General features: G+C 42.0%; 42 protein-coding genes and 1 tRNA gene (1 of these 43 running past the window's edge). 40 read left to right on the forward strand and 3 right to left on the reverse strand.

Annotation, left to right across the window (positions count from 1 at the left end):
* The 3 genes from FN809_RS14860 to FN809_RS18235 form a co-directional block, all read left to right on the forward strand.
* On the forward strand, window positions 1-248 hold a 248-nt coding region (locus tag FN809_RS14860; protein ID WP_142534328.1), incomplete at its 5' end, for a GIY-YIG nuclease family protein.
* Window positions 239-318, forward strand: a tRNA-OTHER gene (locus tag FN809_RS17785). The genes FN809_RS14860 and FN809_RS17785, both read left to right, overlap by 10 nt.
* 64 nt (window positions 319-382) lie before the next feature.
* The gene (locus FN809_RS18235) at window positions 383-535 is read left to right on the forward strand and encodes a GIY-YIG nuclease family protein (protein WP_142534329.1); all 153 of its coding nucleotides are present in this window, start codon (window positions 383-385) and stop codon (window positions 533-535) included.
* 517 nt (window positions 536-1,052) lie between these two features.
* Here the strand turns inward: FN809_RS18235 and FN809_RS14870 are convergent.
* Window positions 1,053-3,356: a beta-N-acetylhexosaminidase gene (locus FN809_RS14870; RefSeq protein ID WP_185957576.1), complete on the reverse strand. Its 2,304-nt coding sequence runs from the start codon at window positions 3,354-3,356 to the stop codon at window positions 1,053-1,055.
* 342 nt (window positions 3,357-3,698) lie between these two features.
* The gene (locus FN809_RS14875) at window positions 3,699-4,418 is read right to left on the reverse strand and encodes a FadR/GntR family transcriptional regulator (protein ID WP_142534331.1); all 720 of its coding nucleotides are present in this window, start codon (window positions 4,416-4,418) and stop codon (window positions 3,699-3,701) included.
* Window positions 4,419-4,583: 165 nt separating this feature from the next.
* Between FN809_RS14875 and FN809_RS14880 the strand changes: the two genes are divergently transcribed.
* The 10 genes from FN809_RS14880 to FN809_RS14925 all read left to right on the forward strand — a co-directional run bounded on the left by FN809_RS14880 (window position 4,584) and on the right by FN809_RS14925 (window position 23,045).
* Complete coding sequence (locus FN809_RS14880) at window positions 4,584-7,820, forward strand: SusC/RagA family TonB-linked outer membrane protein (RefSeq protein ID WP_142534332.1); 3,237 nt, start codon at window positions 4,584-4,586, stop codon at window positions 7,818-7,820.
* 18 nt (window positions 7,821-7,838) lie between these two features.
* Window positions 7,839-9,323, forward strand: a complete 1,485-nt coding sequence (locus FN809_RS14885; RefSeq protein ID WP_142534333.1) for a RagB/SusD family nutrient uptake outer membrane protein — start codon at window positions 7,839-7,841, stop codon at window positions 9,321-9,323.
* Between the two features lie 157 nt (window positions 9,324-9,480).
* Entirely contained in the window at window positions 9,481-11,088 is a 1,608-nt protein-coding gene (locus FN809_RS14890) for a sialidase family protein (protein ID WP_185957577.1), read from the forward strand.
* Between the two features lie 250 nt (window positions 11,089-11,338).
* Window positions 11,339-12,466, forward strand: a complete 1,128-nt coding sequence (locus FN809_RS14895; RefSeq protein ID WP_142534335.1) for a sialidase family protein — start codon at window positions 11,339-11,341, stop codon at window positions 12,464-12,466.
* A 97-nt stretch (window positions 12,467-12,563) separates the two neighbouring features.
* Window positions 12,564-14,591 carry a family 20 glycosylhydrolase gene (locus tag FN809_RS14900; RefSeq protein WP_142534336.1) on the forward strand — a complete coding sequence of 676 codons (2,028 nt, stop codon included), beginning with the start codon at window positions 12,564-12,566 and terminating at the stop codon, window positions 14,589-14,591.
* 340 nt (window positions 14,592-14,931) lie between these two features.
* The gene (locus FN809_RS14905; RefSeq protein ID WP_142534337.1) at window positions 14,932-17,016 is read left to right on the forward strand and encodes a GDSL-type esterase/lipase family protein; all 2,085 of its coding nucleotides are present in this window, start codon (window positions 14,932-14,934) and stop codon (window positions 17,014-17,016) included.
* Window positions 17,017-17,139: 123 nt separating this feature from the next.
* Window positions 17,140-17,820, forward strand: coding sequence for a GDSL-type esterase/lipase family protein (locus tag FN809_RS14910; protein WP_142534338.1), 681 nt, complete (start codon window positions 17,140-17,142; stop codon window positions 17,818-17,820).
* Between the two features lie 343 nt (window positions 17,821-18,163).
* Complete coding sequence (locus tag FN809_RS14915) at window positions 18,164-19,078, forward strand: dihydrodipicolinate synthase family protein (RefSeq protein WP_142534339.1); 915 nt, start codon at window positions 18,164-18,166, stop codon at window positions 19,076-19,078.
* 16 nt (window positions 19,079-19,094) lie between these two features.
* Entirely contained in the window at window positions 19,095-20,258 is a 1,164-nt protein-coding gene (locus FN809_RS14920; RefSeq protein ID WP_142534340.1) for an AGE family epimerase/isomerase, read from the forward strand.
* A 93-nt stretch (window positions 20,259-20,351) separates the two neighbouring features.
* The gene (locus tag FN809_RS14925) at window positions 20,352-23,045 is read left to right on the forward strand and encodes a sodium:solute symporter family transporter (protein ID WP_221929450.1); all 2,694 of its coding nucleotides are present in this window, start codon (window positions 20,352-20,354) and stop codon (window positions 23,043-23,045) included.
* A gap of 233 nt (window positions 23,046-23,278) precedes the next feature.
* On the opposite strand, the gene trmD is transcribed toward FN809_RS14925, so the two are convergent.
* Window positions 23,279-23,953: a tRNA (guanosine(37)-N1)-methyltransferase TrmD gene (gene trmD / locus FN809_RS14930; RefSeq protein ID WP_142534341.1), complete on the reverse strand. Its 675-nt coding sequence runs from the start codon at window positions 23,951-23,953 to the stop codon at window positions 23,279-23,281.
* Between the two features lie 187 nt (window positions 23,954-24,140).
* Here trmD and FN809_RS14935 point away from each other — a divergent pair, with 187 nt between their 5' ends.
* The 27 genes from FN809_RS14935 to FN809_RS15065 all read left to right on the forward strand — a co-directional run.
* Complete coding sequence (locus FN809_RS14935) at window positions 24,141-26,537, forward strand: DUF349 domain-containing protein (protein ID WP_185957578.1); 2,397 nt, start codon at window positions 24,141-24,143, stop codon at window positions 26,535-26,537.
* 187 nt (window positions 26,538-26,724) lie between these two features.
* Window positions 26,725-27,093: a hypothetical protein gene (locus FN809_RS14940; protein WP_142534343.1), complete on the forward strand. Its 369-nt coding sequence runs from the start codon at window positions 26,725-26,727 to the stop codon at window positions 27,091-27,093.
* Window positions 27,094-27,176: 83 nt separating this feature from the next.
* On the forward strand, window positions 27,177-28,451 hold the full coding sequence (hemA, locus tag FN809_RS14945; RefSeq protein WP_142534344.1) for a glutamyl-tRNA reductase: 1,275 nt from the start codon (window positions 27,177-27,179) through the stop codon (window positions 28,449-28,451).
* Window positions 28,448-29,380 (forward strand): hydroxymethylbilane synthase, encoded by a 933-nt coding sequence (gene hemC, locus FN809_RS14950; RefSeq protein ID WP_142534345.1) that lies wholly within the window; start codon window positions 28,448-28,450, stop codon window positions 29,378-29,380. The genes hemA and hemC overlap by 4 nt, the downstream gene beginning before the upstream one ends.
* Window positions 29,373-30,191 carry a uroporphyrinogen-III synthase gene (locus tag FN809_RS14955; protein ID WP_142534346.1) on the forward strand — a complete coding sequence of 273 codons (819 nt, stop codon included), beginning with the start codon at window positions 29,373-29,375 and terminating at the stop codon, window positions 30,189-30,191. The genes hemC and FN809_RS14955 overlap by 8 nt, the downstream gene beginning before the upstream one ends.
* A 53-nt stretch (window positions 30,192-30,244) precedes the next feature.
* Entirely contained in the window at window positions 30,245-31,216 is a 972-nt protein-coding gene (hemB, locus tag FN809_RS14960) for a porphobilinogen synthase (RefSeq protein ID WP_142534347.1), read from the forward strand.
* 185 nt (window positions 31,217-31,401) lie between these two features.
* Window positions 31,402-32,694 (forward strand): glutamate-1-semialdehyde 2,1-aminomutase, encoded by a 1,293-nt coding sequence (hemL, locus tag FN809_RS14965; protein ID WP_142534348.1) that lies wholly within the window; start codon window positions 31,402-31,404, stop codon window positions 32,692-32,694.
* Between the two features lie 114 nt (window positions 32,695-32,808).
* The gene (gene hemE / locus FN809_RS14970; protein ID WP_142534349.1) at window positions 32,809-33,840 is read left to right on the forward strand and encodes a uroporphyrinogen decarboxylase; all 1,032 of its coding nucleotides are present in this window, start codon (window positions 32,809-32,811) and stop codon (window positions 33,838-33,840) included.
* A 22-nt stretch (window positions 33,841-33,862) separates the two neighbouring features.
* The gene (locus FN809_RS14975) at window positions 33,863-34,177 is read left to right on the forward strand and encodes a DUF6787 family protein (RefSeq protein ID WP_142534350.1); all 315 of its coding nucleotides are present in this window, start codon (window positions 33,863-33,865) and stop codon (window positions 34,175-34,177) included.
* Window positions 34,178-34,263: 86 nt separating this feature from the next.
* A complete protein-coding gene (hemF, locus tag FN809_RS14980; RefSeq protein ID WP_142534351.1) occupies window positions 34,264-35,163 on the forward strand; it encodes an oxygen-dependent coproporphyrinogen oxidase in 900 nt (299 codons plus the stop codon).
* 270 nt (window positions 35,164-35,433) lie between these two features.
* Window positions 35,434-36,336, forward strand: a complete 903-nt coding sequence (locus FN809_RS14985; protein ID WP_142534352.1) for a 1,4-dihydroxy-2-naphthoate polyprenyltransferase — start codon at window positions 35,434-35,436, stop codon at window positions 36,334-36,336.
* A 131-nt stretch (window positions 36,337-36,467) separates the two neighbouring features.
* On the forward strand, window positions 36,468-37,526 hold the full coding sequence (locus tag FN809_RS14990) for an o-succinylbenzoate synthase (protein WP_142534353.1): 1,059 nt from the start codon (window positions 36,468-36,470) through the stop codon (window positions 37,524-37,526).
* Window positions 37,508-38,587, forward strand: coding sequence for an AMP-binding protein (locus FN809_RS14995; RefSeq protein WP_142534354.1), 1,080 nt, complete (start codon window positions 37,508-37,510; stop codon window positions 38,585-38,587). Before FN809_RS14990 ends, FN809_RS14995 begins: the two co-directional genes overlap by 19 nt.
* 120 nt (window positions 38,588-38,707) lie before the next feature.
* Window positions 38,708-39,913 (forward strand): C1 family peptidase, encoded by a 1,206-nt coding sequence (locus tag FN809_RS15000; RefSeq protein WP_142534355.1) that lies wholly within the window; start codon window positions 38,708-38,710, stop codon window positions 39,911-39,913.
* A gap of 193 nt (window positions 39,914-40,106) precedes the next feature.
* Window positions 40,107-40,496 carry an SRPBCC domain-containing protein gene (locus FN809_RS15005; RefSeq protein WP_142534356.1) on the forward strand — a complete coding sequence of 130 codons (390 nt, stop codon included), beginning with the start codon at window positions 40,107-40,109 and terminating at the stop codon, window positions 40,494-40,496.
* A gap of 110 nt (window positions 40,497-40,606) precedes the next feature.
* Window positions 40,607-42,643 carry a ComEC/Rec2 family competence protein gene (locus FN809_RS15010; protein WP_142534357.1) on the forward strand — a complete coding sequence of 679 codons (2,037 nt, stop codon included), beginning with the start codon at window positions 40,607-40,609 and terminating at the stop codon, window positions 42,641-42,643.
* A gap of 89 nt (window positions 42,644-42,732) precedes the next feature.
* Window positions 42,733-44,073: a Trk system potassium transporter TrkA gene (gene trkA, locus FN809_RS15015; protein ID WP_142534358.1), complete on the forward strand. Its 1,341-nt coding sequence runs from the start codon at window positions 42,733-42,735 to the stop codon at window positions 44,071-44,073.
* Between the two features lie 72 nt (window positions 44,074-44,145).
* Complete coding sequence (locus tag FN809_RS15020; protein ID WP_142534359.1) at window positions 44,146-45,597, forward strand: TrkH family potassium uptake protein; 1,452 nt, start codon at window positions 44,146-44,148, stop codon at window positions 45,595-45,597.
* A 151-nt stretch (window positions 45,598-45,748) separates the two neighbouring features.
* Window positions 45,749-46,378: a YqaA family protein gene (locus FN809_RS15025; RefSeq protein WP_221929451.1), complete on the forward strand. Its 630-nt coding sequence runs from the start codon at window positions 45,749-45,751 to the stop codon at window positions 46,376-46,378.
* 734 nt (window positions 46,379-47,112) lie between these two features.
* Window positions 47,113-47,874: a polysaccharide biosynthesis/export family protein gene (locus tag FN809_RS15030; protein ID WP_142534360.1), complete on the forward strand. Its 762-nt coding sequence runs from the start codon at window positions 47,113-47,115 to the stop codon at window positions 47,872-47,874.
* Window positions 47,871-50,237, forward strand: coding sequence for a polysaccharide biosynthesis tyrosine autokinase (locus tag FN809_RS15035; RefSeq protein WP_185957579.1), 2,367 nt, complete (start codon window positions 47,871-47,873; stop codon window positions 50,235-50,237). Before FN809_RS15030 ends, FN809_RS15035 begins: the two co-directional genes overlap by 4 nt.
* Before the next feature lie 29 nt (window positions 50,238-50,266).
* Window positions 50,267-51,391 carry a glycosyltransferase family 4 protein gene (locus FN809_RS15040; RefSeq protein ID WP_142534362.1) on the forward strand — a complete coding sequence of 375 codons (1,125 nt, stop codon included), beginning with the start codon at window positions 50,267-50,269 and terminating at the stop codon, window positions 51,389-51,391.
* Between the two features lie 119 nt (window positions 51,392-51,510).
* Window positions 51,511-52,746, forward strand: coding sequence for a glycosyltransferase (locus FN809_RS15045; RefSeq protein ID WP_142534363.1), 1,236 nt, complete (start codon window positions 51,511-51,513; stop codon window positions 52,744-52,746).
* Between the two features lie 267 nt (window positions 52,747-53,013).
* Entirely contained in the window at window positions 53,014-54,294 is a 1,281-nt protein-coding gene (locus tag FN809_RS15050) for an O-antigen ligase family protein (protein WP_142534364.1), read from the forward strand.
* A gap of 65 nt (window positions 54,295-54,359) precedes the next feature.
* Window positions 54,360-55,232 (forward strand): glycosyltransferase family 2 protein, encoded by an 873-nt coding sequence (locus tag FN809_RS15055; RefSeq protein WP_142534365.1) that lies wholly within the window; start codon window positions 54,360-54,362, stop codon window positions 55,230-55,232.
* 5 nt (window positions 55,233-55,237) lie between these two features.
* Window positions 55,238-56,284 (forward strand): glycosyltransferase family 2 protein, encoded by a 1,047-nt coding sequence (locus FN809_RS15060; RefSeq protein WP_142534366.1) that lies wholly within the window; start codon window positions 55,238-55,240, stop codon window positions 56,282-56,284.
* A 181-nt stretch (window positions 56,285-56,465) separates the two neighbouring features.
* Window positions 56,466-57,671 carry the beginning of a TonB-dependent receptor gene (locus FN809_RS15065; protein WP_142534367.1) on the forward strand. Its footprint extends 1,554 nt past the window's final position, so only the first 1,206 of its 2,760 coding nucleotides appear in the window; the start codon lies at window positions 56,466-56,468; its stop codon lies off the right edge, out of view.

Raw genomic sequence — 57,671 nt, forward strand, 5'->3', positions numbered from 1 at the left:
CCTGCCACTTCTACATCCTGCATTCTCCTTCAAAAAACAAATATTACATCGGGTATACCTGCGATGGATTGGTGTCGCGTTTGGAAAAGCACAATATGCATCATAAAGGATATACGGGTCAGGCGCGGGACTGGGTGCTTGCGTATTCAGAAGAGTATGCTACCAAAACGGAAGCTTATGCTCGCGAACGTGAGGTAAAAGGCTGGAAAAGCAGAAGCAGGGTTTTAAGATTGATACAGGGTGATTAGTCTGTTTGCCTGGGTGCATCCCGTGGATTTTACCACGGGAGGGTCGGGGGTTCGGATCCCTCATCGCCCACGGAATAGGAGGGAGTTATAGAAATATGACTTCCTTTTCTTTTTTAAGTAAGCTAAAGCGTTTCATGTCCTGCCACTTCTACATCCTGCATTCTCCTTCAAAAAACAAATATTACATCGGGTATACCTGCGATGGATTGGCGTCGCGTTTGGAAAAGCACAATATGCATCATAAAGGATATACGGGTCAGGCGCGGGACTGGGTAGTTGTGGATTAGGGCAATATAACAGACGGCATTTTCATTGAAATACGCCTCTTCTCATCTACAAAAAAATCCCCCTGCACTTGTATTTATCAAGCAACTACATTCACTACCCCCTTTGGGAAAGGGGGAATATTCACAGATACTCCAGGCATTATTTTTCAATCGTGCAAAGCATTATTCCATTATTGAGCCATATTAACTCCCCGCATTTTAAAGGCGGGGAGTATGTTATGAGGCTCGAAAAAGCAGACGGGGTGGTTGTGGATTAGGGCAATATAACAGACGGCATTTTCATTGAAATACGCCTCTTCTCATCTACAAAAAAATCCCCCTGCACTTGTATTTATCAAGCAACTACATTCACTACCCCCTTTGGGAAAGGGGGAATATTCACAGATACTCCAGTCATTATTTTTCAATCGTGCAAAGCATTATTCCATTATTGAGCCATATTAACTCCCCGCATTTTAAAGGCGGGGAGTATATTATGAGGCTCGAAAAAGCAGACTGGGTAGTTGTAGGCTTTGTCTTACTGAACAATTATTTCATCTATAAACATAAAAACGCCTTGATCTTTAATTTGATGATATGGTGCTTTAATACGCAGGTACTTGCATTGGATGGGATTAAAGCTTACTGTAATCTCTTCGTTAATCACTTCCGGCGTTATGGCGATGTCACCCTTTCGTTCAGATGACCATGTTCCGGCTGTTTCAAAATTTTTGCCATCTATTGAAACTTGTATTTCCATTCCCTTGGGCAGATAAATGCCGGAGCCTGTTTCTTCTATGCAGCTGAGAGCCACTTTTTCAATGGTGGTGGCTTGCTCGAAGGTGATGGTAGCTTCAAAATCCTTGTTTAAAAAGCCTAACCATTTTCCATTGCCCCATTTGTTACCGCCAAAATCAGCGTTTACCAATGTGCTTCCTCCTTGTGCGGCATACCTCTCGTTGGGTGTGGAGTGTAGTTCTATCTCGCATCCAATAGCTTTGTGCAATCTGGCCTCTCTTATTTCCGGCTTACCCGTTGCTTTGCCATCTTTTATGCCAATTGCTTTTACGGTAACTGCCTTGTCTAAATAAAATGGCTCCGTGTATAATGTTGCGGTGGTTAAATTGGGTTCGCTCCCATCGGTGGTGTAATAAATATCGGTATGCAACTCGGTGTTCAATGTTACTTTCAACTGCCTGCTATCTTGTTGCAGTTCAAATCGGATCTCCGGGCGCAGAGCGCTCGTGGCATAATTAAGCCCCATCGCATCATAGCGCTTCAGCATACTGTTCATCTTATTCCGGAAATGCGGCCAGCTTTTTTGGGACTTTCCGCTCCAGGCAATCTCGGCCAAAGCTGCTATGCGCGGGAATAGCATGTATTCGATACGTTGTGGCGTTGGCATATATTCGGTCCATAAATTGGCCTGCACGCCCAATACATTTTGCGTGTATTGTGGCTCCAGCTCTTCCGGTACCGGCTCCAGCTCGTATACCTTTTTAAGGGGGGCAAAACCTCCAAAGGCTTTTGGTTCTTGTGCGCTCAGGCTTTGATAATGATCGAAGTATAGATGCGACCCCTGGGTGAGTACCGTGGGATGATTTTCCCTTAGAGCATCTGCCGTTCCATCGTGGCCTCCCCAATACATGATGGATGCCGAGGGCGACAGTTCGCCTTCTAATATCTCGTGCCATCCCATCAGTTTGCGGCCTTTGTTTTTGAGGTAGTTGTCAAAGTGGTTCACAAAATGACTCTGTAATTGCTGGGCATCGTAATTGTTGGCTCTCATCATCTTCCCGCACTTGGCACAACTGTTCCAGTTGTCCTTGGCTACTTCGTCGCCACCAATATGTATGTATTCCGAGGGGAACAGCTCAAGCACTTCGTCAATCACATCCTCGAGCAGTTGATAACTTTTGGGGTTAGCGGCACAATAAACGCCCGTATTCTTTAATGCTTGTCCTTGCGTATTTGTACACAATAATTCCGGAAAACATTGCATCACTACCTCGGAGTGGCCGGGCAGTTCAATTTCGGGCAATACAGTAATAAAGCGGTCTTGGGCATAGGCAACCACTTCGCGTATTTCTTCCTGTGTGTAAAAACCGCCGTATTTGGGTTCTGTGTCGCCTTTGCGCCAGACCTCAAAATCCTGCCAGGGGCGTTTACCTTCTTTAACTTTTCGCCAGGCGCCAATGTCGGTCAGTTCGGGGTGCGATTTTATTTCTATGCGCCAGCCAATTCCATCGGTAAGATGCCAATGGAAAACATTGAGTTTGTGCATGGCCATATAATCGATGTACTTCTTGATAAAATCCAGAGGCATAAAGTGCCGCGAGACATCAAGATGCAAACCGCGCCAGGCAAAGCGTGGTGCATCCGTTATTTTGACACCCGGAATTACAGAGACCACGGATGAACCTGTTTCGCTGTGCGCAGGCAACAGTTGACGGATGCTTTCTGCAGCATAAAACAATCCGCTGGGGCCGCCTGAACTTATGGAAATATTTTTTTTGTTGATGTCTAGTATATAGCCCTCCGGCGATAAGGAATCCAGAGCTATATCGTAACGCATTACAATTGACGGTTTAATTTTCTCTACCTCAGTATCCCATTTTATGGGCAGTTCAGTTTTTAATATTTCCTTCAGGTGTTCAGCAGCCGGCAGCATAGTCGAATCTGAAATAACGATGGCCGTATTTACGGCAAGCATAAAATCACCCTGGGAATCGGTATTTATTGATAAAGGCTCTGGAATTAAATGGATAGGCGAATGGTTGCCTGTTGGCGTGCAAGAAAAAGCAACTGCCATAATAACGATAAGGCTTAATTTGTGGATCATGGACATAATTGTGAATTGTGATTTGTATTTTAGACAGCTAAGATAAGTTTTAAAAATAAGGTGCAAAAGCTTGTTGCAACTTACTACTGCTTTATTGCTCCCTGAGTAAAAAATACCAGTCGTAGATGGTGGAGTTTTGCGCCTTTTCTGTTCTTTACTAAACCATGTTGCTTAGTAATAATGCAACAATTATCCGACGCAACAAACGCCAGCTCACTACTCACTACTAATTTGCCACAATGTACTACGCTAACCGTTCTCCACTCCATGCCTCTCGCTTTTACCTACTAATCATCTTCCATCTTTTCCCCGTACACTGAATACCGCACATCAAATACCGTCCTAAACCTTTTTTGCTCCCATAAAATATCCTCTGAAATGCCTGTCTAAATGCTTGCGCATAGCATTACGGAATTTATTGGGTGTGCCGGTTTTTAGTATATCCACCAAGTCGCTGTGCGAAACCCATTTTTTATCGGAGCTGGGGCTGTTAATCAGCTCCGAGTCGTAAACATAACGGAACGAGGGAAGTAGCAGACTTTGAAAATCCATCAGGGTCTGGTTGCCTGACATCTCATATAATTTACCGTGGAATTTTATCTCGTGTTCTATTTCAAAGTGAATATCTTCCGGGGTGTTGGGTTCGGCTTTGACTATCTCCTCCAGCTCTTCGATGTCTTCTTTTTTTAAGCGTTGGAATATTAAATCACCCATACCAATTTCCAATACCAGACGAATCTCGAATACATCCTTTAAAGTTGCCTGATCCAATATGTTGGGGATGAAACTCTTTTTTAATTGGTGCAACAAGTTAGGGCTTCTTATGATGGTGCCTTTGTGCTTAATAGATTCAATCAGACCCAGGCTCTTCAGTCGACCCAGCGATTCCCGTATTACGGTGCGCGAAACGCCGAGCATTTGGGTCAGCTCCATCTCCTTGGGGATGGTGTCGCCGGGATTCAATTTTTTCGAAATCAATAAATCTATTAGAGCTTCCTCTACTTTGTCCACAAGGCTGCTCGAATCTATTTTTGGGATGTTTAATTTATTACTTAGAGGCATAGAATAAAATATCAAGATGTTTAAAAGTGTTACAAAAGTGTAAAAAAAATTTGTACAAAAAAATTTATTTCATACTTTTGTTGCGTCTTATGTCCTACATAAGGCAAAATTTATAGGTGAAATAAAAGGAGAAAAAGTTAGTTATAGTTAATTAAATCAACAATTATGAAAATGAGACTATTGAAAAAAAGGATAAGCTTTATCCTGCTGCTTCCCTGGTTGATAGGGAGCGGACTAATCGCTCAAAGCCTGATTACAGGTACTGTGATAGACCAGACCGGAGAGCCAATTCCTGGTGTAACCGTATTGGTTAAGGGTACTACATCCGGCACAATTACCGATTTCGACGGAAATTATTCAATTAATGCTAGCCCGGAAGAGACCTTAGTGTTTTCATTTATTGGGTTTACTTCTCAGGAAGTACTGGTGGGTGATCAGCAGAAGATTAATGTTGTGCTTCAGGAAGAGCTGAAAAGATTAGAAGAGGTGGTGGTAACAGGTTACTCAACACAATCGCGTGCCGAGATGACCACATCCATTGCAAAGTTGGATACTAAAGTGCTCGAAAGTGCTCCGCGCTCGAACGCGGCAACAGCGCTGCAGGGTACTATTGCCGGTTTGCAAGTAACCCAAACTACCGGTCAGCCGGGATCTACGCCTACTTTGGTAGTGCGCGGTGGAACCGATTTTGACGGATCAGGTTCACCTTTGATATTGATTGACGGTGTTCCCGGGTCGTTCTACGCCTTAAACTCCGACGATATTGAATCGATGGAGGTGCTTAAGGATGCCGCATCAACTGCCATTTATGGTGCCAGGGCTGCCAACGGTGTAATTTTGGTAACCACAAAAAAAGGAAAGTCCGGAAAATCAAACATTACTTTCAGATCCAAATTTACAACCAACTATCGCCGCGACGATCCCATGGAGTACCTGGGTGCGGCCGACTATATAAAATTTAATCGCTTGGGGGTAAGGGCCGCTCAGGATGTAATGGGTTATGCATGGCTCGATCAGTTTGTTACAGGAGCTCATGCCGCAGCAACAGGTAACAACACTACCAATTCAATTTATACCACCATGGTGTTGTCAGACGCCAACAGATACCTCTTAGATTATGAAGGTTGGCAAACCATGGAAGACCCTATCAATCCGGGTTCAACCCTGATTTATCAGGAGAACAAAATGAACGAATTGTTTTATCAGGATAGCAATGCCCAGGATTACAGTCTGTCTTTCGACGGCGGTAACGATAAGGGAACCTATTATCTTGGTCTTGGTATGTTGGATGATGAAGGATTGGTATTTGGTTCTGCTTTTAAACGTTATTCCGGAACCTTTAATGCTTCCTATAAATTATCTGATAACTTCAAGGTATCATCTAATATTATCTATGCCCACTCCAATCGCAACTTACCTTTCGATACGGATTACAACTTATTTCAGCGTACGGCAGGTCTGGCGCCTACCTCTCGTATTTATAACAATAATCCGGACGGGAGTCTATCCGACGAGTATCAGCCGGGTACCTATGTAGGTTTTGGTAATCCGCTTTACTATCGCGATAAATTTGTTCGTTCCAACATTGAGCAGCGTCTTACAGGGTCGGTTCAATTGGATTATAAGTTTTTAAATGACTTTACAGCAACGCTTCGGGGTAGCCACTTTGCAATTAATAACTCTAATGAGTCGTTTAATAAAGCATACCTTAGTTCGGGCCGATTAAATACGGATAGAAGATCTGCTGTTTCACATCAAAGGACAATGCGAAATCAGGTTACTGGATTGTTGAGTTATAGAAAACGATTCAATGATGTACATAATGTAAATGCACTTGTTGGGGTAGAGTATTTCAGAGAGAATACATTTAGCATGAACGCGGCAACCCGTCTTTCGCCAACGGATTTAATTTATACCATGAATGTGGGGTCTGAAGCTTCAGGTATTCCATATTCATTTAGATCGGGCTATGAGATCGCTTCTTTTTTTGGTCAAGTAAATTACGATTATGACTATAAGTATCTGTTGGGTTTAACTTTCCGCCGCGATGGAGCCACCCGATTGGGGAACAATAAATATGATTTTTTTCCCGGTGTGTCCATAGGTTGGAATATACATAACGAAGATTTCTTTAGAGACTCTAATGTGAGTTCTATTGTAAACAGCATTAAACCTCGCCTCAGCTATGGTGTAAACGGTAATATTGAAATACTATCTAACTTTGGGGTGTTCGGAACTTATGCAACCACAACAGTATACGATACGCAATCGGGTTATGTGAACAACAGGTTACCATTGCTCGATTTAAAATGGGAGCGTTCCACAACTTTTAATATGGGATTGGATATTGGCTTTTTAGACAGTCGTATTACCCTTATGGCCGACTATTTTGTCAGAGATGTTAAAGATAAACTGGCTAATTTAACGCTACCGCTTTGGACAGGATTCTCCGGGATAACAACCAATAACGGAACCCTACGGAATAAAGGATTGGAGCTGCAGTTGAATGCCGATGTAGTAAAAACGGATGCACTAACCTGGAATATGGGGCTTACCTATTATTCAGTACGTAATTTTGCCAAAGAGCTACCCTTTAATGATGTGGAGAAGAATAGGCAAGGTGGAACGGAGATCTATGATCCTGCTACCGGCGATACCAAGTATGTCGGTGGTTTGCAAGAAGGAGAACGCGTAGGGTACGACGTGGTTACTGCCTATGTATTCGATGGGGTTTATCAAACACAAGCCGATATCGACGAACATGCCGGCAGGGTAGTTGAGTTTGCTACCCAAAAGGATACACGCTTCCTGGGGGATGCACGCTGGAAAGACTTGAATGGCGACGGTGTGATAAATTACCTGGATAGGAAAGTAATAGGTAGGGTAACACCTGATTTTACCGGTGGTATAACCTCCGATTTAACTTATAAAAACTTTAACCTTTTTGTTAAAACCGATTTTGCTGTAGGTCATTATATTATCAATGGCCGCAGGGTTAAAGGTATTGCCCAAACGCAGGGTAACCAGAACGGGCCGCTCGAAATCAGAGACTCGTGGACAGCTGACAACCCAACATCTAATATTCCGATTTTTACTTTGGTGGATAGGCAAAGAAACCACCTGGCAGCGGGAGGAGACCAAGGCTCCCTTTCGAGTAGTAGTTCAAGAATGTGGGAGAAAGGTGACTATTTTGCCTTAAGGGAAGTAACCCTAAGCTATAACCTTAGTGGAAAAGTTGCCAACGATGCTTTCCGTAATGTAAGATTGTATTTGACGGGAACTAATCTGGCCTACTTCAATGGATTCTCCGGAAGTTCGCCTGAAGCTCCGAGTGGTGGAATAGATTACGGAAGATTCCCATTGCCACGGACCTTAACCTTGGGTGTGAATGTTACCTTTTAATCATAAAATACTGAAAAGATGAAGAAAATAAAATATATCATATTATTTTTGGCTGTCACATTGCTTGGCTCGTGCGAGCTGGATATGCAGCCTGAAAGCGAATTGACCTATAATGGCTTCTGGGATACCGAAGAGGCGGCCAGGGCAGCCCACATCGGGATAGTTTCCAAGTATCGCGATTATGCCTATACATTGTGGCGGATGGGAGAAATTAGATCCGACGTTTGGGGCGGTAACACCATTGAATCGCCATCAGAAGTTGATTTAATCAACAACAATATTAGTGCAACAAATGTACCCTTTGGTAACTGGGCTAATTTTTACGGATTGATACATTATATCAATGATTTTTTAAAGAATGCCCCTAACGTAGCCTTTAAAAACGAAGGCGATTTAAATCACTTGTTAGGACAGGTATATGGTATGCGTGCCCATGTTTATTATACGATGCTTAGGGCATGGGGCGATGTACCTATTAATACGGAGCCGCTATTGGAAGTGAACCTGGAAACATTAAAAAAACCGCGCTCACCTAAAAGTGAAGTAATGGCTCAGGTTAAAGCAGATATTGCAAAATCACTGGAATACTTTGGTACGGATAATAGCATGTGGAACGAGAAAAACGTTTATTGGTCAAAACCAGCTACCTTAGCTTTAAAAGGTGATGCTTACCTATGGTCGGGAAAAGTATTGGGAGGCGGAAATGCCGATTTTACTGAAGCGAAAACTGCATTGAATGATGTGAGTGGTCATGCCTTGGTGCCTTACAATGAACTATGGGGGCAAGGGAATGAATTTAACAATGAGTTTATCTTTGCCTTTGATTATCAGCAGGATCAGGCCGATAATTTTTACGGTTCGTTTACGGCCAGAGCAGTTGATATTGCACCTTTAAGTGATGCTGCAGGTCAACCTTTAGGGGATTTGGTTGTGAATGGTGCCAGTAGGTTTGGGCCAACAGATAAAACAAATATTTTATTGGATGATATGGACGACCAAAGAAGCAACACATTTATTAAAATGTACACCGATGGTGCCGTGCATATTCCTTTTGTACCTGGTGAAGCAAGTTATAGCGGAGCTATACTTAAAAAGTTTTTGGGCATTATTGGCGATGACGGTTCAAGGTTTAACCACAATAACGTGCCCCTGTATCGTTATGCCGATGTGCTGCTTATGTTGGCCGAAGCAAAAAACAACCTGGGCGAAGATCCATCCGCTGAGATAAACGAAGTACGGGAACGCGCTTACGGCGATAATTTCAGTGGTAATGAATATGTCAATGCCTCACAAGAGGAAAATACCAAAGCCATCCTGGAGGAGCGATACAAGGAATTTATTGGCGAAGGAAAACGCTGGTGGGATTTGGTAAGAGCAGGCGACGGTATTGTTTTTGACGAGCTTGACGCACTTAGTGGGGCTGAAGCTTACAAAATTTATTATCCTATATCAGAAAGTATGTTGGCCAATGATGACCAGCTGGTACAAACAGAAGGTTACTAAGCTATTAAAATTAGGTAATAAGTTTTTTGTTTATTACTTATTATAAGCCATCTGAGTTGGATGTTAAATGTGTAACTTTATTGGCTTATCTCATTCCAATCTATTCGGCCTTCCCTTTTTGGGGAGGCCGAATAACTTATTTTTAAAAATACATATTATGCGATTATCCTTTCTATCCCTTTTAATCTTAAGCCTGTTGCTGGGGGCATGTACCGCAAGCAAAACGCTCGACGACAGTAAAGAACTAACGGTGCAAACCCTGCGGGTTCCCGTGCTGGTCGAAAAAAGCGAAAACAAACTTTTAGAGTTCAACATCCAAAGCGATAGCGTTGCCGCCTTGAATGCTGTAAAGATATCTTTTGCCGGGGCAACCCCCCTGGGACAGTTAAAAGAGCTAACGCTTTTATACCATGATGGGGAGCAGAAACAGGCATTTGGCAAAGCCGTTGTCAATAATCAAGCAATAATCATAAATGGTACACAGGCCTTAAAAAACGGCGACAATAAATTTAGCCTTTCGCTGAGCGTTAACAGCGACATCAGCATAAGCGAAAAAATATTCATCAAAAATATCGAATGTCATTTCGACAACGAAAAAATGGTAAGCCAATCCTTTACCGATGATAACGCCACATGGCGATTGGGCAATGTAACACGCGCCGCCGGACAGGATAACTGCGATACCTACCGCATACCCGGTCTCGTAACTACAAGTGCGGGTACATTGATAGCTGTGTATGATAACCGCTACAACAACAGTAAGGACTTGCAGGAAGATATTGACATTGGCATGAGCCGTAGCACGGATGGTGGCCAAACCTGGCAGCCCATGCAGGTGATTATGGATATGGGCGAATGGGGAGGTAGATCCGAGAGGCTTAACGGAATAACCGACCCCAGTGTATTATACGATCATACCACCAATACCTTATGGGTAGCCGCCTTGTGGCTCAGTGGATACGACCATAATCAAATGGCCTGGTGGGCTTCTCAGCCGGGTATGAAACCTGACGTAACGGGGCAGTTTATGATTGCTAAAAGCACAGATGACGGCCTTACCTGGTCTGATCCTATAAATATTACGGAGCAAATAAAAGATCCGGCCTGGCAATTGTTGCTGCAAGGGCCTGGTCGGGGTATCACCCTGGAAGATGGTACGCTGGTGTTTCCGGCACAGTTTAAAGCCGATATTGGCGAGAAAGCCTTAGACGGTGGACAATATACTTGTCATTCCACCATCGTGTACAGTAAGGATCAGGGGCAAACATGGACCATAGGCACAGGTGCCAAATCCAACACCACCGAAGCGCAGGTAGCCACCCTGAGTGATGGTACCCTGATGCTGAACATGCGTGACGACCGCAACCGCAAAGATAAATCAGAAACCAACGGAAGAGCCGTGGCCACAACAAAGGACTTGGGGAAAACCTGGCAGATACATCCTTCATCCAATAGTGCTCTGCCCGAACCCAACTGTATGGCCGGCTTTATCAGTGCGCCTGTAAAAATTGACGGTAAAACACAGCATGTGCTGTTTTTCTCCAATCCCAATAATAAAAAGCACCGGACCAACATGACCATTAAAGCCAGCCTGGACGATGGCATGACTTGGCCCTATGAGCTGGAGCTAAACCAAACCGGCGGTTTTGGGTATTCCTGTCTTACTATGGTTGATGATAATACGGTAGGAATCCTGTACGAGGGTGTAAAGGAGCTGTTTTTCCAGAAAGTACCCGTCACGGATATTATTAACGACATCAAATAAGATGCGTGTTAAAAACTGTCATGCTATTAGTACTCGGGATAAATACCGTGTGCTAATAGCATGACAAATTTAGTTCCCGGCCCAGCGGCAGGCAGGTAAGCGATATATAAATTTTCGAATTTATCAGTCAAATGCATCTTAAAAGACATGGTTGAAGGATAATGGTCGTTATTATTATGCAACACGTTTAATGGGATCGGGCAGTGCGAATAGTCATCTGTTTTAATTTAATACAATAAAAATTGCTCCATTGAAAAACCTGATTTTTTTATTACCCCTCTTCATATCACTTCCCTTGTTGGCGCAGTATAATGCTCAATTTGAAGAAGGACTAAAGGAAACGCACGACCTGTTTAACGCTTCAACAAACCCCGAAGTGTCCTGTTACAGAATACCAACCATTGTTACGGCACCCAACGGCGATTTAATTTGTGCCATGGACGAACGGGTGCCCTCGTGTAACGACCTAAATAGGAATAAAGATATCAACATTGTTGTAAGGCGTAGCAAAGACAACGGAAAGACGTGGAGTAAAATGGAAACCATAGTTGACTTTCCGTTGGGTAAATCCGCCTCCGACCCTTCCATGATCGTGGATGAGGTGACCGGGGAAATCTTCCTTTTCTATAACTGTATGGATTTGGACAAAGAAAGGGATGTGTATTATATGCACGTGTCAAAAAGTACCGACAATGGTAAAACATGGAGTAAGCCGGAGGATATTACCTCGCAGATAGCCAAGCCCGGTTGGCACAAAGATTTTAAATTTATTACTTCGGGCAGAGGTATCCAAACCCGCGACGGACGACTGTTGCATTGCATGGTCAACCTAAACAGCGGACTGCATGTGTTTGGTAGCGACGATCATGGCCAATCCTGGTTTTTTATCGATACCCCTATCAAACCGGCCAACGAATCAAAAATAGTGGAGCTGGCAGACGGACGATGGATGATCAACAGCAGGGTAAACGGAAAAGGCATGAGGTATGTACATGTTTCGTCCGACCAGGGTACTACATGGGAATCGCGAGCTGAACCGGCATTGGTTGATCCGGGATGCAATGCGAGCATAATACGCTACACGGCTATTGAGGATGGCTACCAGAAAAATCGTTTGCTTTTTGCCAATGCAAAAAAGAAAAAGGGAAGAAAGAAAATGACGGTACGTATCAGTTACGATGAGGGTCTTACATGGTCCAAAGGAAAAACAATTTATAAAAAAGGGTCAGCGTACTCCTCATTAACTAAATTAAAAAATGGCGACATAGGCCTCTTTTTCGAGAAAGATGGATACAAGGAAAATCCATTCGTGAGTTTTAGCCTGGAGTGGTTAACCGATGGTAAGGATACTTACAAAAAACCAAAGCGAGATCAATAATTCGACCCCAAGCTTTACGCATTAACCTTGTATTGTCTTTGAAATGATGAGAATTATATCGTTTTAATTAGTGACATACTTTAAACAATCATCTACCATGAAATATAAGCATACGTTCATTTTATTTATCGTTTTCCTTCTTAGCTTTTCCCCATTTATGGTTGTCGCTGAGTCTTTTCCCCACCTACTTCCCACACCCCAAAAAATTAGCTACGGTTCCCATTGGGTTACGGTGGCTGATGTTTCCATATCCTCCAAAAAACACAAGGAGCAGCTTGCATCATGGATAGGCGATATAGGATTGAATGTAAAGCGTAAGTCCAAAACAAAGTTGCGTCTGAATTATGTGGACAGGATCCAGGGAACCACAGTAAATCAAAACGAGGCCTATAAATTAACGGTAGCCGATGGCAAAATAAATATAGAAGCTGTTTCGGAACAGGGTGCCTATTGGGCTGTTCAAACACTCCGTCAGTTATTAATTGCCGCCGCGGATGGCTTTATGCTGCGCGAATGTGAAGTAGTGGATTGGCCGGCTTTCCGTGTCCGCGGTTTCATGCACGATGTGGGGCGGGGCTTTTTACCCTTTGAAGAACTGAAAAAACAAATCGCCTTGCTATCGCAGTTTAAAATCAATGTGTTCCACTGGCACCTCACCGAAGATATTGGCTGGCGCCTGCAAAGCAAAGTTTATCCCGAATTGACCGATAGCAGCAATTTTGAACGCTTACCGGGCAAGTATTACACCATTGAGCAAGCCAAAGAGTTGGTGAAATTCTGCCAGGAGCATCAGGTACTGCTGATACCCGAAATTGATATGCCCGGCCACAGTGCTGCTTTTACCCGTGCCTTGGGTCATGATATGCAATCGCCCGAAGGCATGCAACTACTGCGACCATTGATTGACGAAATAGGTGATATTTTTGCCGATGTGCCCTACCTGCATATCGGTACCGATGAGGTACGTTTTAGTAACCCCGATTTTGTACCGGTAATGGTGGCCTACATCCGCGCTCACGGTAAAAAGGTAATCAGCTGGAACCCCGGCTGGAATTATAAAACCGGGGAAATAGACATGATACAAATGTGGAGCTCAGGCGGAAAGCTGCATCCGGGCATCCCGGCCATTGACTCGCGACTGCATTACATCAACCACTACGATACCTTTGCCGATTTAGTGGGCTTGTACCACAGCAGTATTGCCAAAGCAAAACAAGGCAGCCCCGATATAGCCGGTAGTATTGTTGCCCTTTGGAACGACAGGCACGTAGATTCCGTGGAGGAAATTTTGGCTACCAATAGTTTTTACCCCAGCATGCTCACCCTTGCCGAAAGTGCATGGAAAGGCGGGCGGGAACAATATTTTTACGATCGAAGCTTGCAGATTGGAGCGGAGGGAAGTGCCGATTTTACATCCTTTAAAAATTTTGAAGACAGGCTGCTGCATTATAAACACAGCACGTTTAAAGACGAACCCTTTCCATATATCAGGCAAACTAATGTTAAATGGCATATCACCGATGCCTTCCCCAATGGGGGAGATTTGGCTAGCGTGTTTCCGCCTGAAGAGGAGCTGAAGTTACAATACGAATACGAGGGCAATACCTACAAAACACACCAAGCCATCGGTGCAGGGATTTATTTGCGGCATGTTTGGGGTACTTTGATTCCTGCTTTCTATTCCGATCCCAAACCCAACCATACGGCTTATGCCTACACCTGGGTATATTCGCCCCTTAAACAGGAAGCAGGCCTACAGGTACGTTTTCAAAATTATTCCCGCTCCGAAAAAGATCTGCCACCGCCACAGGGTAAATGGGATTATAAAGAGAGCCAAATATGGCTGAACGACATTGCCCTGTCCCCGCCCGTTTGGGATAACGATCACGCAGAAAAAACCAACGAAATAGCCCTGCGAAACGAGAATTGGGAGGGGCAAAAACCGCAGCTGGTTACCTTGCAAAAGGGATGGAATAAAATATTATTGAAACTGCCCGTGGGCCAGTTTACAACAAAGGAGGTGCGATTGGTAAAATGGATGTTTAATGCGGTCCTCGTCACCCCCGATGGCAATAAAGCCCTCGATAACATTGTGTATTCGCCCAAGCGCGATTATCGACCGTAGTTATAAAACCTTATGGGTTTGATATTGTAAGGAAAGATGTGGGCTAAAGCCAAACATGTGTAACAACCCATATTGTGTGTTGTAATTTTCGTAATTTATAAAACAAATCTGAAATCACGCTTTCTGTTTTTTATAATTAGGCATGGCATTCATGTCGTGTATTCGTTTCATCAAGCACATCGGTTTTAACCGAAACATAAAATAGGAAAGATTTTTAACTCCGCCTTTTTAGGATGGGGTATGTGGTAGTAGGCAATCGGCTTCAGCCACTACTATTAATAGCGCAATCTGTATTGTAAATTGATATTTTAATGCAACAATCATTATCATCAATAACATCATGATAAAACAACTATCACAATTTCTCACCACTATTGCTATTTGGTTCCTCGGCGTCACTTTATGTGCTCAGCCCATCAAGGTGGCGTGTGTGGGCAATAGCGTTACCTATGGCTATGGTATTGAAAATCGAGAACAAAATAGTTATCCCGCGCAACTGCAAGGCTTGCTGGGCAATGATTATGTAGTAGGCAACTTTGGTAGGAGCGGCGCCACCCTTTTGCGCAATGGGCACCGCCCCTATATGCAGCAGCCGGAGTTTGAAGCGGCAATGCAGTTCCATCCCGATGTTGTCATTATATCTTTGGGGCTCAACGATACCGACCCGCGCAATTGGCCTAACTACCGCGACGAATTCATTTCCGATTACATGGCTTTGATCCAAAGTTTTAAACGTTCCGATGGCACTACTCCCGAAGTGTGGATTGGGCGGTTGACACCCATATTCCATACCCACCCCCGTTTTAAATCGGGTACGCGCGATTGGTTTTGGCAAATACAGGAGACTATTGAGGTGGTGGCAAAAAATACGGGCGCCCGCCTTATCGATTGGCACACCCCGCTTTATGCCCGCCCCGACCTTTTTCCGGATGCGCTGCATCCTGTTAAGGAGGGCGCTACTATCATGGCCAATTTGGCCTATCAGCATCTGACGGGAGACTTTGGTGGCTTACAGCCCGCTGCTATATTTAGCGATCATATGGTGTTGCAACGAAATGCCACCATCCCTGTTTGGGGAACGGCCAATAGGGGCGAAAAGGTACGTGTAAAGCTGAACGGTAAGCAACGTTCATCCATTGCAGGTGCTGATGGCAAATGGCGCGTAGAATTACCGGCAATGGCTGCAGGCGGTCCCTATGCATTAATCATAGAGGATAGCTCCGAAAAACTGGTTTATAAGGATGTAATGTTTGGGGAGGTTTGGCTTTGTTCAGGGCAATCCAATATGGAATTTCAGTTACAGCAATCGGCAAATGGTGACAAAGCCCTAAAACAGCAAATCCCTCAAAATATACGCTTGTTGCATTTTAAATCCTTGGCAGCCACAAACAATACGGCATGGGACAGCACTATCTTAATCGGAGTAAACAATTTGGAATATTTGCAAGGACAATGGGCTGTGGCCAACAAAGAATCCTTGCCGAACTTTTCGGCCATTGCCTGGTATTTTGGCAGTGAGCTGGAGGCTGAGCTAAACGTGCCCATAGGATTAATTCAGATGGCCGTAGGAGGTTCGCCAACCGAAACATGGATAGATAGAAAGACCATAGAGTTTAATCCGGCACTGGTAAACATGCTTTACGATTGGAAAAACAACGACCACATTATGATGTGGTGCCGGGAGCGTGCCGCAATCAACATAAAACAAGCATCGAATAAAGGTCAGCATCATCCTTATCAACCCGCTTATCTTTATGAAGCGGGTATCCGGCGTTTGGTTGGATTTCCGATAAAAGGTGTGCTCTGGTACCAGGGCGAATCGAATGCCCATAATGTGGAGCTGCACGAGGTTTTATTCCCTGCCTTGTTAGATAGCTGGCGAAGGGCATGGGACCGTCCAAATCTGCCTTTTTATTTTGCCCAACTATCGTCGTTGAACCGGCCTGGTTGGCCTCGTTTCCGGGACAGCCAAAGGCGCTTGGCTCAACAAATACCCCATACCGACATGGTAGTTACCAGCGATGTGGGCGACGAAACGGATGTGCATCCCACCCAAAAGCAGCCTGTTGGCGAACGCTTTGCCCGTTTGGCATTACATCAGCTCTATGGGAAAGAAGAGAGACCACACGGAAATATTAAGATTAAAAACGTGCATTCTCACAAGGGAACTTTAAGGATTAGCCTTGATAATACAAAGGAGTTACGTACTTTCGACGGTGAGCCGCTGAGGGAATTGCAAGTAGCCGGTACGGATGGATTGTTTCATCCTGCTAAGGCTACATTGAAAGGTAATGCGATTATAATAGAAAATAAAGAAGGAGATATTAGCTGCGTGCGATACGGATGGAAACCTTATTCGCAAGGTAATCTGATAAACGAGGATGGGGTGCCCATGTCAACGTTTCAGATTAATTATCCATTTTAATTAAGTACCATTTATGGTTTTAAGAAAAACCTAAAGGATGTGTGCCGGCCCGGTCTTTGACGCGATAGCAGATTAGTGATTTTAGATATACAAAAATTATAATTGAAATATATTAAATATAGCATGAAAGCAATATCCCATAAATTTCTTGTCGCCTTTTTGCTGGCCTTTCTTTGTCAAATTTTCGATGCGGAGTTATTGGCGCAGGACAATAGGTTCAGTACTTATTATCATCAACGCAAAACCCTGTTTGAGGAATTACCCAACAGCAAAAAAGAAATCATATTTCTGGGCAACAGCATAACCGACGGTGGCGAATGGATTGAGCTGCTGAGCAATAAGCGGGTTCGCAACCGGGGTATTAGCGGCGATGTTACCGAGGGTGTTTTATACCGTTTGGCCGAAGTGACCGAATCAAAACCGGCCAAAGTATTTTTACTTATCGGCGTAAACGATTTGGCCCGAGGCATCAGTAAGGACACTATCGTTGCGAATATTGGCGAAATAGCCATGCGCATAAAAACGCAATCGCCAAAAACAAAGGTATATGTGCAGAGCATTTTACCCGTGAACCCGGTTTTTAATAAGTTTAGCGGTCATTGTTCAAAAACAAACGACATTATATGGATTAACGATCGCCTGCAAGACTGGTGTGCAGATCATCCGGCAGAGTTTGTTGATTTGTTTGTGCATTTTAAAAACGAAAATGATAACCTGATGAACGAAAAATACACTAATGACGGCCTGCACCTTACCGGGGCAGGCTACATGTTATGGGCCCAAATAATAAGACCTTTGTTATAGGTGACTATTGGTTGTGAACGATACTGTTTAAAACAATAAGCAGGGAATTTAAAACCTAAGGGAGTATGCTGTATCGGAAACAGCTAATGGGGAGTCACCTACAAAAGGCTAACTCCTTTGGAGTTTTAAAAAAAAATGAAGTCGATTAAACATTGGAGGAGTTGCCATTGAATAACACCGGGTTTTAACCCGGGGATTCTCTAATAGTCTTATCCCGACGCATTACAAACCAAATAAAAGCTGCATTGTGACTTTGCGGCGGAACGGAGAACAAAAGTAACAAAATCAAAAATATCAGGATTACATAGAAAAACAAAATACATTTTAACAAAAAAATACAAGGATGAAAAAGATGGAAGGATTAATTGCGGCACCGTTTGCCCCAATGCAGGCCGATGGGAAATTGAATATTGATAAGATACCTGCTTATTTCCAATTTTTACAAAAAAACGGAATTACAGGTGCTTTTATCAATGGATCGACCGGCGAAGGTGTTTCTCTTTCGCATGATGAAAAAGTGAAAATTACCGCAGCCTGGACGGCTCAAAATAAGGACAAAGCATTAAAGGTTATCAATCTGGTAGGCGGAACTTCGTATGAAGAAAGTATTGCTAGTGCTGTATCATCTGCAGAGCTGGGCGTTGATGCCATCTCCATTTTAGCTCCTTACTACTTTAAGCCTGCCAGTGGAAAGCAGTTGGCTGAGTTCTGTGCCAAAATTGCAGAGGCGGTGCCCCAGCTTCCGGTTTACTTTTACCATATTCCGGTACTTACGGGCTGTAATGTGTCGATGTACGAGTTCCTGCAAGCCGCAGATTCCATGATACCTAACCTTGCCGGCATTAAATACACGCACGAAGATTTTATGGATTTCCTAAGCTGTATGAGTTACCGGGAGGGAAAATACGATATGCTTTGGGGACGTGACGAAAACCTATTGCCGGCTCTGGTACTGGGAGCCCGAGGTGGTGTTGGAAGTACCTTTAACTACGCTGCACCGCTCTACCACCAGTTGATTAAAGCTTATGATAAAGGTAACTTTGCTGAAGCACGTCAGTTGCAACAGCAGTCGATTGATATGATTCGTTTGTTGGGCAAATACGGCGGTATTGCCACCGGAAAAGCCTATATGCGCTATGTAGGAATGGAGTGTGGTGAATTCCGCTCGCCGGTGCAAAACATGACAAAAGAAGCTTATAAAGCATTTGAAGCCGATGTTCGGGCATTAAATATGGAAGCGTTATTTTCAAAAATTTAAGAAAAAAATCATGGGTGTGGATTTTAAAAAATTAGCATTACAATACCGGAAGGAACTTTTGGAAAAGGTGATTCCTTTCTGGGAGAAAAACTCAAAGGACGAAGAGTTTGGAGGATATTTTACCTGCCTCGACCGAGAAGGGAAAGTGTTTGATACCGACAAGTTTGTATGGCTTCAGGCACGTGAAGTATGGATGTTCTCCTCCTTGTACAACCGGGTGGAGAAAAAGGCCGAATGGCTCGAAATGGCAGAACATGGTGCCCGTTTTTTGATGGACAATGGTCATGACGGTCAATTGAACTGGTATTTTTCGCTTACCCGCGAAGGAAAACCCCTGGTGCAACCCTACAATATTTTTTCCGACTGTTTTGCAACGATGGCATTTGGGCAATTGTATCGGGCTACCGGTAAGCAACAATATGCCGATGTGGCCAAGCAGACTTTTGATAATATCCTGGCACGACAAAATAATCCCAAAGGGCAATACAACAAGCTGGTTGATGGCACCCGTCCGCTAAAAGGTTTTTCGCTGCCTATGATATTGTGCAACCTGTCGCTCGAAATTGAACACCTGCTGCCCGAAGAGTTGGTGGAGCAAACCATGGACAAGGTGATTCACGAAGTGATGGAAGTGTTTTACCAGCCGGACACAGGCTTGATTTTGGAAAATGTGAAACCCGATGGAAGTTTTTCCGATTCCTTTGATGGGCGACTCATGAACCCCGGACATGCCATTGAAGCCATGTGGTTTATCATGGACCTGGCCGAACGCCGTAAGGATGATGCACTAATGCAAAAGGCGGTGAAAATAATGCTCGACACCTTAAAGTACGGCTGGGATGAAGAGTTCGGTGGAATATATTACTTTTTGGATATCAAAGGGCACCCACCGCAGCAATTGGAGTGGAATCAGAAATTGTGGTGGGTTCATATCGAAACTCTTATTAGCCTTATTAAAGCGTATAAACATACAGGGAATAATGAATGCCTGCAATGGTTCCAAAAAGTACACGATTATACCTGGTCGCACTTTGCCGATCCGGAACATGATGAATGGTTTGGTTATCTGAACCGCCGCGGCGAAGTTTTATTGCCGTTAAAGGGTGGAAAGTGGAAGGGTTGCTTTCATGTGCCTCGTGGACTTTATCAAGTATGGCAAACGCTGGAAAAACTAAAATAATGAAACCGGCGTGGCCGGAGCAAATAATTAGGTCATTCAGAATGATGATTGAAAATTGTGCTGGTTATCACGGTTTTGCTAATTTATAAACAGATGAGAAAAAATCAGAAACGGAATAAACAAACTGCCAGGCTGACATATAGCTTGACAAGGAAGATGGCACTTGCCTTTCTCTTAATGTTTGGCCTTTGGGGTGGAGCGATTCAGGCCGAAGAGCAAATTAATAATATTCAGCAAAACACCCAAAACCTGCTGGGTGATGTGGAACAGATTGCAGGCCCCGAAGGCGTGGCAGGAGCTTTTGTAGGGGTGCATAATAATGCCTTGATACTTGCCGGGGGATCAGCTTTTCCCGAGGGAAAACCCTGGGAGGGCGGTCAAAAATATTTTTCCGATGCTGTCCTTGTTTTTGAACGGGACGTGGATGGGCAAATACAACAAGTGCAACATGCTCAATTGCCTGATGCCATTGCCGAAGGAGCTTCTGTTATGCTGCCCGAGGGCTTGTTGTGTCTGGGGGGTCAAACGCCTTCGGGCATAAGCAAACAAGTGGTTTTGGTTAGCTGGATAAACAATCAGATCCAATTAAAGCAATTACCTGAGCTGCCTGTTGCCGTAAAAAATGCGGCAGCAACAGTTATCGGCAATACCGTTTATGTGGTTGGGGGCGAAAGCGCAATGGGTGCCAGCAATCAGTTTTTAAAATTGGATGCGTCTAATTGGTCCGCCGGGTGGCAGACTTTAAATGCATTTCCTAAGCCGGTGACCGGTGCATCAGCCGTTGCCCAGATGGATGGGGAAGAGGTGAGCGTTTTTGTTTTTGGTGGTCGTGCCAAAGCAGCGGGAGCCAATACCACGCAATTCTACGCACAGGTGTATTGTTATCGTCCCTCTGCTGGAGCGTGGAAACAACTGCGGGATATCCGTCTTTCCGACGGACATTCAATTCCTCTGGCCGTTGCTGCCGCCAGTCCGGTTGGTGCTTCGCATGTGATTTTGGTGGGCGGGGATTCCGGCTCTACTTTTAACCAGGTTGAGGCAGCAATAAACCGGATGCAAAACGGGGATGATCAGGCTCGTGCTACACGGGACTCGCTGTGGATTAACCATACCGGGTTTAACTCAAAAATTTTAATTTACAATACCGTTACCGATGTTTGGTTCAACGCGGGAGCCTGGGAAGGAACACCTGTGGCTGTATCTACTTCGGTTTGGTGGGACGGTTCGCTGCTTGTACCCGGTGGTGAAATTAAGCCTGCTATCCGAACTCCCATGTTGCAGGAATTCCGGTTTTCGGTAAAGCCGGTTTTCGGATGGCTTAACTATTTGGTACTGGGTGTTTATTTTATCGGCATGTTGTTGCTTGGATTCTATTTTATGAAACGCGAAAACAGTACCGATGATTTTTTCAAAGCAGGTGGACGAATCCCCTGGTGGGCTGCAGGTATCAGTATTTTTGCAACTACGCTCAGTGCCATTACCTTTATTGCCATTCCGGCCAAATCGTATGCTACCGATTGGCGTATGTTTATGTTTAATTTGGCCATTATTGCTATAGCTCCCATTATTATCCGCTATTTTTTACCTTTTTTCCGGCGTTTTAATTTCGATACGGCATACCAATATCTCGAAGCACGCTTCAATCGTTCGGTGCGTTGGCTCGCATCGGCTTTGTTTGTGTTTTTTATGGTGAGCCGGATTGCGATCGTACTGTTTCTGCCTTCGCTGGCATTGAATGCGGTAACCGGATTTAATATTTACCTCGCTATCACCGTTATGGGCGTGGTTACCATTATCTATTGTACCAGTGGTGGTATGGAGGCCGTTGTGTGGGGCGATGTTATCCAGGGATTCATTTTGGTTGGAGGAGCATTTATAGCACTGGCCTTTATGTTGGCCGGGGTCCAGGGGGGCTTAGGTGGGTTTATAGATATTACTGCCGAACATCATAAGTTCCACACCTTCGATTTCCGATTCGATTTTACCCAACCCGTGTTTTGGGTAGTGGTGATTGGTGGCTTAGCCAATACCCTGATTTCGTATACCAGCGACCAGAGTGTTGTGCAACGTTATATGACCACCAAAGATGAAAAAGCAACCGCGAAGAGTATATGGCTCAACGGGTTTCTGAGTATTCCGGTGAGCATCATTTTCTTCCTGCTGGGAACAGGTTTGTACGCTTATTACACCTCAAATCCCGAACACATGGCGGTGGTCAATCCTAATATCGATTCTGTTTTTCCGCAGTTTATTGTGGCCCAAATGCCAGCCGGTATTGCCGGATTGTTGATTGCGGCCATCTTTGCTGCTGCCATGTCCACCTTATCGTCCAATATTAATTCGGTTTCGGCGGTAATTACTTCAGATTTTTACAAAGTGCTTGCTAAAAAGATAACGGTACATCGAAACATGGCGGTAGCCCGTTGGTCCGGCATTATTGTGGGCGTGCTCGGTATTATGATGGCCCTGATGCTGGCTACCTGGAATATTGCCTCGCTTTGGGATCAGTTCAACACCTTCCTGGGATTACTGACCGGAGGACTCGGTGCATTGTTTGTGATGGGTGTTTTCTTTCCTCGCATTTCGGGATATGCTGCCCTGGGTGGTGTGGTAGGCGGTTTTATTGTCCTCCTGATTGTACAAAACCATTCTGCCCTTTCGTTTTTATTGTACGGTTTTGTGAGTATGGTAGTTACGGTAATTGTGGCTTTGCTGCTAAGTCTTGCAATGCCTAATAAAAAAAATACAGCCGGTTATACCTGGCAAAGCCGACAGGGTAGGGCATAGGCTGAGTGCTTCGCCAGGTGGGTGCTGGCGCTGAAGCTCCAGCGTAAATGTAAGGCTTTGGGTTTTCAGTACTATTCTTTTAAAAAATAACCACATTGGGCGCAATGGATGCACAAAGGACACGAAGAAACATTGGGAACGTTGTGTTGTCCTTGTGCACCTTGTGGTTATATTTGCTAATAATGAAAGATAAGTTATAGGATAATCCAGTCTTATATGTTGGTTTTGGGGGTCTATTTCAATAAATCGGGTCTTCGCTGCCTGGTTCTTTCATAAGCCTGTTGTTCTTTCCAGGCTTCAATTTTTTTTGTGTCACCCGATAAAAGGATGTCGGGTACTCTCCAACCTTTAAATTCTGCCGGGCGCGTGTAAACAGGTGGTGCCAATAAGTTGTCCTGGAACGAGTCGGTTAAAGCTGATGTTTCGTCGGATATAACGCCGGGTATCAAACGAATCACCGCATCTGTTATTACGGCGGCAGCCAGTTCTCCTCCGGTTAAAACATAATCCCCTATTGACAGCTCCATTGTGATGTAATGGTCTCTTATCCTTTGGTCAACTCCTTTGTAGTGGCCACACAATATCATCAGATTTCCTTTTAGGGATAGCTGATTGGCTATGCTTTGATTTAGTGTATTGCCATCAGGTGTAGTATATATTATTTCGTCGTAATTCCGCTCTGCCTTGAGTTTTTCAATTAAAATAGCTATGGGTTCAATGCTCATTACCATGCCGGCTCCCCCACTAAAGGCATAATCATCCACTTTTTTATGTTTGTTGGTTGAGTAATCCCTGATGTTGTGACAATGGATTTCTACTGCACCCTTATCCTGTGCACGCTTAATGATGGACTCGCTAAACGGACCTTGAAACATTTCCGGAAACAAGGTTAATATATCTATGCGCATATGGTATTAATTTTAAAGTGCAAATATAATCATTTGCCGATGGCATAAGTTAAAATACAGTTCACCAATAAGGATTAATCAGCTAAATAATTTGACGTTTTAGGGATATGTGATATATTCGTACAATAATTAAATCAATTGTTTCTTGCATGTGCAAGAGATGTAAGAACCACGAACTTAAATGCTGATGGAAGCTAACGATCTGAATAAAGCCGGTAACGAGGAAAAAGAATTGAAAAAAAATGATGCAACGCCAGTTGACAAACTGGAAGAAGCGACTTCTGTGCCTGAGAAAAACCCTAAAGATACGAAGGATAAAGCCACCGATAATGAATCGGGCGCGCTAAAAGATAGTACCGTTGAAGTGTCAAATGCAGGACAAAATGATAATGAAACGCCGAATGCTGCTACCCCGGAAAAAGAGGAGGATGGCCAAGCCAAATCGGACAATGCAGCAACTAAAGATGGGGAAGATACGAGTGATGAAACAGCTGCAAGCGTTGTTACAGATAAGGAAAGCGTGGCTGGTGAGAACCTCAATGATACAGAAAAAGTAAAAACCGTTACAGGTGGAGACCTAGAATCGGTAAAAGAACAAATTGTTGTGCCTGAAGAAGAGCAAGCTAAAGAAACACAGGCATTGGTAGAGGAGTCACAAACCCTACTTGAGAATGCTCCAGAGGAAATAACCGGTGAGAAAACGGTTGAAACAGTTGAAGGAAAAACGGGTGCAGACGAAGGAGCATCTGAAGAATCTGAAAATAAACCCAAAGGGAGCCCTATTCTAGAAAAAGAGACTTCGGCCAAAACTACGAATGAAGAAACTAAGCCGGATACAGCTGAAAAAAAACCTGAATTGGATAAGGTAGATCTTTTGTCTCTTTCGCGCGAGCAATTAGTAAACCGGCTGCGTACTATCATTAAGAACTTTGAGGTGCCTGTGATTAAACAGGAAGTGGAAGATATTAAAGCAAGCTTTTACAAGCAGTTTAACGAGGAGGTGGAAGAGCTGAAGAAAAAGTTCCTGGAATCGGGTGAGCTGGAAGAGAACTTTGCACCGCCCGTGGATCATTTTGAAATAGAAATTAAAGAGCTGCTTAAAGATTTTAGATACAGAAAAGCCGGTTATATTCATAAACTCGAGAGTGAAAAGGATAAAAATCTGGCGGCAAAAATGGAGGTTATTGAATCCATCAAAAACTTGATTAACCGACAGGAGTCGTTAAACGAAACATTTAACGAGTTTAGAGCATTGCAGCAAAAATTTCACGACATAGGCCCCATACCGCAAAACAAAGTGAGGGATGTTTGGGATACCTATAATCTGCACATCGAAAACTTTTACAATTACGTTAAAATAAACAAGGAACTGCGGGATCTGGATCTGAAAAAAAACCAGGAGCTTAAAGAGGGGCTGTGCGAAAAGGCCGAAAAGTTGTTGGAGGATAGTTCGGTTGTAAATAGTTTTAAAACATTACAAAAATACCACGACAGATGGCGCGAAATAGGTCCGGTGCCCAAAGAGGTAAAGGATGAGTTGTGGGAACGCTTTAAGGCGGCTACCACCACCATAAATCAAAAGCACCAGGAATACTTCGAAGGCTTAAAAGGACAGCTAAAGGAAAATTTGAGGCTAAAAACCGAATTGTGCGAAAAAGCCGAAGAAATAGTTTTACAGTCAGCCCATTCGCCTAAAGAGTGGGAGGCCAAAAGTAAAAAACTGATTGAATTACAGCAGGCCTGGAAAACCATTGGTTTTGCACCCAAAAAGGACAACAATAAAATTTATGAGCGATTCAGAACGGCCTGTGATAAATTTTTCGAAAACAAAAGGGAGTTCTTCCGATCGTATAAAAACAAACAGCAGGAACACCTGAAGCTGAAAACCGAACTGTGCGAAAGAGCCGAGGCAATGAAAGAAAGCACAGACTGGAAAAAAACGACCGATGAATATATCAAAATTCAGAAAGAGTGGAAAAAAATTGGCCCAGTGCCCCGGCGTCAATCGGATGCCATTTGGCATAGGTTTAGAACGGCCTGCGATGCATTTTTCGATAATAAGAGCAAGTTTTTTAGTAAAATTGATGATTCGCAAGCCGATAACCTGAAAAAAAAGCAGGATCTTATTGATGAACTAAAAGCCTTTGAAAATTTGCCCGACAACGAGGATACTTTTAAACTATTGCAGGGATATCAGCGTAAGTTTATGGAAATAGGGCATGTTCCTTACAAAGACAAGGATAGGATAAATCAAGAGTTTAGGAATGAGATAAATAAGCACTTTGATGCCCTGAACATGGATGAGTACCAACGTAATGTACAAAAGTTCAGAAACAAGCTGGAAAATATTAAACAGTCGGGCCATCAGGACGATAAGTTATACCAAGAGCGTAATAAGTTGATGGCCAAGCTCAAGCAATTGGAAAACGACATTATAGTGTGGGAAAACAATATTGGATTCTTTGCCAAAAGTAAAAGTGCCGAATCGGTTATTAAAGATTTTAAGCATAAAATAGAAACCGGCAAGCATAACATCCAATTACTGCAGGAAAAAATAAAAATGCTCGATAAGCTCGAGGACTAACGTATTGTTTAAAAAAAATATACAACGGGCGGTTCTGTGCCAGGATAGACGCCAATAGAGCCGTCCGGTAATTGGCCAAGGAATAATTGGCCGATAAATAATTTTACACCTAACAGCAGAAAAAATGTTGGGGTTGATAAAATCAAATGTAAATATTACATTTGAACTTTAAATTTTAATAAGCATTGTGGTTTTAATCGGATTGTTTTCTACACACCTAACGTATTTGTTGCTGGCCGCATTATATATATTTGGCTATGGAGCGTATGCTTTAAATTGTAAGCAAAAACAAGCTGAGCAAACGGACAAGCAAGCAAAGCAAATTGCTTTTCAAACGAAAGAAAAAAGCAATGCATGCCTGCAGCAACAACATACTTATTATTGGAGTCGCAGCTGTTGCGAAGAAACCGTTATTGCAGGTACTACCAATCAAAAAGTTAAGTTTAACTTCGATATTTTTGAAATCATAAAAGCTCAGGAACACTTCTGCTCCTTGCTTTACTATCTTAAATTACCAAACACCTTTTCTTCGCGCCCGCCACCTGTTTTTGCATAGATTCACTGTTGTAAATGTAAGGATATCCCTGTTTACAACACTAATTTATCAATGCAAGCAAAACATCATAAAATTTACATTACATGGTAGGTGTATTGGGTATCAACCATAAAACAGCATCTCTGGATATCAGGGATTTATTTTCTATTGCACAAAGCGATATTATTCCGTTATCAGAGCATATTTTAAGCCACCCGGATCTTAGGGGTATTGTAATTGTAGCTACCTGCAATCGAACCGAAATGTTTTATTCGCATCACAAAGCTAATGCCGACGAAATTCGCTCGGTGCTGCTAAAAAAGCTACATAGTTATCTTAAGATAGATAAAGATTATCACAATTGTTTTTATCATTTTTCTCAATCAAAAGCGATCCATCATCTATTTGAAGTTATTTCGGGAGTTGACTCATTGGTTATTGGCGAAAATCAGATTGTGAGCCAAATAAAAAAGGCGTATTTATATAGCACCGAAGCCAATTTAACCGATGCTGTTCTAATGCGTCTGTTTCAAAAATCGTTCGAGTGCAGCAAAAGGGTACGTACCGAAACAGCCATTCAGCAGGGAGCCACGAGTATTGGTTATCTGGCCATAGACCTATGCGCCAAGGAATTTACTCGTCTTACCAAAAAAAGTGTATTAGTGGTAGGTGCCGGCGAAACGGGAGAGCTTTCTATTAGGGGACTGCAAAAAAGAGGAGTGACGGATATATATGTAACCAACCGAACCGATAAAAAAGCCCTTGATATAGCAGAGAAAAATGGGATTACGCCTGTACTTTTCAATAATTACAAAGAGTATTTGTACAAAGTAGATATTGTAATTACAGCTACAGATGCAGGTAAATATCTGATTGACAAAAAGGATGCAGAGATATCTGCTGAGCTGCGTAACGGTGAAAAACAATTATTTATTGATCTCTCGGTACCGCGTAACATTGATGTTAAGGTAGCCGCCATACCCAATACGAGCTTATTTTGTGTAGATGATTTGCACAGCATTTTAGATCAGCATAAGGAAATGCGCGAACAAAGCGTAGAAAATGCCCAGGTGATAATCTCCGAGCTGGTAGAGGAATCACTGGCCTGGCTTAACAGTCGTTCCCTACGCCCTGTAATCAATACCATAACTACCAATATGCAAGAGGTTTTTGCAACCGAAATGGAAGGTTATCGAAACCATTTGGGTGAGCATGGTTGCGAAAAACTGGAAAAATATACCGGCTTACTCACCCAAAAATATATACGCTATCTTATTAAAAACCTAAAAGAGGTTACCGATAACGGAAGTTCAACAGCTTCCTTAGATGTTATCGATCAGTTATTTAAGTTTAACAATGCATCCGCAAAACACGAATGAGTTTGGACAAAATAATAATTGGCACCAGAGGCAGCAAATTGGCATTGTATCAGGCCAATAAAGTAAAAGATGAGTTAGGGAGTGCCTACCCGAAGATGCTTATCGAAATAAAAATAATACATACCAAGGGAGATAAGATTTTAGATGTGGCCTTATCAAAAATTGGAGGTAAGGGGTTGTTTACCAAGGAACTGGAATTGGCACTTTTGGCTGGTGAAATAGATATGGCCGTGCATAGTTTAAAAGATCTCCCTACGGAATTACCGGCCGAATTTGCCATTGGAGCCATTTTGAAGCGGGGCGATTACAGGGACGTTTTGGTAAGTAGGAGTGGACTCAAATTGAACGAACTTACCAACAAACATAAAATTGCCACCTCGAGTTTACGTAGGGTGGCCGGACTAAAGAAAATAAATAACGAATTCCAGATCGTTGATATTCGGGGGAATGTGGGTACCCGATTGCAAAAAATGGAAGAGGGTTACTGCGATGCGATGGTGATGGCGGCGGCGGGCTTAAAAAGATTAGGCTTGGAAAAATATATAACACAAGTGCTGGAACCTACTGTTTTTATACCGGCAGTTGCTCAAGGAGCCATTGCTGTTGAAACACGATCCAACGACAAACAAGTAAACACGCTGTTGCAATCCATAAACCATATCCCAACACAGCAATCGGTAACTGCCGAACGAGCTTTTATGCGCTACCTCGAAGGAGGATGTCAGGTGCCCGTTGGAGCTTACACCAGCGTAAAAAATGGCATTATTAAGTTAACAGGTTTCGTATCATCACTTGACGGCACTAATTATTTAAAACAATGTATGAGTGGGCCAAATATCAAAGCCAAAGAATTGGGTGAGGATCTGGCCCAAATAATGGTGGAAAGAGGAGCCAACGAAATATTAAACGAAGTACGTAACAATGGCTGATTTGAGCGGAATAGATGCATCGACCTTATTGAATGGAAAGTGTTTTATCACAACCCGACCTTATGGAAAATCGAAGGAACTGGCTGATATTTTGCAAAAATATGGCGCTCGCCTTCTGGAGTTGCCTATGATTGAACTTTCGGAGTCGGAATGCGATGAAAAGGAATGTGAATTGTTAAACAATTACAAAAAATATACACACATCGCTTTTACCAGTGCCTATGGTTTTCGATTTTTTTATGAAAAGACCAAAGAGCATGATAATTTCCGAAATTGGATGGATTCGCTAAAAATCGTTTCTATCGGTTACAAAACTTCGGAACTCATCAGGAGTTATGGCTTACCTATTGAATTCGATGCCAAAGCAAAAACCGGGCGCGAATTTGCGGATAGGTTTATTCCCTATCTGAAAGGAAAAAAGGCAAAAGTTATTTGGGCAACGGGAACATTATCGCCCAACCAATTAACAAAACGGGTAGCCGAAGTAGCCAACATTACACGCATTAATCTATATAAGAATACCGTACCCGAAGATATGGACAATCACTTGCTCCAAAAGATTAAGCAGGGGGATTATGATATGCTTGTACTGGCCAGTCCGTCGGCTTTTAAAAATTTATATGCTATGGTTGAATCCAATGACTTAAGAATTGTTTGCATCGGTCACACAACCGCATCGGCCGCAAAAGCCCATGGCATTACACCCTTGGCCGTATCAAACGAACCTACATCGCATGGTATAGCCGAAGCGATAGTAAAATATTATAAGAACAATAAACTGGATGAATCGTCTCATGTAAAAAACGAATAAGCGATCCACTTATTGATCTCTAATCTCAACATATAATCATCAAAAAATACAATATGGCTTTTCCAATAACACGACTTCGTCGACTGCGCAAAAATGAGATCTCGCGTAATATGATCAAAGAAACCCGCTTAACACGCGACGATTTGATTATGCCTTTGTTTGTACGACCCGGAAGCGGAGTACAAAATCCCATTAAATCTATGCCCGGCAATTATCAGCTGTCGGTTGATTTGTTGGTTGAAAAGTGCAAGGCGCTTTATGCAAACGGTGTGCAGTCTGTTCTGTTGTTTGGCATACCTGAGCATAAAGATGAGCATGGATTGGTGGCTTGCCATGAGAATGGAATAGTGCAACAGGCGGCCCGAGCCCTTAAAAAAGCCGTACCCGAACTTTTTTTAATAGCCGATGTTTGTAACTGCGAATATACAACGCACGGTCACTGCGGAACAATAATCGATGGGGATGTGGATAACGATGCCACTCTGATTACCCTCGGTAAACAGTCCGTTTCGTTGGTGCAGGCCGGTATTGATATGATAGCACCCAGTGATATGATGGACGGACGTGTGGGGTTTATCCGCCAGGCATTGGACAGTAATAAGTTTGAGCACATGCCCATAATGGCCTATTCGGCCAAGTATGCCTCGGCTTTTTACGGACCCTTTCGCGATGCTGCCGAAAGCGCACCTCAGTTTGGTAATAGAGCTACTTATCAGATGGATCCGGCCAATAGTAATGAAGCGATACGCGAGGTGGAGCAGGACATTATCGAGGGAGCCGATATTGTTATGGTAAAGCCTGCCCTTAGCTATCTTGACATTATAAACAGAGTGAAAAATGAATTTAACATGCCGGTGTGCGCCTATAACGTGAGTGGCGAGTTTTCGATGGTTAAAGCCGCCGCTGCAAATGGCTGGGTAGATGAAGAAAGAATAACCATGGAAATACTCACTTCGATAAAGCGCGCGGGAGCAGATATGATAATCTCGTACCACACGCAGGATGTGATGGGCTTGTTGAAATAGATTATTAGACAATTAAATAATAGATAGATAATTAGAAAATAGACTTGAATTAAAACTCTTCTCGCAATGCTGTGGGAAGTTGCGTTGCTCCAAACCACTTCCCGTAGAAAATAAAAAAAAAGGCTGCGGGATGTCGCTTCGCTCCAATCTCTAACTTCTAACCTCTATCCTATAAACAAAAAAATATGAACACAAATAAAAGCAAAGCCGCTTTTAAAGAGGCTATAAAACATATACCCGGTGGTGTTAATTCACCGGTGCGTGCGTTTAATTCGGTGGGAGGAAACCCATTGTTTATACAAAGTGCCCAAGGATCAAAAATTACGGATATCGACAATAACGAGTATATCGATTATGTGGGATCCTGGGGGCCGATGATATTAGGTCATGCTCATCCCGATGTGGTGGAAGCATTACACCGCACAGCGGAAAATGGAACCAGCTATGGTGCACCAACATTGATGGAAACCCAGATGGCCGAACTGATTTGCGAAATGATGCCTTCCATCCAAAGCGTTAGGATGGTAAACTCGGGTACGGAGGCTACCATGAGCGCCTTGCGACTGGCACGTGGATATACCAAACGCGATTTGGTTATCAAGTTTGAAGGTTGTTACCACGGCCATGGAGATAGTTTTCTGATTAAAGCGGGCTCCGGAGCACTTACTTTTGGCACACCCAACTCACCCGGGGTCACTAAAGGAACGGCCATCGATACGCTAACGGCTAAATACAACAACTTGGATTCGGTGCTCAGCTTGTTGGAGCAGTACAAGGATCAGGTGGCTGCCATTATATTGGAACCGGTTACCGGAAATATGGGTGTGATAAAGCCTACGGATCATTTTATAAAAGGACTTCGTAAAGCTTGTACCGATCATGGTACTTTGTTAATTTTTGATGAGGTGATGACGGGTTTTAGGGTAGCCAAAGGAGGTGCACAGGAACTATGGGGTATAACGCCCGATTTAACTACGATGGGCAAGATAATCGGCGGAGGATTGCCTGTGGGAGCTTATGGTGGTAAAAAAGAAATTATGGACATGCTAGCACCCAACGGCCCGGTTTATCAGGCCGGAACCCTATCGGGTAACCCCATGGCTATGGCTGCCGGATTAACTACCTTAAAACTACTGAACACAACAGAAGGTTTTTACGAGGAGCTGGAAGAAAAATCTGCCTTTTTAGCCGCAGGACTACAAAAAAACCTGGACGAACTGAACTTTCCCGGTGTCATCAATAGGGTGGGCGCCATGTTTACCTTGTTTTTTACCAGTGAAAAGGAGGTAAACACTTTTTCGGATGTAATGAAATGCGATACCGAACGGTTTGCTAAATACTTTAGATTAGGTTTGCAAGGCGGTATTTATAGCGCACCATCACAGTTCGAAGCCAGTTTTGTTTCCATTGCGCATAGTACCGAAGATTTACAAAAAACAATAGACAAAAGTCGAGAGGCGCTTGAACAGTTAATCTGATGCGTTGTTAATGAACGGTATTACTGTGCATAGTAATCAGATCAGTGGATAAAATAAGCATTGGGCAGCAATACAAGCTGTAAACTATTAACGCTTTACTAGATATTTAAAAAAATGAACAACTCTATATTACTTAAAACCTTAGCAGGCGAAAAAACGGAGCGACCGCCATTTTGGTTTATGCGTCAGGCCGGTCGTGTGTTGCCATCCTACTTAAAATTAAAGGAAAAACACTCCTTTTGGGAGATGATGCAAAATGCCGAGATGGGTGCCAAGGTTACCCTGCTGCCCGTAGATGATTTAGGAGTGGATGCCGCCATACTTTTCTCCGACATACTGGTAATTCCTTATGCCATGGGAATGGGTTTGGATTTTACAGACAGAGGGCCGGAATTTGATGTGCCACTCATTGAGCGTGACAATCCGCTTAAAGCATTGCATCCCGATCCGGAAAAACTCAATTATATTTACGAGGTCATCAAGCAGGTGGTAGCTACCAAGCCAGCCCATATTCCCCTTATAGGCTTCTGCGGTGCCCCTTTAACGGTATTGTGCTATATGCTCGAAGGTATTGGGCGTAGCAAGGATTTTCCCAAGACCATCAAATACATCTATCAGCATAAAGAAACCATAAAAAAACTGGTGGAGTCCATCACCGAATTGTCCATCATTTATGCCAAAACGCAGATAAAAAGTGGTATAAAGGTATTTCAGCTTTTTGAAACACATGCGGGGCTGATTCCTTTTGAACTTTATAAAGAATTGTTTTTTCCGGCCGTTAAAAAAATAGCCGCTGCAGTGCGTGAGGAAAATATTCCTTTTATCTATTTTCCCAAAGATATTGGAACAGGGATAACTCAAATAACGCCCGATATGTGCGATTACCTGAGTATAGATTGGCAAACACCAATGGAGGTGGCGCGTAAAATGGTGGATACTAATATTGGACTGCAAGGTAATATCGACCCGAGGTTGCTGTATTCCGATAAAGCCAGCATTGAAAGAACCCTGAACACATACGTAAATTTTGGCAGCAAAAATCAGGACTGGATAATAAACCTTGGCCACGGCTTTTTACCCGATGTACCTTACGAGAACGCTAGATTTTTGGCCGATTGGATTAAACGAACCGACTGGAAACGTTAATGATTTTGTGATTATATAGGTTATGTTCAAAAAGCTAAAAGCGCGTTGGGGGATAAAATCAAATTTTCAGCTTATTCTTATCCTGTTGGTGTTTTCCATTACAGGGAGTGCTTCTGTATATGTAAAGGCATTGATATTTAAGTTGTTGAAAATAGATGCAGACACTTCGCTCTGGATAAAAATACCCATGTACGTGGTAACCATCATTCCCGCCTATCAGGTATTGTTGTTGCTGTTTGCAGCATTATTGGGTCAGTTTACTTTTTTTTATAATTTTCAGAAAAAGAGCTTTGGCCGATTTATACCCAAAAAGAAAAAGGTGGCAGATGGTGCTTAACAGTTAGTTCATGGCGAGCACCTATGCACTAAGGTCATATCTCTCTAACCTCTAACCTCTAACCGCTCTAATCTTAATGTAAACTTATGTTGCAACACACGGAAAAAATAGCTTCGATATACCAGAAATTACAACAGGAAATGTGCCGACAATTAGAACAATGCGACGGAAAAGCAAAGTTCGCCCAAATTCCCTGGGCCAAAGATATAGGCTCGGGTTTAACCTGTGTGATGCGCCACGGCAATGTGATAGAGAAAGCCGGTCTTAATTTTTCGCATGTTGAGGCAGACTTTACAGATAAGATGGAGTGCTTGCTGGGACATAAGGCCAACAGGTATTCGGCCACGGGTATATCTTCTATTATTCATCCCTTTAATCCCTTTATGCCCATCATACATATGAATGTGCGCTTTTTTGAGCTCAACAATGGAGTAAGATGGTTTGGTGGGGGAATAGACCTGACTCCTCATTACGTGGATACAGCAGAGGCCGCATGGTTTCATCAAACCCTGCAAAACATCTGCGACAAGTACGATACAAATTATTATCCGCAGTATAAAGATTGGGCGGATGATTACTTCTATATAAAGCACCGCAACGAAACCCGTGGGGTAGGAGGAATCTTTTTCGATCATATTGAACCTGATGGAGAAGAGGCATTCCAGAAGATTTTAGAATTTACCGTTGAGCTGGCTAAAGCTTACCCACAAATTTATTGTGCCATCATGGACAAGAAGCGGGATACGCCTTTTGATGAATCCAATAAACAATGGCAATGTTTGCGCAGAAGTCGCTATGTGGAGTATAATTTAATATACGATAGAGGCACCCGATTTGGCCTGGAATCGAATGGTAACACCGAATCTATCCTGGTAAGTATGCCACCCATTGCTCAATGGGAATACGACTTTAAGCCCAAGGAAAACTCGCCGGAACAAAACACCCTGGAATGGCTAAAAAAGGGAATTGATTGGGTGAAGCAATAAATTACATGAGGGAATTGGCTGAAGGCCATGTTTAAATGGGATAATGTGTAGTGGGGAGAATGATATCTACATGCAAGGGAGAAAGGAGAAGCAAGATTGCTAAGCCCCAATTAAATAGATGTTTAGACGGGAAAGTGCAAAAAATACCATGAAGCGTTGGATGGGTGTATCTTTGTCATCTTTGTTGGCTTTTATATCTTTGCCTAGCATGCAGTACAAAATACCTGACCTTAATCCCAATAATTGTTTAATGCCCATAGGGTTCTATACATGTCAAAAATAAAATCTTATATATCTTCCTTCAGGTTGCGTACGCTCCCTTTGGCACTTTCCTCTATATTAATGGGAAATTTTATTGCAGCTTATCATCATTCGTATAGTTGGGCGGTGGGTATATTGGCAACAGTGACTACTGTTTTGCTGCAAATACTGAGTAACGTGGCTAACGACTATGGCGATGCGGTTTCGGGCGCCGACAATGTGGAGCGAATAGGACCCGCACGCATGGTGGCCTCCGGAAAAATATCACTTAGCGAAATGAAACGTACCGTGATCGTATTTTCTGCTTTGTCGCTGATTTCTGGTATAGCTTTGATTGCTGTTGGGAATCTGGAGTTGTTGAGCCTGAAAGCCTGGGGATTGCTGGTGTTGGGTTTTGCGGCTATTGCGGCAGCAATAAAATATACGGTGGGTAAAAATCCATATGGCTACAGTGGGCGTGGCGATATTTTCGTATTTCTGTTTTTTGGTTTGGCCGGCGTGTTGGGAACCTATTTTTTGCATACCGGAACAATCGATCCCTGGCTGCTGCTTCCCGCTTCAGCAGTAGGTTTATTGAGTACAGGTGTTTTAAACCTCAATAATCTGCGCGACATTGAAAGCGATGCCAAATCCGGAAAACACACTTTGGTGGTTAAAAATGGAAGCCCATGGGGCAAGCGCTATCAAACGGTACTGCTCGTTTCTGCGCTTTTGTTTATGGTAACCTACGGTCTGTTTCAGTTTGTAACTTTATGGCAGTGGTTGTTTTTATTGGCCGTGCCATTAATAGCTAAAAATTTATGGGTTGTTTTTAACAATAATGAACCTTATTTACTTTATCCACAATTAAAAAAATTGGCCATGACAACTTTTATAATGGTGTTGCTGTTTGGGGTGGGCTTGATGATTTAAAAAAAGGTTGATGGATCGACAGGTAGATAGGTTATTAGCTAAGCATAATGCCTGATGTGTATGTAGTACCTCTTTTTCAACTATACTTTGTATTTTGTTTTGTACTTTAAATTTTTAATTAAAAATCATCCATGCTTCAAGCCAGCTATAAAAAACACACACTACAATTTATTACCCCCGGTGGTACTTCGCGCGGCGTGCTCACAACAAAAAACAGTTGGTATATTCAAGTTTGGGATGTGCGCAATCCCACTGTTTCAGGTGTGGGTGAGTGCTCCATCTTACCCCATTTAAGTATCGACGATAAACCTGGATTTGAAGATAAGCTTAGGGAGCTTTGTGCCAACATCAACAGGTATGCAAGCAATTATAGAAGCAACATGGAGGATGAGCTATTGGCATGGCCGGCCATCCGCTTTGGCTTGGAAATGGCTCTGCTCGATTTAAAAAACGGTGGGCATAAAACCATATTTGCGTCCGATTTTGTTGAAGGAAAAAAGTCAATACCTATCAATGGTTTAATTTGGATGGGTGAGGTCGATTATATGAAAGAACAGCTGGCGCAAAAGATCGATAGCGGATTTAAGTGTATTAAAATGAAGATTGGTGCCATCGATTTTGAGCAGGAAATTAATCTGATCAGGGAAATCAGAAAAACGTACAATTCTGCGCAACTCGAAATAAGGGTAGATGCCAACGGTGCCTTTAATTCAGGTGAAGCATTGGCTAAACTAAACGAACTGGCCAAGCTCGGTATTCACTCTATCGAGCAACCCATAAAAGCCGGACAGTGGCAAAAGATGGCCGGGCTGTGTGCAGAATCTCCCGTTGATATAGCTCTTGATGAGGAACTCATCGGCATAAGCGATAGTTATAAAAGAGAAGAACTGCTCGCAACGGTTAAGCCTGCATATATCATTTTAAAACCCTCATTGTTAGGTGGGTTTAAAGCTTGTGACCAGTGGGTGCAAGCGGCTAATAAACTTGGCATTGCCTGGTGGGCTACATCGGCATTGGAGGGCAATATAGGTCTTAACGCCATTGCCCAATGGACGGCCATACAAGATAATACTTTACCACAGGGTTTAGGTACCGGACAGGTTTTTGCCAACAATATCGCTTCGCCCCTGGAAGTTAAAAACGGACATCTTATCTACAATAAAAAGCAGCCATGGGGAACTATACCTTGAGAAAATACGATAGCATAAAATTGAATGGTGTAAAACGGCATGGTGAAGGGTTGCGTATTTTTTGTTTACAGGAATTGACTAAAACAAATACTCCAGAATGGGAGCAAGCTGTTTACCGTTTTATTATAGAATGGCTTTCGTTTGAGGATTTTGTTACGGCACATACTTCGGGTTCCACAGGAAAACCCAAGGAAATACGCTTGCAGAAAAAATACATGATAGCCTCGGCGCTAAAAACGATCGATTTTTTTAATTTATCGGAGGGTAAAACGGTGCTTTTATGTTTATCGGCTAATTATATTGCCGGCAAGATGATGTTGATCCGTGCCATGGTAGGCGGGTTTAACTTGTTATTGGCCGAACCCACAGGTGCCCCTTTGAAACAGATAAACGAACCCATTGATTTCACCGCCATGGTACCTTTGCAGGTTTTTAACTCCCTTCCCGATTTTGGGCACAAGGTTAAAAATGTAATTATAGGTGGGGGAGTCCTCTCGTCCGAATTGTTAAAAAAAATGCATGGTTTGCCTACCCGTTTTTTCGAAACGTATGGGATGACAGAAACAGTATCGCATGTAGCAGTTAAATTGATAGGGGAGGAGAGTACCCCGTTTAAAGCCATGCCCAATGTAACTTTTGCAATCGACAATAGAGGATGTTTAATAATAACAGCACCCGATATTACCGATCATCCTATCGTTACCAATGATATTGTGGAACTAAGGGATGATTGTGAATTTTTTTTTCTTGGACGTTACGATAATGTAATAAACTCTGGCGGTGTAAAAATAATCCCTGAAGAGGTAGAACGCAAACTGAGCGACGTGCTTAAAGTGCCCTTTCTGATTTCGGCTGTGCCCGATGAAAAATTGGGCGAGAAAGTGGTGGTGGTGCTTCAGGAATATAGTCAGGGCAATCTTAGTTTGAGTGACTTATCGGCTTGCCTATCGCCCTATGAAATACCCAAAGCTATCCTACGCATCGCGCAATTTCCGCTTACAGATAGCGGAAAAGTAAAACGTTACGAAGTAAGAAAAATGATTGCTGAAGAATATCATTGAAAAACAAAACATAATTGACTTTCTTTGCAGAAGGTTTTTTTACCCACCAACACGAGTTATTAAACTGGTTAGGTGTAGTGTTATATCAGTGTATTATCAATTTAAAATATGTTTTTTCATATGAAGGATTTAAGAATTGTAGGCCTTGTTTTGGGCGCTATGCTTGGATTGAGCCAGGTAAATGCGCAGGAAGAAAAGATAGAAACCGAAGGTTTTAAGTTTGAAACAATTTACGACTGGGATGCCACCTCAGTGAAAAATCAATACCGTTCGGGTACTTGTTGGAGTTATGCAGGACTTTCGTTTCTAGAGTCCGAAGCGTTAAAAAATGGCAAGGGCGCTTTGGATTTGTCCGAAATGTTTGTGGTGCGTAACTGCTACTCGGATAAGGCCACCAAATATGTTCGTTTGCACGGCCATCTGAATTTTGCCGGCGGAGGCTCATTTGAAGATGTGCTGTATACTTTGCGTAACTATGGTTTTGTGCCCGAGCAAGCCTATAGCGGACTAAAATATGGTGAAACAAATCATGTGCATGGTGAATTGGATAATGTTTTAAAAGCGTATGTTGACGCCGTTATCGAGAATAAAAATAAGAAGCTATCGTTGGCATGGCACAAAGGTTTTAACGGAATATTGGATGCATATTTGGGCGAATATCCTCAAACCTTTAGTTACGAAGGAAAGCAATACACACCAAAATCCTTTGCCAAAGATGTAACCGGCCTGGATGCCGATGATTATATAATCGTAAGCTCATTTACACATCATCCTTATTATACTAAATTCGTTTTTGAAGTGCCCGATAACTGGGTGTGGGGCGAAGTGTATAATGTAACACTTAACGATTTAAAAGAGATTATGCACAGCACACTGAAGCAAGGCCACACTTTTGGCTGGGCATCGGATGTTAGCGAAAAAGGCTTTTCTTTTCGGAAAGGGGTAGCCATTGTTCCTGAAAACGATATTGAAGAAATGGACGGTTCGGAACGAGAAAAATGGGAAGCCATGAGTAAAGCCGAAAGAGATAGAAGGATGTACAGCTTTAACGGACCGGTAAAAGAAAAAGTAATAACAGCTGAAATGCGCCAGAAACAGTTCGATAACTATTTAACTACCGATGACCACGGTATGCACATTACCGGAATGGTAAAAGATCAGGAAGGTAAGATTTATTATAAAGTGAAAAACTCCTGGGACACCAATAATATTTACGATGGATATTTTTATGCCTCGGAGCCCTTTGTGCTGCTAAAAACCATGAATATAATGATTAACAAGCACAGCTTACCCAAAGATTTGAAAAAGAAATTGGGGATAAAGTAAAAAGTCATTTTCTCTGAACTATTAACAAGTGAATACCACCATGGCTGAATTTATACTTATGGTGGTATTTTTTTTGGCTTCAAATAATAATCTTGTGAAATCGCCTGTGCAATTTTTTGTTGATGCTATATTTGCACCGGTTGAATCCCATCTTGGCGAACAGCATTTTTACTAATATTAAAATCGACCAACAATGAGTGTTAAAGACTTTAAAACCCGAATGAAAATAAAAGCCGAAGCCCAGGATATTTATGCGGCACTTACCAATCCTTTCACCATTGAGTTGTGGTCGGGTTATAAGGCCGAGATGAGCACGGCGCCTGGCTCGGAGTTTTCGTTATGGGATGGCGACATCGCAGGTAAAAATTTGGAGTTTGAAGAAAATAAGAAAGTGGTGCAACAATGGTATTTTGGCGAGCAAGAGGAAGCATCCATCGTTACTATTAAAATTTTTGAAGAAACTAACCGCTGCCAGGTGGAGTTGTTGCATACTAATATTCCGGAGGCAGACTATAATGAAATAAGCGAAGGATGGACCAATTATTATCTGGGTGCCATCAAAGAATTTTTTGAGCAAAATTAATCCATGCCATCTATCTATGTAGTGGTTCGTTTGTCTTTTCCATACTTATTTTTTGAACTTTAATTAGGATTTTGTTAACTTGAGTTGGTTTAGTCAGCTAAAGTTTAGGCATGAAATCCATTAACTACAGTGCCATACCCTTTGTGCGTCTGCTTTTTGCCTTGTTGGCTGGGCGCATCTTCTCTTCGTACGTTCATATCCCTGCTTTATACTATGTAATTGTGTTCGTATTGGCCTTGTTGGGTCTAGTGTTTATTTATTATTCGGCAAGAATGGGCTTTGCCAGGCAATGGACGGTTGGCGCGGTTCTAACGCTCATGTTGTTTGCTTTGGGTATGGTCAATCGTCCTCATTATATTTTTGATGCTTCGCTAACAAACAGCAGGCATGTGTATTGTGCCGTGGTAAAAAAGGTGCTTAAAGATGCAGAGGACAAGCAAAGTGTTATTGTAAAGTGCATGCCTGCAGATACTGTGCTAAACTGTTATTTTAGTGCCTTGTTGTACGTACGCAACAACGATGGCGAAACAGGTTTACTTCCGGGTGATAAGTTGGCATTTGAAGGTCGACTATCCCCGTTGCAACGCACCGGAAATCCCTTTGCGTTTGAGTATGCCGACTATATGCATAATAAAGGAATAGAAGGGCAGTTTTATCTGCATGCCAGTCAATTGCAAAGGATGGGGTCGGTGAAAACATTAAGCCGTTTCTTTTATCTGACCCGCGAAAAAGCCGATAGGAAATTAAAACGTTTAAAATTGGGTAAAGCGCAATTTGGCATTGTATCGGCTTTGGTGTTAGGCGATAAATCCATGTTGGATCATCAAACAAAGACCTATTTTTCAAATGCAGGCGCTATTCACATTTTATCGGTCTCGGGGCTTCACGTAGGCATAATTTATCTGATGCTTACATTTTTTATGGGGCGTATCGGCAAAGGCGCATTATCTATGGTTAAAGTAAGCATAGTAATAATTGGTTTGTGGTTTTATGCGGCCATAGCCGGCATGTCGCCTTCGGTATTCAGAGCCACATTAATGTTCAGTATATTTGTAATATCTAAATTCATTAGCCATCGGTACAACATTTACCATTCCATGGCAATAGCTGCATTTATAATTTTAATTATAAACCCGGATACAGCATTGCATGCAGGTTTTTGGCTGAGCTTTCTGGCCGTAGCATCTATCGTATATTTTTACCCCAAAATAAGCGCGGGTCTGTATTTTAGTTCGCCGTGGGCAAAATACTTGTGGGGCTTGTTTTCGGTATCACTTTCGGCCCAAATAGGTACGGCCCCCTTAGCCATCTATTTGTTTGGATTTTTTCCTACCTGGTTTGTTGTCTCCAACTTTTTAGTTATACCTGTATTGCCTTTGGTATTGACAGGAGCGTTGTTGGTGGTTTTATTACCCTACTCTTTTATTGTAGTACAATTGATTGTAGAACCGCTTACTGCCATGGTAAATTATTTAATGGAAGTTACCCAGTGGGTTGGTAGTCTCCCTAATGCCACTTTTGTGGGCTTGCAATTGTCATTTTACCAAGTTGTTTTATTGTACGCCACGCTGGTGCTTTATGTAATATGGCAACAACGTAAGGCAGGCAGATATTTGATTTATACTTTGTTTTTGCTGTGCTTCAGCATGTTTAGTGTTTTAGCATCAAGTTACCACAAATACCATCAGCAATATTTGGTGGTGCATCAAATAAACGGAAAAACGGCGGTGATGCGTAGTGATGGCATTACCGGGGATTGTTGGGTAAACCAGCCCTTAGATACCAAAGAGTACAGTTATGCGTTAAAGCCTTTTGTTTTAAACCGAGAGCTTAAGGTGTTTCGTCAACATACCATGGATTCCGTTGTGCTTTGTCCGGTTGCAGGTAGCCACTACAATATGATGGTGGTGAATGGCGATGCTGATTTGCAGCCCTCATTATTAAATAAAACGGACGTCATTGTGTTAACCTCTAAAATCCCATCGTATCAAATTAAAGAATTATTAAAAAAGATGAAGAGGCAAAAGTTGGTTTTCGACTCTTCTTTTTCTCCCGCGCAATGCAGGTATTATCAAAGGCAGCTCAAAAATAGCGGGCTAAATCCGCATTTTGTATCTTTACATGGTGCCTTTGTGTTGATAAATTAATGAGAATGATAGATGCTTTTCCGTTTAATCTTATAATTTTGCCACGTTGCAAAAATTAGTTTTGGTAGGTGATTAAATAAAATAGATAAATGAAAATTATTATTGCGGGTGCAGGAGAGGTGGGGACGCACGTTGCTAAAATGATGTGCCATGCCAATCATGATGTTGTGTTGATTGATGATGATGAAGAAAAACTCAAGCAAATTGACGCTCATTTTGATTTGCTTACTATTGTAGGATCGGTTTCTTCTATCAAGGATTTAAAGCAGGCCAACGCAGGAGATTGTGATTTGTTTATTGCCGTGCCGCCCTACGAGGAGCTAAGTTTGATGTCGGCCATACTAGCCACAAAGCTGGGGGCCAAAGTGACTATCGCACGCATCAATAACTATGAGTATTTGCTGCCCGAAAACAAGGAGTTTTTTAAACAGCTGGGGGTAGATGAGCTTATTTATCCGGAACAATTAGCGGCCAAAGAAATAGCCACCTCCTTAAAAAGAGTGGGCATCCGCCAGCAAATAGAGTTCTCTGACGGTAAACTTATCCTCTATGCTATAAAAATAAGAGATAATGCACCTATAATTAACCTTACCTTGGCCGAGGTAGACGAAAGGCATGATGGTAAGTTGTATAATACGGTCGCCATCATCCGCGACGGGCAAACCATAATACCGCATGGTAACGAGCGCTTCCGGCATAACGATTTGGTTTACATCCTTACTACACCAAAAGAAACGGCCAAGGTGCTGCGCGATACCGGTAAGCAAAAGTTTGACGTTAAAAATGTAATGATACTGGGCGGTAGCCGGATTGGTAAAAAACTGGCTGAACGTCTGGGTGTGCGCTATAATGTAAAAATGATAGAGATAGACCGCGAAAAAAGTACCCGTTTGGCCAACGAATTGGAACATACGCTGGTTATAAGCGGCGACGGTCGTAATCTGGAACTCCTTAAGGATGAGGGGTTAAAAAAGATGGATGCTTTTGTGGCAGTAACATCCAATTCGGAAGTGAATATATTGGCGTGCCAGTTGGCAAAAAAAATGGGTGTCAAAAAAACTGTAGCCGAAGTGGAAAATATGGATTACATTGCACTGGCCGAGAATATCGGTATCGGCACACTTATTAATAAAAAACTTATTGCAGCCAGTTATATTTATCGCTACACCGTTAAAGCAAGAGTTTCCGAAGTTAAATGCCTGATAGCTTCTGATGCCGAGGTACTGGAACTGGTGGCCGGTGAGAATTCAAAAATTACAAAAAATCCCCTGAGCAGGATGAAACTTCCCAGAGATGTGAATGTAGGTGGCATTATCCGTAACGGTAAAGCCATAATTGCCACGGGTGATACGCAAATACAAGCCAACGATAAGGTAGTGGTGTTCGCTTTACCTTCCGGTATCCGGAAAATAGAAAAAATGTTTTTATAAATGCTTAGGGTAAATATCAAATAACCCATTTGGTTTGCAGCCTTATTTGCTGCAATAAAAAATTATTTTGGTATGTTGAATGGTCGAATGATCCTGTTTATAATGGGTCTGCTTTTGGTAGTTGAGGGAGTCTTTATGTTATTGTCGGCAGCGGTGGCTTTAATGTATGGCGAATACGACCTGCCTTATTTTTTGATATCGGCATTGATATGTTTTATAATTGGGGGTGTGTTGAGTGCAAGCAATTATAAGGCAGAAAGGAATATGGGCAAAAAAGAGGGCTATATCATCGTATCCATGGTTTGGGTGGTGTTCTCATTTTTTGGCCTGTTGCCTTTTTATCTAAGCGGAGCCATCCCGTCGTTCACCGATGCTTTTTTCGAAACAATGTCGGGCTTTACCACCACCGGTTCAACCATTCTTAACGATATTGAAGCCTTGCCACATGGCATTTTATTTTGGCGCAGCCTAATACAATGGCTGGGTGGTATGGGTATCATTGTGTTTTCATTGGCCATATTGCCTTTTTTGGGTGTTGGCGGAATGCAATTGTATGTGGCCGAAGTGCCCGGTCCGGTAGCAGAAAAGCTAAGTCCGCGAATAGCCGATACAGCCAAGCGTCTTTGGGGTATCTACGTAATATACACCGTTATAGAAACACTGCTGCTTTGGGCAGGAGGTATGTCTTTGTTTGATGCTGTTTGCCATTCTTTTACTACAATGGCAACGGGTGGATATTCCACTAAACAGGATAGTATAGCCTTCTATGACTCGGCCTACATACAGTATGTCATCATCTTGTTTATGTTTGTGGCAGGTATCAACTTTACATTGTCGTACAGCTTGTTGCACGGAAGGGTACGCAGAGTTTTTCGCGACGAAGAATTTAGATATTACCTGGGCTTTGTGTTGGTGGTCAGCTTGTTTGTAGCAGCCGTGTTATTTATATCGGGCGATGTAACCCAGGTGGAACGTGCCTTTCGTGATGCCCTTTTTCAAGTTGTTTCGGTGATCACCACCACAGGATATGCTACGGCCGATTATTTAGTTTGGTTTCCAACGTTAAGTATTATCATGTTTATGCTTATGTTTATTGGAGGCAGCGCAGGATCTACCGGAGGTGGCATTAAAGTGGTGCGTATCGTATTGCTGCTGAAAAATGCCTATTTTGAGCTAAAACGCCTTATTCATCCCAATGCCGTTATTCCGGTTCGTTTTAATTCTAAATCTGTGTCGCCAACCGTAATTACCAATGTGCTGGCGTTTATTGTTATCTATATGTTAATTGTTGGTGTAAGTATGGTCATCATGTCGTTTATGGGATACGATTTAGATACATCTATTGGTGCTGTGGCTACTTGCATTGGTAACATAGGGCCGGGCTTAGGCGAGGTGGGGCCGGCAGCTACTTTTTCGCATATACCGGATTCCGGCAAGTGGTTTCTTAGCTTTTTAATGCTTTTAGGTCGTTTGGAGATATTTACTGTTATACTTCTTTTTTCGCCCTACTTCTGGAAGGATTAGAGAAGGATTGGCATTAGCGTTAAATATAGTTAAAACATTTTGCGGCAGTTCACATCAATCATTTTGTTTTTATCTTCGCAAGCGGATAACAGAACTACCGTAGTGCCACTGCCATCAAGTATCCGATTTATATTATCGTTAATTTTTCAGAATGCAGCAAAATAAGCAGCCCGTTACCATTGCGGTTTCTATGCGACGGATGGTATTGTTAAATAGATATTACAAGATTACCAAATTTTATTCTTTCTTAAAAAACACTGCCATAAGAGGTGGTATAGGTATCATTGCTTTTGTGCTGGTATTGTTGGGGCTGGAATATTTTTTGCTCGATTTTAACGTCCTATTAAACAATTTTGTCGATACATACTCTCCACGGATAGTTTATTCATTTTTCTTTTTGTCGGAAACGATTTTGGGATTGATACCCCCGGAGGTGTTTATTGCGTGGGCGTCTAAATCATCGGCTCCCTGGTTGTTTTTGTTCTTGCTGGCCAGCATGTCGTACCTCGGTGGTGTGGCCTCCTATTTTATAGGTAATCGTTTGTTTATGTTGCCATTCCTACGCAATTATATCCAAAATAAAGTGGCCAATCATATCGAAAATCTAAAAAAATGGGGCGGATTCTTTGTCGTTCTTGGCGCTGTTTCGCCTATACCTCACTCCATGGTAAGCATGGCATCAGGACTTGTTAGGTACAACTTTAAGCAGTATTTACTTTGGTCGCTTTTTAGATATGTACGTTTTTTAATTTATGGGCTGGTGATTTTTCAGATATTTTGAGTACGTAGCAATCGCCGTGTTTTCCGATAACCGTATTCAATAGTATCAGGCAGGCTTGCTACATGAACGATAAGAACGAAGTGTTTTTATTGAATAATTTAGCGCTTATAATTCTTTTGAAACCAAGAAGTGCTTGTAAAGGGAGTTTTACGTGGATAGAATTAATTATTTCTGAACTGTAGCAGTTGAGGTTTAAATTCCCAATGTTATACCCAAAGCCAAACCATTATCAAAGGATTGTTTTGTAGTTAAATTATTGGCTGTCGCGCCACCGGCCATTGCTTTTGATTCAGAAAGCCCTTGGATGCTAATCCGTAAATTACGTAATAATACTATTCTGTAACCTCTTGATTTTCCTGTATTCTTGCTTCCACAATACCTATGTATGCGTAGCATCAAGTTAATATAGAGTTCTTCAGCAATGTTGTGCCGAACAATCCTAAAATAGTACTTCTATATTTAATTGTTACGATAAGCCACTCTTCTATACCTATTTTGCTACAAACAATACTCCACCTGCTTTAGAGAATAAAGTTGTACAGATGGGATTTATTTATTGGCAAATACACCGCCAAAACACAATTTTGTGGGTAATGCATAATAGCGGTTTCTTCCGGAATATTTTTTTAGTTACAGATTTTGTAACGGAAAATGTAACTTTCGTAAAAAAAAACATAATAATTGAGAAAGATTAAATATTTTCAACAACTAATTTAAATCAAAAGGATAACGCTATGAGGAATATTTCCTTGTTTGCACTTGCCATGTTATTGATTGTCGGCTGTGTTTCACAAAAAGAGAGCATTTACCTGCAGGATGCAAAAAAAGAGTGGGGAGAGAAAAGTTTTACCAATATTAAAACGGAAAATACCATACAAGTATTTGATCAAATATATATCCAGGTATCCAGCTTCGACGATGGCAACATCAACTTTATGAGCAACGATCCAAATCGCTATGGGGGAGGACGCTCGGAGGCCGATTTGGCAATGGTTTCCTATACGGTAAACAAAAACGGGGAGGTGAAGTTACCTATAGTTGGCGAAACAAATGTATTGGGCTTAACTACCAATCAGGCCGCCGAAAAAATACGGAAGGAGTTGGAAGATTACCTTAACACCCCCTCGGTAAAAGTAACGTTTGTTAATAAAAGTGTTACGGTTTTGGGAAGTGTTAACCGTCCCGGACGATATTTTTATGCAGCTGAATACCTGAATATTTTTCAGGCACTAGGCCTGGCCGGTGATATATCGGAATACGGCAACCGCAAGGAGGTGGTTATTGTCAGGGATGTAAACAATGAGGTAATCAGAAAACGAATCAACTTAACAGAGTTGGCTCTTTTGGGCGAAAGCGAATTGTATATTCAAGCTGATGATGTGCTCTACGTTGAGCCATTGAAAAAACGTCAATGGGGTTTTCAGGCCTTTCCCTGGTCTATATTGTTAAGTTCAATAACTACCATAATTCTGGTGGCAAATTATGTAGAGAAATGAGCATAAAAAACAAGGTAGATCAAGACAATTACGTGGATATAAGAAAGGTGTTTAAACATCTGCTTAAAAACTGGATATGGTTTGCGGTATCACTACTCCTCTTGTGTGCACTGGCAATGGCATCTTTAAAAGTGCTAAAACCAAAATATTTAGTGTCGTCGAGCATTTATATTAAGGACGATAAGCGCTTGGGCGGACAAAAAGCAGCGGAGTTTATACAAAGTTTTAGCATGTTCGACCAAAAAAGCAACTTTAAAAATGAAATGCTTATCCTCAATTCCTCGCCACTTATTCGTCAAACCATTACGGCGCTTGAGTTAGAAACAGAATATTATGCGGTTGGTAATTTTATGCGGCACGAGATCTACAGAGATGCACCCTTTCTGGTGCTTATCGATTCGATGCATAACCAGATTGTGGATACTTATTTTGATGTGGTTTTTAAAGAAGATGGTAAATTTACGCTATCAGCTAAAAGCAAGGATTATAAAACATTTAATTATTCGCTGGGCACCGGTAAACCAAGTACAAAGGAGTTTGAACTTGAAAAGGAGTTTTTTCAGTCCGCAGTAATCAAAGGCGATGATTACCATTTTAAAATTTACTTGAACCCCGAGGTTAATATAAAGGAAATCGCAGGCAATAGGTATTCGTTTAAATTTTTGGATAGGGAAAAATTGGTGCGTCAGTATCAATCTAATTTAAAAGTTAACCCGGTAAATGCCGAGGTGAGTGTGGTACAGTTATCCTTAAAATTAGAATCGGCAGCCAAAGGTGTCGATTTTATGAAAGCGCTCATGGATCTGTATTTAAAAAAGAACCTGGAACGTAAAAATCATTTGGCCTCTAACACCATCGCTTTTATCAATGGGCAGTTAGACGAAATATCCGATTCGCTAAGTTTTGCCGAAAGTAACCTCGAAGAATTCAGATCGACCAATCAGGTAATGGATATCAACACTAAGGCCATGCGTATTTTAGAGCGCCTGCAGCAACTCGAAATACAAAAGAGCACTACCGAAAGGGCATATAATTATTACGAGTACCTGGACGATTATTTTAAAGAAGGCGATGATTACAGCAAAATTGTTGTGCCTTCATCCATAGGGCTTAACAATGCAACCATCAACGAATTTATCCGAGACTTATTGATACTGTCCAACCAGCGCAACGATTTAATATCCCGAAATCAACAAAAAGGACCATTTTTTGAGAACCTGCAAATAAAAATCGAAAATCTGCGCAATAGTATTATTGATAATATATCCTTTTCGAAAGAATCCTTGAAGCGCGAGGTGGAAAAATTTCAGGATCAGATAAGGCAGTTAGAAAAGCAAGTGGAGTCGCTTCCAAAAACCGAACGTACCTTGGTGGGTATGGAACGGAAGTTTAAATTAAACGATGCCATCTATACTTTCCTGCTCGAAAAACGTGCCGAAGCGCAAATAGCTAAGGCGGGTAATTTGCCCGAACACGAAATTGTGGAACCGGCAAGGGTACTCGAAAAAGTATTCCCAAATCCGAAAATACATTTTCTGTTGGCCTTGTTTTTGGGTCTGTTTATCCCGGCCATTGTACTTGTAATAAGTAATGTAGCCGACGATAGGGTAAAAAGCGAGCAGGAGCTGACGGAGCATTTTAGCGACACACCCTTTGTTGGATCCGTGGTAAAGAGCCACGAAAAAGAGAGTAATCTTGTGGTGCACGACAATCCCACATCTATCATTGCCGAAACATTTAGATCCATTCGTACCAATTTGTCTTTTTTTAATGAGGCAGGAAAACACCAAACCATTTTGCTTACTTCGTGCATTGCCGGTGAGGGCAAAAGCTTTGTGGCCAATAACCTCGCGGTGTCCATGGCCAACCTGGGCAAAAAAACAGTGGTAATAGGCTTCGATTTACGAAAATCAGGACAATTCCAGGGTTTTAAGCACAATGCAAAGATAGGCCTGAGTTCCTATTATCTCAAGGATAAGTCATTGGAGGATATTGTGTACAATACAGGTATTGAGAACTTGCATTTTATTGCTCCCGGACTTGTACCACCCAATCCTTTAGAACTCATTGGAAGTGGCTTGACCGGGGAGCTATTTGATAGTTTAAAAACTACTTACGATTGTATTATTGTGGATACACCCCCCATAGGTGTTTTAAGCGATGGCTATATGTTAATGAATTATGCCGATGTGAACTTGTTTGTGGTGCGCGAAAAGTTTACCAACCAAAAGGTGCTGGGTAACGTAATCAGTGAAGTAAAACAAAAAGGATTCAAAAATATCGGTTTAGTACTTAACGCTAGTAAACTGGAGGGTAAAAAATATCGTTACGATTACTATAATGCCTACAACAATCCTAAATAGCTACAGTAGTATCAACAAAATATGGTTACATGACCCCACATCAAAAAAGTATATGTTTTGTAATACCTCACTTTGTTACCTTTAGTACCGGAGGTGCCGAAATACAGGTGCATTACCTTACACAAGCTTTTTTGCAGCGTGGATGGAAAGTAGAAGTGCTGTGCGCAGGAAAGGGTAAAGAAGAGCAGATAAAAGCTTCACCTTATTTTAATAAAAACATACGATACCATTATTACCGAAAAAGAAGCATTAGGAGTCTGGAGTTTTTTGAGGTGTTAAGGGTGTTAAAAAACACCAATTCCAGTTATTATTACCAGCGTACCGACTTTGCCCTTACTGCATCTACCTATTTTTATGCAAAAAAAAATAAGCGTAAAATGGTATATGCCTTGGCAATGGATACCGATAGCCATAGAAACAAGTATAGCACCGATTTGAATTACTTGACATATAAAAGCAAAATAAAAAAATGGATCAGGAAGACCGACTATTTTATTTTGGATCGTATGTTAGAATGGTGTAAAAAAAGAGTTTCCTATGTGGTATGTCAAAATCAATATCAACAACAAACGTATAAAAATAATTTTGGGATAGAGGGCTTGTTGATTCCTAATTCATTTATACCTGGCCATAGTACGCGTAAGGATAAAAAAAATGTGGTGCTTTGGGTGGGCAATAAAAATCCGGCCAAGCAAGCAAACTTATTTGTGGAACTGGCCCAAAAATTTAATGGCTTAAAAAACTGGCATTTTGTTATGATGGGATCTGCTTGTGAGGAGGTGGATAGGGCATCTGTTCCGGGTAACCTAAGCGTGCTTGGCCCTGTGCCGTATGCCGAGGCCAATAATTGGTTTGCTAAGGCCAAAATATATGTTAATACCAGCTTGTATGAGGGGATGCCCAACACCTTTATACAAAGCTGGTATTTTAATACCCTGGTATTGAGCCTTAACGTGGATACGGATTTTGTTTTTTCCGGTATTAAAGCGGGATACTGTTTTAATGGAGATATGAATAAAATGACAGATAAACTGCGTAGTTTTATCAATGGTAAGACAATGGACGATACACTGCAAAAAGGAATGGATTATTTTAAGGAGAAATTTGACATAAACAGAAATATGGATGCGCTGATAAAATATATTCAAATTTAGATCCGGTGTATATCCTGAGTTTAGTAAAGTAATCAGTAAAAACAAAATGGAATAGGTTTTTACCTATTAAATGAACCCCGATGGGTAGGGGCCATATATGAGCAAATAATTAGGATGAGATGAAAATACTTCAGCTTTGCGGAAAAGATTTTTTTGGGGCCGGACGGGCAGCGTATCGTTTACATATGGGTTTGCGAGATGCCGGAATAGATTGTCAGATGTGGGTAGGTGCTAAACGAACTAACGATGCATCCGTGCTGGATGTATATCCGGGTAGGCTCAATAAAAAATGGACCAAGGTATTTGTGAAGCTCGAAAAGCTTAAAATAAAGTTTTTTGCCGGCGGTGCAATGCATATGTTTTCGTTGGGGGCTCCTGCACATTCGCTACGTAAAAAAATAGAAAAAGAAAAGCCTGACCTGATTCATCTGCATTGGACAAACAGGGGTTTTATGGATTTAAATACGCTGCGAGGCATAAAGATACCGGTGGTTATATCATTACATGATATGTGGTGGTTTACAGGAGGATGCCATTATGATGAAGAATGTGGGCGGTATATTGACGCATGTGGTCTTTGTCCTGTTTTAAAAAAAGATGGGGAGCAGGGGCTCAGCTTAAGGCATTTGAAGCATAAAAAGGAAGTTTTGAATACAGTGGACAAGCTTACCTTTGTTGGTCTTAGTACCTGGATGAGGGATTGTGCTGCAAAAAGTGCTATAACGCAAGGGCATCGGGTGATTAATTTGCCCAATGGTATAAATATCAGTCAGTTTAGTCCTCGCAACCGTAAAGTATGTAGAGAAAAACTGGCCTTACCCCGGGATAAAAAACTCATTTTGTTTGCTGCGGTAGGTGTATTATCCGAACCGCGAAAAGGCTATAAATACATAAGTAGGGCTTTGGAACAATGTAACCCTGATGAATATGAATTGGTGGTTATAGGCGAAAAAAGTAACGAAAATTCAGTCAGCGGTTTAAAGACCCATTTTTTAGGTGAGATAAACGATGATAGCCTTTTGATTGAGTACATCTCGGCAACGGATGTGTCGGTAGTGCCTTCGTTGCAGGAAAATCTCTCAAATCTGATCATGGAGAGTTTGGCCTGTGCCACGCCGGTAGTAGCTTTTAACATTGGTGGCAATGGAGATATGATCATTCACCGTAAAAATGGTTATTTAGCAAAAGAGAAGGATGTTGACGATTTGGCTGGGGGAATTAAATTTTGTTGCGATACTGAACATAACAAAAACCTGTCGCAATATGCACAGCAATCGATTAAGGAAAGGTTCAATATACAAGATGTGTCGAAAAAATATGTGCAGTTGTATAAAACGCTATGCGGTGAGAGTTAAAAAGTTGCAAGTTGAAAGGTTAGAAGGGGAGTGGTGGTATTTCGGTAGGCGGAAGGTCGGTACATGCACAACTACTAACTGTTCGCTGTTTTCCTGTCAAAAAGTAAGATAATTAAGGAGGCGGGATGTTGAGTACAACGAAATCCCGATGCTTTTTAAATATATCACTTCGGGAGCGCTTTGCTACAACTGTTCACTGATAACTGATAACTGTTCACTGATAACTGTTCACTGACAAACACCTTACGTAAAACAACTAAATAAAAAATGCTGAACCTAAGTAAAATAACAAATTACCTGCTTGTTTATTTGCTCATAGCCTTTTCGGGTGTGCCATTTTTTTATAGGGCGCATATTGCTATGATGATTGTTTTTTTGCTGTTTCCGGCTGTAGTATTTGTTATACGTAAGCAAAGAGTGGATCGTTTTTTCATATACTATTTAGTGGTGGTGCTCATAATTCAGATGGGCCAGATGCTAAAGTTTTATGACCTGCCTGCTAAAACATTTCTGGGATTACACGCCCGTTTGTTGTTTGCTTACCTCACCATTAAAGCAGTAGGTAAAAAAACGCCTCAGTATTATATAAACATCCTGATTTTTTCGGTTTACACAAGTCTTTTTTTCTACTTACTCTCGTATAACGGAGCTTTGGAGCGTTTTATGGAAAACACCGTAGCACCATTATTTACCAATCCCCTGATTGAAGATGACGGCTATAAAAAATGGCCAGACATTATTTTATACACTTTTAATCCGCAAGGCGAGGGATTGCTGTGGCTCAAGCGTAACTCGGGACCTTTTTGGGAGCCGGGTGCCTTTTCTGGTTTTCTGATGATAGCATTGCTTTTCAATATTATCATCACGGGAAGGTTAAACAACAAAAAAAACAGGATTCTTATGCTTGGGGTGGTATCCACTTTTTCCACGTCTGGGTTGCTCGTGATGGGATGTGTTATTGTTTTTTACCTGATGCTGAATCGCGACCGCGGCACAAAGTACATCTTACTACCGGTGGTATTTTTACTTGGGGTAGTGGCTTTTGTAAGCTTCGATTTTATGGGCAATAAAATTATTAGCAAAATGAGTTATACCGATCAAACCTACAATACACGGTTTAAAAGTGCCATGATTGACCTTAAGGATTTTTCAAAACATCCTTTTTTTGGTATGGGAAGGTCACAAAATACCCGATACGAAGATCAAACAGATGCACGTGCTATGCATCGCAATAACGGGGTGAGCAACCAATTGGTGATGTATGGGGGGCTGGCTTTTGTTTTGTATTTTTACCTTGTGTATTTAAGCTTTTATAGATTGTGCATCGCACACGGCGTAAACAAAAAAATGGCCCTTTTTGCCTTACTAACGATATGGTTGATTGGTTTCTCGCAGATTTATTTTACCAAAGTGCTTTTCCTGTCACTAACTATGCTGAGCACATTGTATCCCAAACGGAGTGCAAAGAGTGTAAGGTGCAATGAAATAAATGAAGAAAACCCTCCGGGACAGCTTAACATCCATAGGGCTGATATTATTGAATTATAACCCGGGGTGTAATGAGTTATGGGTATTTTGGAGTAATTATTTAGTTTCTAATTTGAGTCATAAAAATGAAAATATTTGTTGTAATAGCTGTTTTTAACCGAAAGGCATATACCGTGCAATGCCTCCAGCAGCTTCAAAAGCAAACCTATAATAATATGTCTGTTGTATTGGTAGACGATGGTTCTACCGACGGTACATCAGCATATGTTCAAAAGCACTTTCCGGAAGTCAATTTAGTTAAGGGTACGGGAAACTGGTGGTGGACAAAATCGATGAACGAGGGATGTAAAACAGCTATTAACAATGGAGCAGAGCTCTTACTTACGCTAAACGATGATACGCTTTTTGAACCAACGCTGGTGCAACGTATGGTAGAGCTGCATAAGCAGAATCCGGATGCCGCGATTGGTACTCTAAACCTGATAAAAAAGCAGCAAGAATACATCTTTTTTTCGGGCATAAAAGATATCGCCTGGTGGAAAGCCAAGGAAATAAAATATCACAAGGCTTTTACTCCTTTGCCCGAAGGCCTTAGCGGTCTGCATCCTACCAAATGTTTAAACGGCAGAGGAACACTTATTCCGGTATCTATTTATAAACAGGTAGGTGGCTATAACGAGCAGTTTGTTCAGTATGCATCCGATTTTGATTTGGCATTGCGGATACAAAAGGCAGGATATCGTTGTCTGATTACCTATGATGTAATCGTACATTCGTTTGTTGAAGATACCGGCGGTGGAAAAAGCTTTATCAAGCAATCGAGCCGTACTTTTTTTAAGTCGTTTTTAAATCCCTATTCACAAACCAGTTTAAAGATGACCTACCATTACTACAAATCGCATGCACCAAAACTGGTTTTTATACCCGCCATAACAATTCAATTGTTGCGCTCGGTAGTTGCTTTTTATAAAAAACGTAACCTCGTTTCTAAACTGTGATTGGCATGTTAAATAATACAGGTAAAGATCATATCAAGGACAGAAAAACAACCAAATCGATGGCTATTGCACCGTCGGTTTCATTTATAATAATTGGACGAAACGAGGGCTGGCGCTTGCCACTCTGTTTAAAAAGCACAGTAAAAGCTATTGATGCTTGCCAAATACAGGCGGAGATTATTTACGTTGATTCGCAATCGACCGACGATAGCTTAAACGTGGCCAAAAGCTTTGAGATGGTGAAGTGTTTTTTGATTACGGGAACCTACAATGCCGCTATTGCACGTAATATTGGGGTTAAAGAAGCCCAGGGACAAAACCTGATATTTTTGGATGGCGACATGGAAATCAACCCCGATTTTCTGAACTTGATTTTGGATAGCGATGGAAATTTGAAGTACGACTTTGTTTCGGGTAATTTTATGAACTATTATTACGATAACGAAGGCAATTTTTTAAGAAAAGACTTTTATCGCAAAATTTATTGCGATAAAGATACAATACAATATACCACAGGTGGATTGTTCGCCATTAAACGAAGCCATTGGGAAAGTGTTGGAGGAATGCGTAATAAGTACAAAAAAGGCCAGGATCTGGATTTGGGATACCGTTTGGCTAAAAAAGGAATCCCCCTGCTCCGTAAAAAAGAACGCATGGCCAATCATCATACCATCGATTATAAAGATAAAAAACGTTTGTGGCGTTCCATCTTCGATGGTTCGCAAGTATATCCGCGCGTTGTGCTGTACCGTGATAATATTTTTAATAAATATGTACTTAAACGTATGCTAACCAGCGATCCTACGCTGATATTGTTTATCACCTCTGTTCAGCTATCCCTGATTCTGAAGTGTGCCCTACCAATGCTGGGATATGTACTTCTAACCGCGTTGGGAGTGGCCTATGCAATGCGTAAAACGGTATTTAAAGGTTACATGAATAGATTGCTTAACCATATTTTAAAAGACTTGGTTAACTTGTTTGCACTCCTATTTTATTACCCCACAAATAATGTTGATGTTGAATACGAGAGGGTAATACGAAAAGATTAAAGAATGATGATAAAAAAGAAAATATATGGTGTAATCTGCATCTGTAAGCTGATACTTTTATGTAAAAATTTAGAGACGATCACTATCTGAATACGGTATTTATGTTTTTATGTACAAATAGTTTGATTTGTAATACATTAATTTATGCAACAATACATTAATTTTTATTTTTGGATCCAATATGAAGCTATTCTCTGTTTATATATTGCCTTTGTTTATTTTATGGTTTGCTGCATTACATAATTTAACTGCACAGTCCTCCTCCGTTGCGGGTTTGGTGATCGATTGTACAAGCCAGCATCCCCTGCCCGATGTGATGGTACGTTTAATAGAAACAGACCGCTGGACTACCACTAACAAGCGGGGAGCGTTTGTTTTTAATAACCTGCCACCCGGTAATCACACGCTCCAAACCCATTGTTTGGGTTATGTGCCGTATCAACAAACCATTCATAGGTTCAACCCCGACTCCCTGATTATTTGTCTTAAAATCAGTACCTACAGCATCGACGAAATAACGGTGTTAGAAACCAAGGGTAATTTATTAACTTCCAGCACCGTTATCGGCAGTCAAGCCATTGAGCACGTTCAGCCCGCGTCGTTAAAAGATATCCTGCAATTGGTTCCAGGGGCAACCGTCCAAAATCCTGATTTGTCTGACCCTCAGTATATCGGTTTGCGCGATATAAGAGACAATGTGAGCTCTGCTGTGGGCGCAGCCATACTTATAGATGGGATGCCGATTAGTAACGGTGCCAACATGCAAACATACAGCACAGCACAAATAAACACACTTTCAACCGGGATAGCGGAATACAGCACTTTTAAATACCCCACAGTAATTGGTAATGGTGTGGATTTGAGGAGTATATCTACAGATCGAATTGAATCGGTAGAGGTGATTTCCGGAATACCATCGGTTACTTATGGCGACCTTACATCGGGAGCCGTAGTGGTAAAAAGCAAAAATGGACGAAGCCCCTGGCAAGCCAAATTAAAAACGGATCCCAAGCTTAAGATGGTATCCATAAACAAAGGCTTTATCCTCACAAGTGGAGGATCCTTAAACACAGGACTCGATTACACCCGTTCGCATAAAGATTTGAGGAGCCGATACGAGAGTTACGATAGGGTGACAGGACAAATAGCCTTTTCGGAGGTACTTTTTAAAAACACGCTGCCGCTCTCGTTTAATGCCAGCCTAAATTTATATAGTACTGTCGACCATCAAAAAACAGATCCTGAAGCTATGGTGGCCAATGAGGTTTATGAGTCTGTTGACCGCGGACTGCAAGCCGGTGTGCAGGGGAAATGGGCATTCAATAAGCCATGGCTGACCAACCTTCACTATAGTATTTCAGCAGCTGTGGCACAGCAAAAAAGTTAT

It is taken from the genome of Saccharicrinis carchari, from assembly GCF_900182605.1.
GTDB classification, from domain to species: Bacteria; Bacteroidota; Bacteroidia; order Bacteroidales; family Marinilabiliaceae; genus Saccharicrinis; species Saccharicrinis carchari.

Bases quoted from the DNA above. Each gene is read 5' to 3' on its own strand.
- hemB (WP_142534347.1), top strand. From the start codon at position 30,245: ATGGCTTTTCCAATAACACGACTTCGTCGACTGCGCAAAAATGAGATC.
- FN809_RS14910 (WP_142534338.1), top strand. From the start codon at position 17,140: ATGAAAGCAATATCCCATAAATTTCTTGTCGCCTTTTTGCTGGCCTTT.
- FN809_RS14905 (WP_142534337.1), top strand. From the start codon at position 14,932: ATGATAAAACAACTATCACAATTTCTCACCACTATTGCTATTTGGTTC.
- FN809_RS15055 (WP_142534365.1), top strand. From the start codon at position 54,360: ATGAAAATATTTGTTGTAATAGCTGTTTTTAACCGAAAGGCATATACC.
- FN809_RS15030 (WP_142534360.1), top strand. From the start codon at position 47,113: ATGAGGAATATTTCCTTGTTTGCACTTGCCATGTTATTGATTGTCGGC.
- FN809_RS18235 (WP_142534329.1), top strand. From the start codon at position 383: ATGTCCTGCCACTTCTACATCCTGCATTCTCCTTCAAAAAACAAATAT.
- FN809_RS14990 (WP_142534353.1), top strand. From the start codon at position 36,468: ATGCTTCAAGCCAGCTATAAAAAACACACACTACAATTTATTACCCCC.
- hemF (WP_142534351.1), top strand. From the start codon at position 34,264: ATGTTGCAACACACGGAAAAAATAGCTTCGATATACCAGAAATTACAA.
- FN809_RS14985 (WP_142534352.1), top strand. From the start codon at position 35,434: ATGTCAAAAATAAAATCTTATATATCTTCCTTCAGGTTGCGTACGCTC.
- hemE (WP_142534349.1), top strand. From the start codon at position 32,809: ATGAACAACTCTATATTACTTAAAACCTTAGCAGGCGAAAAAACGGAG.
- hemC (WP_142534345.1), top strand. From the start codon at position 28,448: ATGAGTTTGGACAAAATAATAATTGGCACCAGAGGCAGCAAATTGGCA.
- FN809_RS14885 (WP_142534333.1), top strand. From the start codon at position 7,839: ATGAAGAAAATAAAATATATCATATTATTTTTGGCTGTCACATTGCTT.
- hemL (WP_142534348.1), top strand. From the start codon at position 31,402: ATGAACACAAATAAAAGCAAAGCCGCTTTTAAAGAGGCTATAAAACAT.
- FN809_RS14900 (WP_142534336.1), top strand. From the start codon at position 12,564: ATGAAATATAAGCATACGTTCATTTTATTTATCGTTTTCCTTCTTAGC.
- FN809_RS15025 (WP_221929451.1), top strand. From the start codon at position 45,749: ATGCAGCAAAATAAGCAGCCCGTTACCATTGCGGTTTCTATGCGACGG.
- FN809_RS15000 (WP_142534355.1), top strand. From the start codon at position 38,708: ATGAAGGATTTAAGAATTGTAGGCCTTGTTTTGGGCGCTATGCTTGGA.
- FN809_RS14925 (WP_221929450.1), top strand. From the start codon at position 20,352: ATGAGAAAAAATCAGAAACGGAATAAACAAACTGCCAGGCTGACATAT.
- trmD (WP_142534341.1), bottom strand. From the start codon at position 23,953: ATGCGCATAGATATATTAACCTTGTTTCCGGAAATGTTTCAAGGTCCG.
- FN809_RS15045 (WP_142534363.1), top strand. From the start codon at position 51,511: ATGAAAATACTTCAGCTTTGCGGAAAAGATTTTTTTGGGGCCGGACGG.
- FN809_RS15035 (WP_185957579.1), top strand. From the start codon at position 47,871: ATGAGCATAAAAAACAAGGTAGATCAAGACAATTACGTGGATATAAGA.
- FN809_RS14875 (WP_142534331.1), bottom strand. From the start codon at position 4,418: ATGCCTCTAAGTAATAAATTAAACATCCCAAAAATAGATTCGAGCAGC.
- FN809_RS14870 (WP_185957576.1), bottom strand. From the start codon at position 3,356: ATGATCCACAAATTAAGCCTTATCGTTATTATGGCAGTTGCTTTTTCT.
- FN809_RS14880 (WP_142534332.1), top strand. From the start codon at position 4,584: ATGAAAATGAGACTATTGAAAAAAAGGATAAGCTTTATCCTGCTGCTT.
- FN809_RS14975 (WP_142534350.1), top strand. From the start codon at position 33,863: ATGTTCAAAAAGCTAAAAGCGCGTTGGGGGATAAAATCAAATTTTCAG.
- FN809_RS15005 (WP_142534356.1), top strand. From the start codon at position 40,107: ATGAGTGTTAAAGACTTTAAAACCCGAATGAAAATAAAAGCCGAAGCC.
- FN809_RS15050 (WP_142534364.1), top strand. From the start codon at position 53,014: ATGCTGAACCTAAGTAAAATAACAAATTACCTGCTTGTTTATTTGCTC.
- trkA (WP_142534358.1), top strand. From the start codon at position 42,733: ATGAAAATTATTATTGCGGGTGCAGGAGAGGTGGGGACGCACGTTGCT.
- FN809_RS14935 (WP_185957578.1), top strand. From the start codon at position 24,141: ATGGAAGCTAACGATCTGAATAAAGCCGGTAACGAGGAAAAAGAATTG.
- FN809_RS15010 (WP_142534357.1), top strand. From the start codon at position 40,607: ATGAAATCCATTAACTACAGTGCCATACCCTTTGTGCGTCTGCTTTTT.
- FN809_RS14890 (WP_185957577.1), top strand. From the start codon at position 9,481: ATGCGATTATCCTTTCTATCCCTTTTAATCTTAAGCCTGTTGCTGGGG.
- FN809_RS14995 (WP_142534354.1), top strand. From the start codon at position 37,508: ATGGGGAACTATACCTTGAGAAAATACGATAGCATAAAATTGAATGGT.
- FN809_RS14915 (WP_142534339.1), top strand. From the start codon at position 18,164: ATGAAAAAGATGGAAGGATTAATTGCGGCACCGTTTGCCCCAATGCAG.
- FN809_RS14955 (WP_142534346.1), top strand. From the start codon at position 29,373: ATGGCTGATTTGAGCGGAATAGATGCATCGACCTTATTGAATGGAAAG.
- FN809_RS15020 (WP_142534359.1), top strand. From the start codon at position 44,146: ATGTTGAATGGTCGAATGATCCTGTTTATAATGGGTCTGCTTTTGGTA.
- FN809_RS15040 (WP_142534362.1), top strand. From the start codon at position 50,267: ATGACCCCACATCAAAAAAGTATATGTTTTGTAATACCTCACTTTGTT.
- hemA (WP_142534344.1), top strand. From the start codon at position 27,177: ATGGTAGGTGTATTGGGTATCAACCATAAAACAGCATCTCTGGATATC.
- FN809_RS15060 (WP_142534366.1), top strand. From the start codon at position 55,238: ATGTTAAATAATACAGGTAAAGATCATATCAAGGACAGAAAAACAACC.